The sequence below is a fragment of the Mycolicibacterium sichuanense genome (assembly GCF_033741125.1).
Classification (GTDB): Bacteria; Actinomycetota; Actinomycetes; order Mycobacteriales; family Mycobacteriaceae; genus Mycobacterium.
This window is the reverse complement of record NZ_JAWQPU010000012.1, coordinates 1-56,731: the sequence shown is the minus strand read 5'-3', so window position 1 is coordinate 56,731 and position 56,731 is coordinate 1. Positions and strand designations below refer to the sequence as shown.

General features: G+C 68.6%; 54 protein-coding genes and 1 tRNA gene (1 of these 55 cut by a window edge). 40 read left to right on the top strand and 15 right to left on the bottom strand.

Features of this window, described 5'->3' with window-relative positions; genetic code table 11:
• Window positions 1-291, bottom strand: the beginning of a protein-coding gene (locus SBI80_RS25780) for an acyl-CoA dehydrogenase family protein (RefSeq protein WP_318977737.1). Its footprint begins 933 nt before the window's first position; 291 of the gene's 1,224 nt are visible here — the first part of the coding sequence; the start codon lies at window positions 289-291; its stop codon lies beyond the left edge, outside the window.
• A gap of 91 nt (window positions 292-382) precedes the next feature.
• Between SBI80_RS25780 and SBI80_RS25775 the strand changes: the two genes are divergently transcribed.
• Window positions 383-1,645, top strand: coding sequence for an alpha/beta hydrolase (locus tag SBI80_RS25775; protein ID WP_318977735.1), 1,263 nt, complete (start codon window positions 383-385; stop codon window positions 1,643-1,645).
• On the opposite strand, the gene SBI80_RS25770 is transcribed toward SBI80_RS25775, so the two are convergent.
• Genes SBI80_RS25770 through SBI80_RS25755 form a run of 4 tightly spaced genes read right to left on the bottom strand, consistent with a single transcriptional unit; the run spans window position 1,635 to window position 7,054 of the window.
• Window positions 1,635-3,305 carry an oligopeptide ABC transporter substrate-binding protein OppA gene (locus tag SBI80_RS25770; RefSeq protein ID WP_318977733.1) on the bottom strand — a complete coding sequence of 557 codons (1,671 nt, stop codon included), beginning with the start codon at window positions 3,303-3,305 and terminating at the stop codon, window positions 1,635-1,637. The genes SBI80_RS25775 and SBI80_RS25770 overlap by 11 nt on opposite strands.
• Window positions 3,306-3,324: 19 nt before the next feature.
• Window positions 3,325-5,148 carry an oligopeptide ABC transporter ATP-binding protein OppD gene (locus SBI80_RS25765; protein ID WP_318977731.1) on the bottom strand — a complete coding sequence of 608 codons (1,824 nt, stop codon included), beginning with the start codon at window positions 5,146-5,148 and terminating at the stop codon, window positions 3,325-3,327.
• Window positions 5,145-6,074: an oligopeptide ABC transporter permease OppC gene (locus tag SBI80_RS25760; protein ID WP_413232815.1), complete on the bottom strand. Its 930-nt coding sequence runs from the start codon at window positions 6,072-6,074 to the stop codon at window positions 5,145-5,147. The genes SBI80_RS25765 and SBI80_RS25760 overlap by 4 nt, the downstream gene beginning before the upstream one ends.
• A 2-nt stretch (window positions 6,075-6,076) precedes the next feature.
• The gene (locus tag SBI80_RS25755; protein ID WP_318977729.1) at window positions 6,077-7,054 is read right to left on the bottom strand and encodes an oligopeptide ABC transporter permease OppB; all 978 of its coding nucleotides are present in this window, start codon (window positions 7,052-7,054) and stop codon (window positions 6,077-6,079) included.
• A 191-nt stretch (window positions 7,055-7,245) separates the two neighbouring features.
• Between SBI80_RS25755 and SBI80_RS25750 the strand changes: the two genes are divergently transcribed.
• Window positions 7,246-7,491, top strand: coding sequence for a hypothetical protein (locus SBI80_RS25750; RefSeq protein ID WP_318977727.1), 246 nt, complete (start codon window positions 7,246-7,248; stop codon window positions 7,489-7,491).
• Window positions 7,492-7,498: 7 nt separating this feature from the next.
• On the opposite strand, the gene SBI80_RS25745 is transcribed toward SBI80_RS25750, so the two are convergent.
• Window positions 7,499-7,948 carry a hypothetical protein gene (locus SBI80_RS25745; RefSeq protein WP_318977725.1) on the bottom strand — a complete coding sequence of 150 codons (450 nt, stop codon included), beginning with the start codon at window positions 7,946-7,948 and terminating at the stop codon, window positions 7,499-7,501.
• Between the two features lie 177 nt (window positions 7,949-8,125).
• Between SBI80_RS25745 and SBI80_RS25740 the strand changes: the two genes are divergently transcribed.
• The 10 genes from SBI80_RS25740 to SBI80_RS25695 all read left to right on the top strand — a co-directional run bounded on the left by SBI80_RS25740 (window position 8,126) and on the right by SBI80_RS25695 (window position 20,610).
• Window positions 8,126-8,830 (top strand): response regulator transcription factor, encoded by a 705-nt coding sequence (locus SBI80_RS25740; protein ID WP_318977805.1) that lies wholly within the window; start codon window positions 8,126-8,128, stop codon window positions 8,828-8,830.
• Complete coding sequence (locus tag SBI80_RS25735) at window positions 8,827-10,518, top strand: sensor histidine kinase (protein ID WP_318977724.1); 1,692 nt, start codon at window positions 8,827-8,829, stop codon at window positions 10,516-10,518. Before SBI80_RS25740 ends, SBI80_RS25735 begins: the two co-directional genes overlap by 4 nt.
• Before the next feature lie 23 nt (window positions 10,519-10,541).
• The gene (locus SBI80_RS25730) at window positions 10,542-12,428 is read left to right on the top strand and encodes a glycosyltransferase family 39 protein (protein WP_413232814.1); all 1,887 of its coding nucleotides are present in this window, start codon (window positions 10,542-10,544) and stop codon (window positions 12,426-12,428) included.
• Window positions 12,429-12,483: 55 nt separating this feature from the next.
• Complete coding sequence (locus SBI80_RS25725) at window positions 12,484-13,782, top strand: bifunctional glycosyltransferase family 2/GtrA family protein (protein WP_318977722.1); 1,299 nt, start codon at window positions 12,484-12,486, stop codon at window positions 13,780-13,782.
• Window positions 13,783-13,825: 43 nt separating this feature from the next.
• Window positions 13,826-15,721 carry an ArnT family glycosyltransferase gene (locus tag SBI80_RS25720; RefSeq protein ID WP_318977802.1) on the top strand — a complete coding sequence of 632 codons (1,896 nt, stop codon included), beginning with the start codon at window positions 13,826-13,828 and terminating at the stop codon, window positions 15,719-15,721.
• Window positions 15,722-15,818: 97 nt separating this feature from the next.
• Window positions 15,819-16,310, top strand: coding sequence for a beta-class carbonic anhydrase (locus SBI80_RS25715; RefSeq protein ID WP_318977721.1), 492 nt, complete (start codon window positions 15,819-15,821; stop codon window positions 16,308-16,310).
• A gap of 127 nt (window positions 16,311-16,437) precedes the next feature.
• The gene (cysD, locus tag SBI80_RS25710; RefSeq protein ID WP_318977719.1) at window positions 16,438-17,367 is read left to right on the top strand and encodes a sulfate adenylyltransferase subunit CysD; all 930 of its coding nucleotides are present in this window, start codon (window positions 16,438-16,440) and stop codon (window positions 17,365-17,367) included.
• 34 nt (window positions 17,368-17,401) lie between these two features.
• Window positions 17,402-19,252, top strand: a complete 1,851-nt coding sequence (gene cysN, locus SBI80_RS25705; protein ID WP_318977716.1) for a sulfate adenylyltransferase subunit CysN — start codon at window positions 17,402-17,404, stop codon at window positions 19,250-19,252.
• A complete protein-coding gene (locus SBI80_RS25700; RefSeq protein ID WP_318977714.1) occupies window positions 19,249-20,004 on the top strand; it encodes a 3'(2'),5'-bisphosphate nucleotidase CysQ in 756 nt (251 codons plus the stop codon). Before cysN ends, SBI80_RS25700 begins: the two co-directional genes overlap by 4 nt.
• Window positions 20,005-20,013: 9 nt before the next feature.
• Window positions 20,014-20,610, top strand: coding sequence for a cysteine hydrolase family protein (locus SBI80_RS25695; protein ID WP_318977712.1), 597 nt, complete (start codon window positions 20,014-20,016; stop codon window positions 20,608-20,610).
• A 33-nt stretch (window positions 20,611-20,643) separates the two neighbouring features.
• Here SBI80_RS25695 and SBI80_RS25690 read toward each other — a convergent pair whose 3' ends face one another.
• On the bottom strand, window positions 20,644-21,177 hold the full coding sequence (locus tag SBI80_RS25690) for a GvpU-like protein (RefSeq protein WP_318977711.1): 534 nt from the start codon (window positions 21,175-21,177) through the stop codon (window positions 20,644-20,646).
• A gap of 88 nt (window positions 21,178-21,265) precedes the next feature.
• Here SBI80_RS25690 and SBI80_RS25685 point away from each other — a divergent pair, with 88 nt between their 5' ends.
• Window positions 21,266-21,913: a pyridoxamine 5'-phosphate oxidase family protein gene (locus SBI80_RS25685; protein WP_318977709.1), complete on the top strand. Its 648-nt coding sequence runs from the start codon at window positions 21,266-21,268 to the stop codon at window positions 21,911-21,913.
• Here the strand turns inward: SBI80_RS25685 and SBI80_RS25680 are convergent.
• Window positions 21,910-22,737, bottom strand: a complete 828-nt coding sequence (locus SBI80_RS25680) for a nitrilase-related carbon-nitrogen hydrolase (RefSeq protein WP_318977707.1) — start codon at window positions 22,735-22,737, stop codon at window positions 21,910-21,912. The genes SBI80_RS25685 and SBI80_RS25680 overlap by 4 nt on opposite strands.
• A gap of 96 nt (window positions 22,738-22,833) precedes the next feature.
• On the opposite strand from SBI80_RS25680, the gene SBI80_RS25675 reads away from it, so the two are divergent.
• Complete coding sequence (locus SBI80_RS25675) at window positions 22,834-23,304, top strand: Rrf2 family transcriptional regulator (protein ID WP_318977801.1); 471 nt, start codon at window positions 22,834-22,836, stop codon at window positions 23,302-23,304.
• A 42-nt stretch (window positions 23,305-23,346) separates the two neighbouring features.
• On the top strand, window positions 23,347-24,360 hold the full coding sequence (locus SBI80_RS25670) for a nitronate monooxygenase (protein WP_318977705.1): 1,014 nt from the start codon (window positions 23,347-23,349) through the stop codon (window positions 24,358-24,360).
• A 12-nt stretch (window positions 24,361-24,372) separates the two neighbouring features.
• On the opposite strand, the gene SBI80_RS25665 is transcribed toward SBI80_RS25670, so the two are convergent.
• The 4 genes from SBI80_RS25665 to SBI80_RS25645 all read right to left on the bottom strand — a co-directional run bounded on the left by SBI80_RS25665 (window position 24,373) and on the right by SBI80_RS25645 (window position 27,993).
• A complete protein-coding gene (locus tag SBI80_RS25665; RefSeq protein WP_318977703.1) occupies window positions 24,373-25,278 on the bottom strand; it encodes a DUF4097 family beta strand repeat-containing protein in 906 nt (301 codons plus the stop codon).
• A gap of 19 nt (window positions 25,279-25,297) precedes the next feature.
• Window positions 25,298-25,942, bottom strand: a complete 645-nt coding sequence (locus SBI80_RS25660) for a response regulator transcription factor (protein ID WP_318977702.1) — start codon at window positions 25,940-25,942, stop codon at window positions 25,298-25,300.
• Window positions 25,930-27,228, bottom strand: a complete 1,299-nt coding sequence (locus SBI80_RS25655) for a sensor histidine kinase (RefSeq protein ID WP_318977700.1) — start codon at window positions 27,226-27,228, stop codon at window positions 25,930-25,932. Before SBI80_RS25655 ends, SBI80_RS25660 begins: the two co-directional genes overlap by 13 nt.
• A 351-nt stretch (window positions 27,229-27,579) precedes the next feature.
• Window positions 27,580-27,993, bottom strand: coding sequence for a VOC family protein (locus SBI80_RS25645; protein ID WP_318977698.1), 414 nt, complete (start codon window positions 27,991-27,993; stop codon window positions 27,580-27,582).
• Between the two features lie 78 nt (window positions 27,994-28,071).
• Between SBI80_RS25645 and SBI80_RS25640 the strand changes: the two genes are divergently transcribed.
• Both SBI80_RS25640 and SBI80_RS25635 read left to right on the top strand, forming a co-directional pair.
• Entirely contained in the window at window positions 28,072-28,953 is an 882-nt protein-coding gene (locus SBI80_RS25640) for an LLM class flavin-dependent oxidoreductase (protein ID WP_318977799.1), read from the top strand.
• Window positions 28,954-29,167: 214 nt separating this feature from the next.
• The gene (locus tag SBI80_RS25635) at window positions 29,168-29,917 is read left to right on the top strand and encodes a glycoside hydrolase family 16 protein (protein WP_318977696.1); all 750 of its coding nucleotides are present in this window, start codon (window positions 29,168-29,170) and stop codon (window positions 29,915-29,917) included.
• A gap of 76 nt (window positions 29,918-29,993) precedes the next feature.
• Here SBI80_RS25635 and SBI80_RS25630 read toward each other — a convergent pair.
• Window positions 29,994-30,069, bottom strand: a tRNA-Arg gene (locus SBI80_RS25630).
• Between the two features lie 130 nt (window positions 30,070-30,199).
• Here SBI80_RS25630 and argS point away from each other — a divergent pair.
• The 6 genes from argS (at window position 30,200) to rho (ending at window position 39,192) form a co-directional block, all read left to right on the top strand.
• Complete coding sequence (gene argS / locus SBI80_RS25625) at window positions 30,200-31,852, top strand: arginine--tRNA ligase (RefSeq protein ID WP_318977694.1); 1,653 nt, start codon at window positions 30,200-30,202, stop codon at window positions 31,850-31,852.
• Complete coding sequence (gene lysA, locus SBI80_RS25620) at window positions 31,849-33,270, top strand: diaminopimelate decarboxylase (RefSeq protein ID WP_318977692.1); 1,422 nt, start codon at window positions 31,849-31,851, stop codon at window positions 33,268-33,270. Before argS ends, lysA begins: the two co-directional genes overlap by 4 nt.
• On the top strand, window positions 33,270-34,595 hold the full coding sequence (locus SBI80_RS25615) for a homoserine dehydrogenase (protein ID WP_318977691.1): 1,326 nt from the start codon (window positions 33,270-33,272) through the stop codon (window positions 34,593-34,595). The genes lysA and SBI80_RS25615 overlap by 1 nt, the downstream gene beginning before the upstream one ends.
• Window positions 34,592-35,704 (top strand): threonine synthase, encoded by a 1,113-nt coding sequence (gene thrC, locus SBI80_RS25610; protein ID WP_318977689.1) that lies wholly within the window; start codon window positions 34,592-34,594, stop codon window positions 35,702-35,704. Before SBI80_RS25615 ends, thrC begins: the two co-directional genes overlap by 4 nt.
• Before the next feature lie 15 nt (window positions 35,705-35,719).
• A complete protein-coding gene (gene thrB, locus SBI80_RS25605; RefSeq protein WP_318977687.1) occupies window positions 35,720-36,697 on the top strand; it encodes a homoserine kinase in 978 nt (325 codons plus the stop codon).
• Window positions 36,698-37,005: 308 nt separating this feature from the next.
• Entirely contained in the window at window positions 37,006-39,192 is a 2,187-nt protein-coding gene (rho, locus tag SBI80_RS25600; protein WP_318977686.1) for a transcription termination factor Rho, read from the top strand.
• A 57-nt stretch (window positions 39,193-39,249) separates the two neighbouring features.
• Here rho and SBI80_RS25595 read toward each other — a convergent pair whose 3' ends face one another.
• The gene (locus tag SBI80_RS25595; RefSeq protein ID WP_318977684.1) at window positions 39,250-39,870 is read right to left on the bottom strand and encodes a TetR/AcrR family transcriptional regulator; all 621 of its coding nucleotides are present in this window, start codon (window positions 39,868-39,870) and stop codon (window positions 39,250-39,252) included.
• A gap of 131 nt (window positions 39,871-40,001) precedes the next feature.
• Here SBI80_RS25595 and fadD1 point away from each other — a divergent pair, with 131 nt between their 5' ends.
• The 16 genes from fadD1 to SBI80_RS25515 all read left to right on the top strand — a co-directional run bounded on the left by fadD1 (window position 40,002) and on the right by SBI80_RS25515 (window position 54,583).
• On the top strand, window positions 40,002-41,594 hold the full coding sequence (gene fadD1 / locus SBI80_RS25590) for a fatty-acid--CoA ligase FadD1 (protein ID WP_318977683.1): 1,593 nt from the start codon (window positions 40,002-40,004) through the stop codon (window positions 41,592-41,594).
• Between the two features lie 152 nt (window positions 41,595-41,746).
• Window positions 41,747-41,983: a 50S ribosomal protein L31 gene (gene rpmE, locus SBI80_RS25585; RefSeq protein ID WP_318977682.1), complete on the top strand. Its 237-nt coding sequence runs from the start codon at window positions 41,747-41,749 to the stop codon at window positions 41,981-41,983.
• 85 nt (window positions 41,984-42,068) lie between these two features.
• Complete coding sequence (gene prfA, locus SBI80_RS25580) at window positions 42,069-43,151, top strand: peptide chain release factor 1 (protein ID WP_318977680.1); 1,083 nt, start codon at window positions 42,069-42,071, stop codon at window positions 43,149-43,151.
• Window positions 43,148-43,990, top strand: a complete 843-nt coding sequence (gene prmC / locus SBI80_RS25575) for a peptide chain release factor N(5)-glutamine methyltransferase (protein ID WP_318977679.1) — start codon at window positions 43,148-43,150, stop codon at window positions 43,988-43,990. The genes prfA and prmC overlap by 4 nt, the downstream gene beginning before the upstream one ends.
• A gap of 4 nt (window positions 43,991-43,994) precedes the next feature.
• Window positions 43,995-44,648, top strand: a complete 654-nt coding sequence (locus tag SBI80_RS25570; RefSeq protein ID WP_318977678.1) for an L-threonylcarbamoyladenylate synthase — start codon at window positions 43,995-43,997, stop codon at window positions 44,646-44,648.
• 76 nt (window positions 44,649-44,724) lie between these two features.
• Window positions 44,725-45,897 (top strand): glycosyltransferase family 4 protein, encoded by a 1,173-nt coding sequence (locus SBI80_RS25565; RefSeq protein WP_318977676.1) that lies wholly within the window; start codon window positions 44,725-44,727, stop codon window positions 45,895-45,897.
• A gap of 266 nt (window positions 45,898-46,163) precedes the next feature.
• Window positions 46,164-46,631 carry an ATP synthase subunit I gene (locus SBI80_RS25560; RefSeq protein WP_318977675.1) on the top strand — a complete coding sequence of 156 codons (468 nt, stop codon included), beginning with the start codon at window positions 46,164-46,166 and terminating at the stop codon, window positions 46,629-46,631.
• On the top strand, window positions 46,631-47,413 hold the full coding sequence (atpB, locus tag SBI80_RS25555; RefSeq protein ID WP_318977673.1) for a F0F1 ATP synthase subunit A: 783 nt from the start codon (window positions 46,631-46,633) through the stop codon (window positions 47,411-47,413). Before SBI80_RS25560 ends, atpB begins: the two co-directional genes overlap by 1 nt.
• Before the next feature lie 70 nt (window positions 47,414-47,483).
• Complete coding sequence (locus tag SBI80_RS25550; RefSeq protein WP_137144745.1) at window positions 47,484-47,738, top strand: F0F1 ATP synthase subunit C; 255 nt, start codon at window positions 47,484-47,486, stop codon at window positions 47,736-47,738.
• Window positions 47,739-47,747: 9 nt separating this feature from the next.
• Window positions 47,748-48,266, top strand: coding sequence for a F0F1 ATP synthase subunit B (locus SBI80_RS25545; protein ID WP_318977668.1), 519 nt, complete (start codon window positions 47,748-47,750; stop codon window positions 48,264-48,266).
• Window positions 48,267-49,601, top strand: a complete 1,335-nt coding sequence (locus SBI80_RS25540) for a F0F1 ATP synthase subunit B/delta (protein ID WP_318977666.1) — start codon at window positions 48,267-48,269, stop codon at window positions 49,599-49,601.
• 64 nt (window positions 49,602-49,665) lie between these two features.
• Entirely contained in the window at window positions 49,666-51,315 is a 1,650-nt protein-coding gene (atpA, locus tag SBI80_RS25535; protein WP_318977664.1) for a F0F1 ATP synthase subunit alpha, read from the top strand.
• Window positions 51,316-51,324: 9 nt separating this feature from the next.
• A complete protein-coding gene (locus SBI80_RS25530; RefSeq protein WP_318977662.1) occupies window positions 51,325-52,248 on the top strand; it encodes a F0F1 ATP synthase subunit gamma in 924 nt (307 codons plus the stop codon).
• Window positions 52,249-52,293: 45 nt separating this feature from the next.
• Window positions 52,294-53,727, top strand: coding sequence for a F0F1 ATP synthase subunit beta (atpD, locus tag SBI80_RS25525; RefSeq protein ID WP_318977661.1), 1,434 nt, complete (start codon window positions 52,294-52,296; stop codon window positions 53,725-53,727).
• Between the two features lie 33 nt (window positions 53,728-53,760).
• Window positions 53,761-54,129, top strand: coding sequence for a F0F1 ATP synthase subunit epsilon (locus tag SBI80_RS25520; protein WP_318977660.1), 369 nt, complete (start codon window positions 53,761-53,763; stop codon window positions 54,127-54,129).
• A gap of 7 nt (window positions 54,130-54,136) precedes the next feature.
• Window positions 54,137-54,583, top strand: a complete 447-nt coding sequence (locus tag SBI80_RS25515) for a DUF2550 domain-containing protein (protein WP_318977658.1) — start codon at window positions 54,137-54,139, stop codon at window positions 54,581-54,583.
• Here the strand turns inward: SBI80_RS25515 and SBI80_RS25510 are convergent.
• Window positions 54,580-55,155, bottom strand: a complete 576-nt coding sequence (locus tag SBI80_RS25510; protein WP_318977657.1) for a cob(I)yrinic acid a,c-diamide adenosyltransferase — start codon at window positions 55,153-55,155, stop codon at window positions 54,580-54,582. The two genes, SBI80_RS25515 and SBI80_RS25510, sit on opposite strands and share 4 nt — an antisense overlap.
• Window positions 55,156-55,225: 70 nt before the next feature.
• Here SBI80_RS25510 and murA point away from each other — a divergent pair, with 70 nt between their 5' ends.
• Window positions 55,226-56,479 carry a UDP-N-acetylglucosamine 1-carboxyvinyltransferase gene (murA, locus tag SBI80_RS25505; protein WP_318977655.1) on the top strand — a complete coding sequence of 418 codons (1,254 nt, stop codon included), beginning with the start codon at window positions 55,226-55,228 and terminating at the stop codon, window positions 56,477-56,479.
• Window positions 56,480-56,731 lie beyond the last annotated feature (252 nt).

The window sequence follows — 56,731 nt, the reverse complement described above, 5'->3', positions numbered from 1 at the left end:
TCGCTCCTCGGTGAACCAGAAGTGCGTGCGGAAGATGTGCGCCACGATCGGATCGGCCCGCGCCACGTCGATCACCGCGGCGAACAACTCGGGCACGGTGAATCCCGCCCCACCGAGCTCGGCCGGCAGGCGCAGGGTGCCGAAGCCCGCCCGCTTGAGCGCGGCGACTTCGTCAAAGGGGTTCTCGTCGTTGAGGTCTCGGTCCTTGGCGCCCGCGGCGATCCGGCTCAGCAGCTCGTCCCACTGCGGTGAACCGGGCAGGATGCGGGTGGTGTTCTCGACGGTGGTCATGGCTCTCGTTTCTACGCAGCACCACATCCAGTCGCACTGCTTTGGCTCACCCCGAACCTAAGAGCCGGCGCTAGGAGCACAATGGAGTTCGATGACCATGAACGCTGGGCGCCGCCGAGTCCACGACAAGCTCGCCGCGCAGCCCGGAGTGCGGTCGGTTCGCCGGCCCGTCCTCCCCGGCGAACCGGACGAGTTCGACCTGTTCTACGTGCGCAGCGGTGAGGTGTCCGACCACCCGCTGGTATTCATTCCCGGCGGCCCCGGTGCGGCGTCGGTGGCGCTGTACCGCGGCCTGCGCAAGCGGCTGGCCGGCGAAGGTCTCGACGTGATCATGGTCGAGCACCGCGGTGTCGGAATGTCACGGCACGACGACGAGGGCGCCGATCTCCCGCCGGAGGCGTTGACGATCACCTCCGCCGTCGCGGACATCGCGGCGGTGCTCGACGACGCCGAGGTGGACCGTGCCGTCGTCTACGGCGCCTCGTACGGCACGTACCTGGCCGCCGGTCTCGGCGTCGAGCATCCGGACCGGGTGCACCAGATGGTGCTGGACTCACCGCTGCTGTCGGCCGACGACGTCGACCTGGTGCGGGCGGCGGTGCGGCGAGTGCTGTGGGACGGCGCGGAGGAGGGGACGGCCGAGCTCGCCGCCAAGGTCCGGGAGTTGGTCGAGGCCGACGTACTGAGCCCGGCGGCCACCCAGCTCGCCGCCGACCTGTACGGCCTCGGTGGCCCCGAGTTGCTGGAACAGCAGCTCGATCTGCTGCTGCAGGGCCGCGACTGGGTGTGGGGTGCGGTCGGGCTTGGCACCCGGCTGCTGGCCGAGCGCAAGACGCCGTTCCACAACGAGCCCGACCTGGTCGGCCGGATCGGCTACCGCGAACTCAACTACGGTGCCGTACCGGACGGACTGCCGCTCGACCCCGCCGTCGCCCTGCGTGAGATGGCCACGGGTGAGGTGGATTTCGTCGCCGAGCCGTACGATCTGATCGAGGCCATGCCGCGGTTCGACTGGCCGACCGCCGTGGTGTCCGGTGGCCGTGATCTCACCACGCCGCGCTCGGTGGCGACCCGGATCGTCGAGTTGATCCCCGACTCGGTGCTGGTCGACATGCCCACTACCGGGCACAGCATCGTCGATCTCAAGGAGAATTCGGCGCGCGCGATCATCAAGGCCGTCGATGCCGGGGAGATTCGCGAATTGCCAAGTCGCGCTCCGCAGCTCGATGCCGATCCCAGCCCGCTGAGTGTACGGCTGCTGAAGAAGGCGATTTCCACGGCCGCGGTGGCGGAGTCGGCGGTGCCGTCAGTGGTGGCGGGCGCCGTCCGTCAGGTCACGTCGTCTACTTCGTGAAGCCGATCGCGGTGTAGTTCACGTCGGACAGCCCGGCCGCGCCGAAGTTGGCGAGATTGCTCCGCACCGCCACGTTTCCGGGCGCCTGGAACAGTGGCAGGCTGAAGCCCTCCGCCCAGATCATCTCGTCGACCTCGTTGGCCAGCGCACGGGCCTTGTCGGGATCGAGCTCCTCGAGCGTCTGCTCGATCTTCGCGTCGATCGCCGGGCTGCCGATCTTGCCGGAGTTGCTCTCACCGGTGGATAGGTAGATCTGGGTCAGCCCCGACAGCGGGAATGCGTCGCCACCCCAGGCGAACTGGGCGATGTCGAAGTTGCCGACGGTGACGTACTGGCTGAAGAACCCGTTGCCGCCCTTGGCCTGCAGGTCGAGCTTCACGCCGATCTGCGCCAGGCTGTTCTGGGCGATCTGGGCAACCTGCCGTGTGCTCTGGGCGTCGTAGAAGACGTCGCGGATGACGAGCTGTTTGCCGTCCTTCTCGCGGAACTGTCCGTTCATCTTCCAGCCAAGTGCGTCTAGTTCCTTCTTGGCGGCCTCGGGATCGAAGGCAGCCACGCCGCTGTTGTCCTGGTAGCCCTTCTGACCGGCGACGTAGACGTGGTTGTTCAGCGGGACCGGATCGTCGACGAGCCCGCGCTGGGTGACGCTGGCGATCGTCTGGCGGTCGATGCCCTTGGAGACGGCCAGACGCAAGGCCGGGTCGGCCAGGATGGAGCCGGGCGCACCGTTGAAGGTGAAGTGGTACCACTGGGCGCTGGGCGCGCGCCGGATGGCGACGCCCGGGGTGCGCCGCGCGATCGTCACGTCGTCCAGCGAGCTGAGCGCCACCGCGTCGATCGCGTTGTTCTGCAGTGCCGGCAAGAGTGCGGCGGAGTCGAGGACGGTCAACGTGATGCTGTTCAGCCGCGGGGGCGTGCCCCACCACTTCGGGTTGCGGGTCAGGGTGATTCGTTGCGCGCCTCGGTCGATGTTCGAGACGACGAAGGGACCGGCCGACGGACCGGGGCCGTTCAGGAAGCCCTTGTTGAACGCCTCAGGAGTCGCGGTCATGCTCTTGGGCAGCAGGAACCCGTTGCCGGCGAACATGCCCTTCCATTCGGCGTAGGGCTTGGCGAACGTCATGATCGCCTGCCGGTCGTCGACGCCGCGCGTCACCGAGGCCACCCGGTCGCTGCCGTTGGGGCCCGCGATCAGGAAGGCCTTGTCGACGCCCCTGGTGGCGTCGACCTCCGAGGCGATGTCCTCCCACGTGATCGGGGTGCCGTCGCTCCAGGTGGCCTTCGGGTTGATGGTGTAGGTGACGACCTGTGGGTTGGTGCCGGTCAGCTGGACGTCGGTGAAGTAGTCGTGATTGACCGTCGCCGAGCCGTCGGCGGCGATGACGAACGACCGCGGCATGGTCGGCCGCATGATCGGGAAGACCGAGTCACCGGTGTTGCCGTCGATGTTGAGCACGTTGAAGTTCTCCGGGAAGGAGAGCAGTGCCAGCCGCAGATCGCCACCCTCTTGCAGGCTGGCCGGATCCTGCGGGTTCATGTCGTTGGTGACACCGAGCTCGGCATTGCCCCCGGCCGACGGGACCTGCTGGCTGCCACCGGAACACGCGGTGAGCGTCAGCCCAGCGACGAGAAGGGCGCTAGCGAGACGTCGGAACTCCATGCTGACGAACTCTAACCGCTCACGGCTGCGGCACGGCGGCCAGCAACTGCCGGGTGTACTCGTGTCGAGGTGCGGCGAAGATCTCGGCGGCCTCGCCCGCTTCGACGACCGAGCCGTGATGCATCACTACCAGCCGGTCGGCCAGATGCTTGACCACCGACAGATCGTGGGACACGAACAGGTACGACAACCCGAATTGCTCCTGCAGATCGAGCAGCAGGTTGATGATGCCGGCCTGGATCGAGACGTCCAGCGCGGACACCGGTTCGTCGAGCGCCAGGATCTTCGGCTGCAGGGCCAGCGCCCTGGCGATGCCAATGCGTTGCTTCTGACCGCCGGAGAACTCGGCAGGGAACCGGCTGGCGTCCGCGCGCCGCAACCCGACGGTGCTCAGCAGCTCGGCGACCCGGTCGTCGACGGCACCCTTGGCGAAGCCGTTGGCGGTCAACGGTTCTGCCAGGGCGTCGAAGATGGGCAGGCGCGGGTCTAGCGAGGCGACGGGATCCTGGAAGACGACCTGCAGATCACCCCGCAGCGCCCGGCGGGCCCTCCGGTCCAGCGCGGCGACGTCCTGGCCGAGGACCTCGATCGAACCACTTTGGGGGGCAGTCAGTTCCAGGATCTCGTGCAGCGTCGTCGACTTGCCCGATCCCGATTCGCCGACGATGCCCAAGGTCTGGCCCTGACGCAGCTCGAAGCTGACGCCGTCGACGGCGCGTACCTCGCCGATGCGGCGCCGGAACACCGTGCCCTTGGTCAGGGTGAAGGTCTTGACCAGGTCGGTCACCCGGAGAACGATGGGCGCGTCCGGATCGGGTGCCGCGTCGGCCGGTGCGGTCGACACGCCGTAGACCTCGGCCGCCGATCGGCCCGCCACGTCGTCGGTGCGGATGCACGCCGCCGTGTGGCCCGGTGCGACGGGCACCAATTCGGGATCCGCCGTGAGGCATTCGTCGACGACCAGCGGGCAGCGGGGGGCAAACGGGCAACCGGGCGGCAGCGCCGCCATGGACGGTGGCACCCCCGGTATCGGCACCAACCGGGACCCCTGAACGGCGTCCAGGCGCGGCACCGAACCCAGCAGTCCCACCGTGTACGGCATGACCCTGGTGCGGACGAGGTCGGTGACCGGAGCGGCCTCGACGGCCTTGCCGGCATACATCACCAGGGCACGGTCGGCGAACTCGGACACCACGCCCAGGTCGTGGGTGATGATGAGCACTCCCGCGCCAGTGACGTCGCGGGCGGTGCGCAGAACGTCGAGGATCTGCGCCTGCACGGTCACGTCGAGGGCCGTCGTCGGCTCGTCGCAGATGATCAGGTCGGGATCGTTGGCGATCGCGATGGCGATCACCACGCGCTGGCGTTCCCCGCCGGACAGTTCGTGGGGAAAGGCCCTCGCCCGGCGGTCGGGCTGCGCGATGCCGACCAGCTCGAGAAGCTCGACGGCACGGGTGCGGGCCGCGGCGCGGCCGAGATCGCGCTGGTGCACGCGCAATGCCTCGGCGATCTGGTCGCCGACGGTGTAGACCGGCGTCAACGCCGACATGGGGTCCTGGAACACGGTGCCGATGACTCGCCCGCGGATGCGGGACATCGCCTGGTCGTCGAGCCCGATCAGCTCGTCGCCGAGCAGCCTGACCGAGCCGGACACCTCGGCGTAGGCGGGCAGCAGTCCGACCACCGCCATCGCCGTCGCCGACTTGCCCGCACCGGACTCGCCGACCAGCGCCACGACCTCGCGGGGCGCGACGTCGAAGCTGATGCCGCGCACGGCGGCGACGTCCTCGGTGTCGGTGGTGAAGCCGACGCGGAGGTTCTCGACCCGAAGCAGCTCGCTCACTTGCGCCTCCGCCGCGGTGGTTTGGCGCCCGGGTCGATCGCGTCCCGCAGGCCGTCACCGATGACGTTGGCGCACAGCACGATCAACACCAGCACACCGGCGGGGAAGAGGAACACCCAACTGAAGGTGGTCACCGACGGGGTGCCGTCGGCGATCAGCGTGCCCAGCGAGACGTCCGGAGGCTGGATGCCGAAGCCGAGGAAGGACAGCCCGGTCTCGGCCAGGATCGCGACGCCGACGTTCAGCGTGGTGTCGATGATGAGGATGGACGCGACGTTGGGCAGCACGTGGCGCAGGATGATCCGCCGGTTGGAGACCCCCATGTACCTTGCGGCCGTGACGAATTCGCGTTCGCGTAGGCTCATCGTCAAACCTCGCACGATGCGCGCGCTGATCATCCAGCTGAATGCCGCCAGCAACAGGATCAACGAGAGCATCCGTCCCGTCTGGCCGAGGCTCGGGGTGACGATGGCGATCAGGATGAAGCTGGGCACCACCAAGAGCAGATCCACCAACCACATCGCGGCGCGGTCCCGCCAGCCCCCGAAGAAGCCGGCGACGGCACCGACGGTTGCCGCGATGATCGTCGAGATGAACGCCACGCAGACGCCGATCAGCAGAGACTTCTGCATTCCGCGCAGGGTCTGTGCCAGCAGGTCCTGGCCAAGGGAGTTGGTGCCGAACGGATGGCTGCCGCTCGGCGGCTGTTGCAGGGCGAAGAAGTCCAGGTCGGTGTACTTCCACGGAAGGAACGGCGGCAGCACGTAGCAGCCGATGAACATGAGTGCCATCAGCGCCAGCGCGGCGACGGCAAGACGGTTGCGCAGGAAACGGCGCAGGGTGAGCGTGCGCCGCGAGGCGAAAGTGCCCGTCTCGAGCCCGGATTCGGCGGTCGTCGAGGCGTCGGAGATCACGGGTTCGTCCAGGCTCACGACACCCTCACCCTCGGATCGAGCGCCGCATAGATGACGTCGGACAGCAGACCGGCGAGCAAGATCGTCGCGCCGGTGAACACGGTGATCGCGGCGATGATGTTGACGTCCTGGGTGGCGATGCCCTGAACCACCCATTCACCCATGCCGTGCCAGCCGAAGATCTTCTCCACGAACACAGCCCCGGTCACCAATCCGCCGACGCCGTAGGCGAACAGCGTGGCCATCGGAATGAGCGCGGTGCGCAACCCGTGCTTCAACAGGGCCTGGCGCCGGGTCAGTCCCTTCGCGCGGGCGGTCCTGATGAAGTCCTGACCGAGGACGTCCAGCATGGCGTTGCGCTGGTAGCGGCTGAAGCCGGCGATTGAGAACAGCGCCAGGGTGACCGTCGGCAGCACGAGGTGCTGGAGGTGGTCGACGATTTGCGCCACGGCGCCACCGGTGGACGTGCCCGACGTCTCACCGGTGTACTCGAACAGGTTGAACCCCAAGGCGCTGTTGACGCGCAGCGCACCGAGTATCAGCAGGTTGGCCACCACGAACGTCGGCATGCTGATCAGCAGCAGCGACAACACCGTGATGACCCGATCGGAGACGCGGTATTGCCGAATGGCGCCCCAGGCCCCCACCACCACGCCGATCACGGTGCCGAGTACCGAACCGATGAGGACCAGTCGCAGGCTGACTCCGATGCGGCGCCACAGCTCGTCGGACACCGGCTGCCCGGCAACGGTGGTGCCGAAGTCACCGCGAACCGCGTCGGCCACCCAGTGCGCGTAGCGCAGCGGCACCGGTTCGCCGAGATTCAGTTCGGCGGCCTTGGCGTCGATCACGGCCTGCGGTGGTCGGGGATTGCGGCCCTCGAGGCTGTCGAGGGGTTTGAACGACCAAGAGGCCAGCGCGAAGGTCAGGAACGACGCCAGTACCAGCAGCACGACGTAGTTCAGCGCCCGACGAGCGAGGAAGCGGGTCACGTCGCGTCCGCCGGAAACTGCATGCGCACAGGTTAGGAGATGAACCGCGGTGCCGACCGCTGCGGTCGAGGCTGGGAAACTCCCAGCAATCTGCTTGGCGTTTGGTGAGCGCCGGCATCGGTTACCCGGACCGTCAAGGGGATACGACCGGCCCGCCCCTCACCTGGATCGGAATGGGAGTGATCGACGTGATGAGCTCGAAGCTGAAGTTGATGACCGCTACCGCAGGCGCAGGCGCGCTGCTAGCAATGGGGGGACTGACCGTCGCGACCAGCGCGGCCGAGCCGGCACCCCCGGGACCTGTGGAGCCCACCGAGGTCACCACGGGTGAGACGACGACGGAGACCGTCGCGCCAACGACGCCGACCACGTCGTCGGTTGCGCCCGAGATCCAGGGACCCGCGACGTTGCCCCCCGAGCAGCAGGACGCGCTGTAGAGCTCGACTACGGGTCCGGCGTGAAGACCGGCCGGATCGAGGTGAGCGTCGCCGTCGGGCCCGCGAGCGTGGCCTCGATGGACACCCGGTCGTTCACGCCGAACGGCGCGGTCGACGGGCCGTTCGCCGGGGGGACGACGTAGGTGCGCACGTAGCCGTCGTCACTGCGGGCCGTCACCGACGTGGCCGAGACCGCAGTGAGATGCCCGGTCTGCGTGAGCACGGTCGAGAAACCGCCGTGGTCGCCGGCGACCACGGACTCCGCGTGCAGCGGCGCCGGGACGTCACCGGCGCTGCCGCGGTGGAACGACGCAGGCGGGGGACCGCCCGGCCCGCCGAACATCGAGTGCTGCTGACCGACGCCCGCCGCCGCGGCGATGGCGGCGCCACCGACTCCTGCCACCGCTGCGGCCACCGCGATCGCGCCGACCGTCTTGCGTAGTCCCCACGTGTTCACGCGTCCACTGTGCCCGTCCGGTCTATGCGCCCGCTGTGCGCCCGCCATGAACCCCGCATGCACAGCTGGGGCATAGAAATGGCACAGGTCGCGCCCATGCCCGGAGTGCACAATGGCTCGGTGATGACCACCGCGAACGGCTTCGACCGCGAACACGCCGACCCTGCGCGGCTCGTCATGCGCAGGGCGGACGGCAAACCGATCCACGTCCTCGTGGTCGACGACGAACCCGTGCTCGCCGAGCTGGTGTCGATGGCCCTGCGGTACGAGGGCTGGGACATCGCCACCGCGGGCGACGGTCAGACCGCGATCGCGCTGGCCAAGGAGAACCCGCCGGACGTCGTCGTGCTGGACGTCATGCTGCCCGACATGAGTGGTCTGGACGTGCTGCACGAGCTCCGGACCCAGATTCCTGGTCTGCCCCTGCTGCTGTTGACGGCGAAGGACTCCCTGGAGGATCGCATCGCCGGCCTCACCGCCGGTGGCGACGACTACGTCACCAAGCCGTTCAGCATCGAAGAGGTAGTGCTGCGACTGCGGGCCCTGCTGCGGCGGACCGGCGTCGCCGACGAGGCGGGCGGCGCGCAGCTGGTGGTCGGCGACCTGGTGCTCGACGAGGACAGCCACGAGGTGACCCGCGCCGGTGAGCCCATCTCGTTGACGGCGACGGAGTTCGAGCTGTTGCGCTTCATGATGCGCAACGCCAAGCGGGTGCTGAGCAAGGCGCAGATCCTCGACCGCGTGTGGAGTTACGACTTCGGTGGCCGGTCCAACATCGTCGAGCTGTACGTGTCGTATCTGCGCAAGAAGATCGACAGCGGGCGGGAGCCGATGATCCACACGCTGCGCGGCGCGGGGTACGTGCTCAAGCCACCGCGATGACCGGCTCCGCCGTCGCCGAGCCGGCCAGACCGCATTCCAAGGTCCTCGCGCCCCGCACCTGGTCACTGCGGGTACGTCTGCTGGTCACCCAGGTGGTCCTGCTCGCCGCGGTGTGTGCCGCCATCGGCGTGGCGACGGAGTTCGCCCTGCAACGGTTCCTGATGCGCCAGCTCGATCAGCAACTGGTCGAGGCGGGCAAGCGTTCGGCGGCGATCTACGACCTGCCACCGCCGTCGGTGATGTTCTCCGGTCGTCCTGACATGCCGTGGTCGAACGGTGCCGCGCACCAACCCTGTCCCGACGAGCACGCCTCCCGGGTCTCCGGGGCGTCGGCATCGGCGTTCCGGGACCGGTACTTCAACCCCGAATGCGGCCCGGGCCCCGGGTTCCTCAACGCACCCGGCCAGGCCACCCGCACGATCGGTGCCGTCGTGTCGTCCTCCGGTGCCATCGACGCAGGGATGATCACCGCCGACGGCGGTCGATCGGAGATCAGTGCGGTCGCCGCCGCCGCTCTGGCGCGGGTGCCGGCCAACCGCACGCCAGAGACCATCGAGCTGGACGGCCTTGGCCGATACCGGGTCATCGCCTTGCACGCCCGGCACGGTGACGCGGTGATCGTCACGGGACTGCCGACGGCGGTCGTCGACGACACCCTGCTGTGGGTGCTCGGGATGTTCGTCGTCCTGGCAGTCGTCGGACTGCTGGCCGCCGGCGGCGCAGGCCTGCTCATCATCCGTCGCCAGCTGGCCCCGCTGTCGCGGGTGACCACGGCGGCCGGCGACGTCGCGGCGCTCGAGCTCGACAAGGGCGAGGTCCACCTGCCCAGCCGCATCGTGCGCGTCGACCCGGAGTCGGCGCACACCGAGGTCGGCCGGCTCGGGACGGCGCTGAACCGGATGCTCGACCGCGTCGCCAGCGCGCTCTCCGCCCGGCACGCCAGCGAGACCCGCGTCCGTCAGTTCGTGGCCGACGCCAGCCACGAGCTCCGGACCCCGCTCGCGGCGATCCGCGGTTACACCGAACTGGCCCAGCGCAAACGCCACGAGCTGCCCGACGACGTGGCGCACGCGATGAGCCGGGTCGAGTCGGAGACCGAGCGCATGACCCACCTCGTCGAGGACATGCTGCTGCTGGCGCGCCTCGACGCGGGCCGGCCGCTGGAACAGGAACCGGTCGACGTCTCCATGCTGGTCGTGGACTCGGTGAGCGATGCCCACGTAGCCGGGCCGGACCACGACTGGGCGCTCGACCTGCCCGACGAACCGGTTACGGTCGTCGGCGACCAGGCCCGGTTGCAGCAGGTGCTGGTGAACCTGCTGGCCAATGCCAGGATTCACACGCCCCCGGGGTCGTCGGTGACGACGTCGCTGACCCAGGAGGGCGACACCGCGGTGCTGACGGTCTCCGACGACGGGCCGGGCATTCCGGCCGAACTGCTGCCCGAGGTCTTCGAACGCTTCGCCAGGGGTGATTCGTCGCGCGCCCGCCGCGGGGGTGCGCCCGCCGCGGTGACCAGCACGACGGGCAGCACGGGCCTCGGCCTGTCGATCGTCGCCGCGGTGGTCAAGGCGCATCACGGGACGATCGAGGTGCACAGCGAACCCGGTCGGACCGAATTCGTGGTGCGGCTGCCGTCCCCGGGAGCCTCACAGCCGGAGCACAGTACGGACCAATCGTGCGCCTAGCGGGCTCACCGAGACTCGATGGAGTGACTGCCGTACTCACGCGCCCGGAGCCTGCCCACGAGGACGCCCTCGATTCCGTCGACCAGGTCGGTCATCCGGTCGCGTTGCGCGACCGTGTGTCGCTGGGCGTCCTACTCCTCGGCACCGCCGTGCTCTATTTGTGGAACCTGGGGGTCAGCGGCTGGGCGAACGGGTTCTACTCGGCGGCGGTCCAGGCCGGCGCGCAGGATTGGACGGCCATGCTGTTCGGCTCCAGCGACGCGGCCAACGCGATCACGGTCGACAAGACGCCCGCCGCGCTGTGGGTGATGGACGTCTCGGTCCGGCTCTTCGGGCTCAACCCGTGGAGCGTGCTGGTGCCGCAGGCCCTGGAGGGAGTCGCTGCCGTCGCGCTGCTGTACGCCGCCGTCCGTCGTGCCGCTGGGCCGTCGGCGGCGTTGCTGGCCGGTGCGGTGTTCGCGCTGACCCCGGTCGCGGCCCTGATGTTCCGCTTCAACAACCCCGATGCCCTCCTGGTGCTGGCCCTGTGCGCCGGCGCCTACTGCGTGCAGCGGGCCTGCGAGAAAGACGCCGGCCGCTGGTGGCTGGCCGGCGCGGGGGCCGCGGTCGGCATCGCGTTCCTCGCCAAGATGCTGCAGGCCTTCCTGGTCCTGCCGGCGTTCGGAATCGCCTTCCTCGTCGCCGCCGCCGTGCCACTGCGCACCCGCCTGCTCCGGCTCGCAGGCGCCGTGGCGGCGATGGTGCTCAGCGGCGGGTGGTACCTGCTGCTGGTCGAACTGTGGCCCGCCGCCTCGCGCCCGTACATCGGTGGATCTCAGCACGACAGCATCATCGAACTGGCCTTGGGCTACAACGGTTTGGGACGGCTGACCGGCAACGAGACCGGTGGCCTCGGCAACATGAACTTCGACGTCGGCTGGGGCAGGTTGTTTGGGGAGTCGATGGGCGCCTACGTCGCCTGGCTGATCCCCGCGGCGGTGGTGTGCGCGGCCGCCGGGCTGCTGATCACGCGGCGCGCACCGCGGACCGATCCCACCCGTGCCGCGCTGATCATGTGGGGCGGTTGGCTGCTGACCACCGGCGTGGTGTTCAGCTTCGCCAACGGAATCCTGCACCAGTACTACACGGTGGCGCTGGCGCCCGCGATCGGCGCGTGCGTCGGCATCGGTTCGATCCTGCTGTGGCGCAAGCGGTTCGACGTCCGGGCTGCGGTCGCGATGTCGACCACCCTGCTCGTCACGGTCATCCTCGCCGCGGTCCTGCTGGCCCGGCGGGCCGACTGGCTGCCTTGGCTCGGTGCCGTCATCGCGGTGGTCGGCGTCGGTGCGGCGGTGCTGCTGCTGGTGATCGGGAAGCTGCCCGCGCCCGTCGTCACGGGCGTCGCGGTGCTGGCCGTGCTCGCGGGACTGGCCGCACCGACGGCCTACACGTTGGCCACGGCCGGCACCCCGCACTCGGGGGCGATCCCGTCCGTCGGCCCGCAGCTCGGCGGGTCGTTCGGCGGTCCAGGCGGATTCGGTGGGGGCTTCCTCGACGCCCCCGCTGCCGGGCCCACGCTCGCGGCGTTGCTGGCCACCGACGCCGACCACTACCGGTGGACGGCCGCGGTCGTCGGTTCGACCAACGCCGCGGGATATCAGCTGTCGAGCGGTGCGCCGGTGATGGCCGTCGGCGGCTTCAACGGCACCGACCCGGCACCGACGCTGGCCCAGTTCCAGGCTTACGTGGCCGCGGGCGACATCCACTACTTCATCAAGGGTCGACAGATGTTCGGCATGCCCGGCGGCCGCGCGAACGGGGGCAGCCGGGAGGCCGCCGACATCTCGTCGTGGGTCGAGGCGCACTTTGCGCCGAAGAAGGTGGACGGGGTCACCGTCTACGACCTGGCGGCCCCTCTGGCGAACTCATAGCTCACGCATAGCTTCCTCAAGAGCCCGGCACACGCTGCGAATCGACGATGGAGACATGACGGACATCAAGGACGCGACCTTCGCCGACGTCGGCACGGTCGACCAGGAACTCGTGATCGCTCCGGTGCAGGCCTTCGGGTCGCGACCCAACGCCGGCCGGCAGGCTCGGGAGCTCGGCGTCCCCGTGCTGGACGTGGTCATCCCGGTCTACAACGAGCAGGCCGCCCTGGCCGGCTCGGTGCGCCGCCTGCACCGCTACCTCCGGGAGAACTTCCCCTACCCGGTGCGCATCACCATCGCCGACAACGCCAGCATCGACGACACCCCGCGCGTCGCGGCCGAGCTCGCCGAGGAACTCGACGACGTGCGCACGGTGCGGCTGGAACAGAAGGGCCGCGGCCGCGCCCTGCACCACGTGTGGTCGCAGTCCGACGCCAGGGTCCTGGCCTACATGGACGTCGACCTGTCCACCGACCTCGCCGCGCTGGGCCCGCTCGTCGCGCCGCTGATCTCCGGGCACTCCGACCTGTCGATCGGCACCCGGCTCAGCCGCAGCTCGCGGGTGGTGCGCGGACCCAAGCGCGAGATCATCTCCCGCTGCTACAACCTGATCCTGAAGTCGACGCTGCACGCCCGGTTCTCCGATGCGCAGTGCGGGTTCAAGGCCATCCGGGCCGACGTGGCCGCCTCGTTGCTGCCGCACGTCGCCGACACCGGCTGGTTCTTCGACACCGAGCTGCTGGTACTCGCCGAACGCAGCGGTCTGCGTATCCACGAGGTGCCGGTCGACTGGGTCGACGACCCCGACAGCCGGGTCGACATCGTCGCCACGGCGACGGCCGATCTCAAGGGCGTCGGCCGGCTGCTTCGCGGGTTCGCCGACGGGTCGATCCCGGTCGCCGCGATCGCCGCCCAGCTCTCCCCGTCCCCCCGCGCGGCCGCCGCGCCGCCCAATTCGCTGCTGCGCCAGGTGGTGCGGTTCGGCGCCGTCGGCGTCGCGTCCACGATCGCCTACCTGCTGCTGTTCGTGCTCGCGCAGCCGATGATCGGCGCGCAGGCCGCGAACCTGGTCGCCCTGCTGCTCACCGCGATCGCCAACACCGCCGCCAACCGCCGCTTCACGTTCGGCGTCTCCGGTGCCGCCAAGGCGGCCCGCCACCACGTGGAGGGGCTCATCGTCTTCTTCATCGCGCTGGCGATCACCAGCGGCGCGCTGGCCGGGTTGCACGCCTTCGTCGACCAACCGCACCGGTTGGTCGAGATCTCCGTCCTGGTGCTGGCCAACCTGATCGCCACCGCCGTTCGCTTCGTCCTGCTGCGCGGCTGGGTGTTCCACCCCCGTCGCAGGCGCTGAAACCACACGAATACACACGAGTAGAGGGAAGACGACCGTGTCACTGACCGCCGAGGACGTCCGAGAAGACGCCGCCGTCGACGAGACCACCCCGCCGCCCGATCCGCGCTGGACCCGGCCCGCCTTCTGGGCGCTGCTGGCCGGAACGGCCGTGCTGTACCTGTGGGGCCTCGGCTCCTCGGGCTGGGCCAACGAGTATTACGCCGCGGCCGCGCAGGCGGGCACCCAGGACTGGAAGGCGTGGCTGTTCGGCTCGCTGGACGCCGGCAACGCCATCACCGTCGACAAGCCGCCCGCCGCGATGTGGGTGATGGGTTTGTCCGGCAGGCTGTTCGGTTTCAACGCGTTCACCATGCTGCTGCCCGAGGCGCTGATGGGCGTGGCCGCTGTCGCGGTGCTGTATCTGACGGTGAAGCGCACCAGCGGCCCCTCGGCGGGCCTCATCGCCGGCCTGGTGCTGGCGGTGACACCGGTGGCGACCCTGATGTTCCGGTTCAACAACCCCGACGCGCTGCTGGTGCTGCTGCTGCTGATCGCCGCCTACGGCACCGTGCGGGCCATCCAGGCGAGCACGGTGCGGACCATGACGGGGTGGATGGCGCTGACGGGGTGCGTCGTCGGATTCGCCTTCCTCACCAAGATGCTGCAGGCCTTCCTGCCGCTGCCCGGTCTGGCGCTGGCCTTCCTGGTCGCGGCGCCGTTCGGGATGTGGAAGCGGTTGGGTGCGCTGCTGGTCGGGCTCGCCACGATGATCGTCTCCGCCGGCTGGTACATCGCCCTGGTCAGCCTGTGGCCCGCCGACTCGCGGCCCTACATCGCCGGGTCCACCGACAACAGCCTGCTGCAGCTGGCGTTTGGCTACAACGGCATCCAGCGGATCGCCGGCAACGAGGGCGGTGGCCCCGGTGGTGGCGGGCATGGGCCAGGTGGGGCCAACCTGTTCTTCGGCGGTCAGGCCGGCATCGGCCGGCTCTTCGGCATGTCGATGGGTGCCGAGGCGTCCTGGCTACTGCCCGCGGCGCTGATCGGCATGGTCACGGTCCTGTGGCTGACCCTTCGTGCACCGCGCACCGACCGGGTGAGGGCCGGGCTAATACTCTGGGGCGGCTGGCTTCTCGTCACCGGAGTGGTGTTCAGCTTCATGGAGGGCACCGTCCACCCGTACTACAACGTGGCACTCGCGCCGGCCGTCGCGGCGCTGGTCGGCATCGGTGTGATGGCGCTGGTGCAGCGCCGGCAGTCCTGGCAGGCGCGGGCGATCCTGGCCGTGATGCTCGCCGCCACCGGGGTGTGGTCCTTCGTGCTGCTGGATCGCAATCCGGACTGGTGGCCCGCGATTCGCTGGGTGGTATTGATCGGGTCGATCGTCGTCGCGCTGCTGCTGGCGCTGCGGGCCAACCGCCTGGGCAAGGCCACCGCGGCCGTCGTCGTGGCGGCCGCGATCGTCGGTCTCGGCGGTTCGACCGCGTATTCGGTCTACAACGCCGCCAGCGCGCACAACGGGCCCGGCACCATGTCGGGGCCGCAGAAGGCGGGCGGCTTCGGATTCGGCAGACCAGGTGGGACCGGCAAGGGCGGACCGGGGATGCCGGGACGCTCCGATGGCCCCGAGCTCGAGGCGCTGCTCAAGAGCGCCGACAACCGTTGGGCCGCAGCCGGAATCGGCTCGATGTCGGTCAGCGACCTGGAGCTCGAGACGGGCGCGTCGCTGATGGCGATCGGCGGCTTCACCGGCGGTGATCCGTCCCCGACGCTTGCGCAGTTCCAGCAGTACGTCGCCGACGGTCAGGTGCGCTACTTCCTCGCCGACTCGGGCCGCGGTGGCCCGCCCGGACACCAGACGGGTTCGGCGGGAGACATCACGGCGTGGGTGGAGAAGACGTTCCCGAAGATCGACGTCGGCGGGGCAACCGTGTACGACCTTCAGGCCAAGGCCTAGCGGGTCTTTCGATCACGCCGATTCTCGACCTCGGAGCGCGGACACGCGTCGACTAGCGTGACCGTCGACGTGTGCCCGCGAGCCGTAGGAGGTCCCAGTGTCCGTGACCGACGAGTACCTGAAGAACAACGAGGCCTACGCCGCCGGCTTCACCGGGCCGCTACCACTGCCGCCCAGCAGGCACGTCGCCGTCGTGGCGTGCATGGACGCCCGGCTGGACGTATACCGCATCCTCGGTCTGAAAGACGGTGAGGCGCACGTCATCCGCAATGCGGGCGGGGTGGTCACCGACGACGAGATCCGCTCGCTGGCGATCAGTCAGCGGCTGCTGGGCACCAGGGAGATCATCCTCATCCACCACACCGACTGCGGCATGCTGACGTTCACCGACGACGGCTTCAAGCAGCAGATCCAGGACGAGACGGGGCTCAAACCCGAGTGGGCGGCCGAGGCCTTCGCCGACGTCGACGAGGACGTGCGGCAGTCGTTGCGCCGCATCGAGGCCAGCCCGTTCGTCACCAAGCACGAGTCGTTGCGCGGCTTCGTGTTCGACGTGGCGACCGGCAAGCTGGCCGAGGTCTCGCTCTAAGCCTTCACGCGCTGCCCGTCCCTTCCGCGCCCGGTCGAACCGATCGTTGACACGCCGACGCGCTGGACGGTACATTCCTGACCATGATTGCAATTCTGGCTAACTCTACCAACTTAAAGAGGAAGTCATGACGGCGCCGGCGGCCCTCGATCAGCCGACGGGCAAGTACGAGCTGAGCCATCTGCGCTCCCTGGAGGCCGAGGCCATCCACATCATCCGCGAGGTCGCGGCCGAATTCGAGAAGCCCGTGCTGCTGTTCTCCGGCGGCAAGGACTCGATCGTCATGCTTCACCTGGCGCTCAAGGCCTTTCGGCCCGGACGTCTGCCGTTCCCGGTGATGCACGTCGACACCGGACACAACTTCGAGGAGGTGCTGCAGGCGCGCGACGAACTGGTCGCCGAGTCCGGTGTGCGCCTGGTCGTCGCCAAGGTGCAGGACGACATCGACGCCGGTCGCGTGGTCGAGACCATTCCGTCGCGCAACCCGATGCAGACCTTCACGCTGCTGCGGGCCATCCGGGAGAACAAGTTCGACGCCGCCTTCGGTGGCGCCCGCCGCGACGAGGAGAAGGCCCGCGCCAAGGAGCGGGTGTTCAGCTTCCGCGACGAGTTCGGCCAGTGGGACCCCAAGTCTCAGCGGCCCGAGCTGTGGAACGTCTACAACGGCAGGCACCGCAAGGGCGAACACATCAGGGTGTTCCCGCTGTCGAACTGGACCGAGTTCGACATCTGGTCCTACATCGGTGCCGAGAAGATCAAGCTGCCGTCGATCTACTACGCCCACCAGCGTCAGGTATTCCTGCGCGACGGCATGTACCTCGCCGTCCACAAGTACCTGCAGCCCCGTAAGGACGAAGAGGTCGTCGAGAAGACCGTCCGGTTCCGCACCGTCGGCGACGTGACGTGTACGGGCTGCGTGGAGTCGTTGGCGGGCACCGTGTCCGAGGTAATCGCCGAGACCGCGGTGTCACGCCTGACCGAACGCGGCGCCACCCGCGCCGACGACCGCATCTCCGAGGCGGGGATGGAAGATCGCAAGCGAGAGGGCTACTTCTGATGAGTGCTCGTGCGAAGAAGAAGGAGCACAGCTGATGGCCACGTTGCTTCGCATCGCCACCGCCGGTTCGGTCGACGACGGCAAGTCCACCCTCATCGGCCGGCTGCTGTACGACTCCAAGGCCGTCATGGAGGATCAGCTCGCGGCCGTCGAGCGCACCTCGAAGGAACGCGGGAACGACTACACCGATCTGGCCCTGGTGACCGACGGCCTGCGCGCCGAGCGCGAGCAGGGCATCACGATCGACGTGGCCTACCGCTACTTCGCCACGGCCAAGCGGAAATTCATCATCGCCGACACCCCGGGCCACACCCAGTACACCCGCAACATGGTCACCGGAACCTCGACCGCCCAGCTCGCGATCGTCCTGGTCGACGCGCGCCACGGGTTGTTGGAGCAGTCGCGCCGGCACGCGTTCCTGGCCTCGCTGCTCGGTATTCAGCACATCGTGCTCGCCGTCAACAAGATGGACCTCGTCGACTGGGACCAGGAGCGGTTCGAGAAGATCCGCGACGACTTCCACGAGTTCGCCGCCCGGCTCGACGTCCACGACGTGACGACCATTCCACTGTCGGCCCTCAACGGCGACAACGTCGTCACCAAGTCCGACGAGACGCCGTGGTACGACGGTCCGGCGCTGCTGAGCCACCTCGAGGAGGTCTACATCGCGGGGGATCGCAACCTCGTCGACGTGCGTTTCCCGGTGCAGTACGTGATCCGGCCGCAGACCCACGAGCACGCCGACCACCGCAGCTATGCCGGCACCGTCGCCAGCGGCGTCATGCGCCCGGGTGACGATGTCGTCGTGCTCCCGTCGGGCAAGACCAGCCGCATCACCGCCATCGAGGGACCCAGCGGTCCCGTCACCGAGGCGTTCCCGCCGATGGCGGTGTCGATCAGCCTGGCCGACGAGATCGACATCTCGCGCGGCGACATGATCGCCCGTGCGAACAACCAGCCCCATGCCACCCAGGACTTCGACGCCACGGTGTGTTGGATGTCCGACGATGCCGCGCTCGAGCCTGGCCGCGAGTACGTCATCAAGCAGACCACCAGGACCACGCGAGTCAAGGTGAGCGCGCTGGACTACCGTCTCGACGTCAACACGCTGCACCGCGACAAGAGCGCAACGGCGTTGAAGCTCAACGAACTTGGTCGCGTCACGCTGCGCACGCAGGTGCCACTGCTGCTCGACGAGTACTCGCGCAACGCGGCGACGGGCTCGTTCATCCTGATCGATCCCGACACCAACGGCACCGTCGCCGCGGGCATGGTTCGCGACACCACCCCGGCGGCTACGCGAGCGGCCAGCCCCAACGCCGTCAAACACCAGAATCTGGTGACGGCGCAGGATCGGCTGTCGCGGGGGAGCACCATCTGGTTCACCGGGCTCTCGGGCTCGGGCAAGTCGTCGGTGGCGATGCTCGTCGAGCAGAAGCTACTCGAAAGTGGCCGTCCGGCATACGTTCTGGACGGTGACAACCTGCGGCACGGACTCAACGCCGACCTCGGTTTCTCGATGGCCGACCGTGCCGAGAACTTGCGCAGGCTGGCGCACATCGCGACCCTGCTCGCCGACTCCGGGCAGATCGTGTTGGTGCCCGCCATCAGTCCGCTCGAGGAGCACCGCGCGCTAGCCCGCAAGGTGCACGTCGACCAGGGGTACGACTTCTACGAGGTGTTCTGTGACACCCCGCTGCAGGATTGCGAACGCCGTGATCCGAAGGGGCTCTACGCCAAGGCCAGACGCGGGGAGATCACCCACTTCACCGGTATCGACAGCCCGTATCAGCGGCCGAAGAACCCCGATTTGCGGCTCACCCCCGACCTGCCGGTCGAAGACCTGGCACGATCGGTGATCGACATGATCGATGCGAAGAAGTGAGCGCCGGCACCGACCACGAGTTGGCGGCGCGCCTGGCCACCGAAGCCGGTGAACTGCTGCTCGGCGTGCGCCGCGAGCTGGCCGACGCCACCGATGCCGAGCGCAAGGACGCCGGAGACCAGCGTGCCCACGTCTTCCTGATGGCGGCGCTCGCGCGCGAACGCCCCGACGACGCCGTGCTGTCCGAGGAAGCCACCGCCGAGGAGCGGGCCAACTCGAAACGGCTCGGCGCCGAGCGGGTGTGGATCGTCGACCCCCTCGATGGCACCAGGGAGTTCGGTGAGCTGGGGCGGGACGACTGGGCGGTGCACGTCGCACTGTGGCAGTCCGGTGAACTCGTTGCGGGCGCCGTGGCGCTGCCCGCCCAGGGCGTCACGCTGGCCACACCGGACGTGGCGGCTCCACCGCCGGCGCCACCCACCCCGCGCATCGTGGTCTCGCGCACCCGCCCGCCGGCCGTCGCGCTGGCGGTCCGCGACGCGCTCGACGGCGTGCTGGTCGAGATGGGTTCGGCGGGAGCGAAGGTCGCGTCGGTGGTGCAGGGCGTGTCCGACGTCTACGTCCATGCCGGCGGTCAGTACGAGTGGGACTCGGCGGCTCCGGTCGCGGTGGCACGGGCGGCGGGCCTGCACACCTCGCGCATCGACGGCTCACCCCTGCGCTACAACCAGGCCGACGTCTACGTGCCCGACCTCATCGTGTGTCGAGCGGAGTTGGCCGATGCCGTGCTGGCGGTGACCACCCGGCACTAGCCTCGGGGGATGAGCAATCCCACGCTGCGCGCGCTCGCCGAACTGCCCCTGGTGCCCGCACCCCTGACTCAGTCCACGCTCGTCATGATCGACCTGCAGAACACCTACACCCGCGGGGTGATGGAACTCGAGGGCGTGCAGGCGGCCATCGACGAGGCGGCGACGTTGCTCGATCGGGCCCGCACGGCGGGAATCCCGATCATCCACGTCCAGCACTCCGACGGCCCGGGTTCGCTCTACGACGTCGAGGGGGAGAGTGGCGCCATCGTCGACCGGGTGGCTCCGCGTGATGGCGAGACGGTGGTGGTCAAGCAGTATCCGAACTCCTTCGTGCAGACCGAGCTCGACGATCGGCTCAAGGCGGTCGGTGCGCAGAACCTGGTGCTCGCCGGCTTCATGACCCACATGTGCGTCAACTCGACCGCGCGCGGCGCGTTCAACCTCGGTTACGCGCCGTCGGTGGTCGCCGCGGCCACGGCGACCCGCTCCCTGCCCGGGGTGGACGGTGCGTCGGTCCCCGCGGCCGCCCTGCACGCGGCCAGTCTGGCGGGCATGGCCGACCTGTTCGCCGTCGTCGCACCCGACGCGACCGCGATTCCCGACTGAGGCCGACTTCCGGTCAACGCGCCGCGGTCGTGATCAAGAGGCCCCGAAGGTCCACCCGGCGATCTGCTCGAGCTTGACGCAGACGAAGTCGCGGGGAATCGGAGGCTGTCCCGGCACGGTGTAGGAGGCGTCGGCGAGGAACAGGTGCCGCGTCAAAATCCAACGCGCCGTGGTACTTCCGAGCTCCTCGTACGCACGGCTATCGGCGTCGATCTCCTCGTCGATGTCCTTGGCGACTCGCTCGAAGGTGTCCCTGGCATAGTCTTCGGCGGCCGGTGGCAACACACCGCCGGCTGCGGCGTTTGCGTGCTCACGGAAGGCCGACGCCATCGCCCGGTAGAACTCCTGACTGCTGGTGACGTGACCGGTGACCACCGCGCCGTGCAGGAACAGCGTGATCGGGATCCGGCGTCCCGGCCCGCCGGTGTCCGCGGAATCGGCCAGCTGCTGCAAGATCCGGTCGGGCGCGCCGTAGTAGTCCTGCGCTTGCGTCAGGCTCTCGTAGAACATTTCGCTCTCGCTCTTGGGCGGCTCGTTCTCGTAGGTAGTCGGCTCGTCGTCGGTCACCGGGCAATCGTCGCAGCGGGTGTCCGCAACCGCAGCGCAGGCGCGCCGGTGTGTGGCGGCGCAAGCATCGGCAACTCAGAATGAGCGCATGACCCAACCCTCCACCCGGATCAGTCGACTCAGCGAGAAGCAGGACACCTCGCGCACCGCCCTGAACGCGCTGCTGGACAGCACCCCGCTGGCCACCGTGGCCCTGATTCGGGACGGGCACCCGGTGATCTTCCCCACCGGATTCGCGCGCATCGGCGACGATCTGGTGATCCATGGTTCGACGGGGTCCCCGTGGCTGCGGGCGTTGGCGGCCGGCGCCGCGGCGGCGGTGTCGGTGACGGCGCTGGACGGGGTGATGGTGGCGCGCAGCGCCTTCGAGTCGTCGTTCCGCTACCGCAGTGCCGCGGTCTTCGGTGTGTTCCAGACGATTCCGGACGACGACAAGAACGCGCTGCTGGAGACCCTCACGGACGCCTTCATTCCCGGCCGGGTCGCGGAGCTGCGGCCCAGCAACCGTCGGGAACTCGCGGCGACGCTGGCCCTCAAGCTTCCGGTCGGCGAGGACAATTGGTCACTCAAGGTCAGCGCGGGCTGGCCCGAGGATCCCGACGAGGACGTCGCCGCGGGCGCGTGGGCCGGGGTGGTGCCGATGTCGGTGACCTACGGCGCGCCCGAGCCCGCTCCGGATCTGTTGCCCGGCACCCCGGTGCCGCCGTCGGTGCGCGCGCTGTCCGGGACGGCCTAGTCCAGGAGCGGCGTTCGGCGGTACAGGTCGGTGCGCCGGTCGCCGTGGACGTCGTTGTTGGCGTTGAAGCGCTTGATGCGGGACTGCTCGAGGTCGACGTCGGCGGTGATGCGAGTCGCCGCGGAGTACTCCGCGATCGCCAGCGGGTAGCCGTCGGCATCGGTGATCAGGCTGCCCCCGACCCAGTCCTGGCCGCGCTCGACTCCGGTGCGATCGCACACCGCGATCGGCATCCGGTTCATGCCTGCGCCGGCCAGGACCCGCACCTGCTCGGTCGGTCGTTCCCCCTCCGGGCGCGGCAGCATTGGCCAGTTCACCGGCACGCACAGCAGATCGGCGCCCGCCAGCGCCACCGCCCGCACCCACTCGGGGAACTCGACGTCGTAGCAGATCATCACGCCGATCCGACCGTGTGGGGTGTCGACCAGCAGCGGGAGGTCGTCGGCGCGGTCGAACACCAGGTTCTCGGTGTCCCACAGATGCGCCTTGCGGTAGACGCCGCGCAACCCGGACGGATCGAGCACCGCGGCGCTGTTGTAGACCTTGTCACCCTCGACCTCGGGGAACCCGGCCACGATGGTCAGGCCGAACGCCTCGGCGAGGTTCGCCCACTCGGTGATCGCCGGTCCGTCACGGGTCTCGGCGAGCGACTCCAGCTCGGTGCGATCGGCGAACACGTACCCCGAGGAGGCGAGCTCGGGCAGCACGATGATCTGCGCGCCGTCGCGGGCGGCGTCCTCGATCGCCTCCCTCGCGGTGGTCAGGTTGCCGGTGGTGTCACCGATCCGCACCGGGATCTGGCAGCAGGCGACGCGGGTAGTCATGTGTCGATGGTGGACCATCGGGGCGGCGGAGGTGACTCGACCGGCCGAATCGACGGGTGCCGGGCTCGGCGACGGGTCGATGGCATGATGCGCATCATGCGGATGTCGGCCAAGGCGGAGTACGCCGTCCGGGCCATGGTGCAGTTGGCTACGGCCGCCGAGGGCACGCTGGTCAAGACCGACGACCTCGCAAAGGCGCAGGGCATCCCGCCGCAGTTCCTGGTCGACATCCTCTCCGACCTGCGCACCGACCGGCTGGTGCGCAGCCACCGCGGCCGCGACGGGGGTTACACGCTGGCCCGGCCGGCGGCCGAGATCAGCATCGCCGACGTGCTGCGCTGCATCGACGGCCCGCTGGCCAGCGTCCGCGACATCGGCCTCGGCGATCTGCCGTACTCCGGCCCGACGGCCGCGCTGACCGACGTCTGGCGCGCCCTGCGGGCCAGCATGCGCTCGGTGCTGGAGGAGACCAGCCTGGCCGACGTGGCGACCGGTGAGCTACCGGCGCACGTGGTCACACTGGCCGGGGACTACGTGGGCCAGGAAGAGGAACGCGGCCACGGCTGAACCGCCTTGTTCGCGGCGGTCGCGGCGTTGCAGGATGGCTCGATGGGCTTCGACATGCGCTCGCTCGACAAGCCGGTGATCGTCGCCCCGATGGCAGGCGGCCCGACGACACCCGAGCTGGCCGCTGCGGGGTCCAACGCCGGCGGGCTTGGCTTCCTGGCCGCCGGCTACCTGACCGCGGAGGTGCTGGCCGAGCGCATCAGCGCGGCGCGTGCGCTGACCACCGGCCCGTTGGGGGTCAACCTGTTCGTCGTCCGGGCGAGCGCGGCGCGGCCGGAGGCGATCCGCCAGTACGCCAGGGAGCTCGCGGGGGAGTCCGAACGCTACGGCGTCGGTCTGGGTGACGCCCGCTTCGACGACGACCAGTGGGCCGCCAAGCTCGAGGTGGTCCTCGACCTTGCCCCCGAAGTCGTGTCGTTCACCTTCGGCCTGCCGGACGCGGCCGACTGCGCCCGCCTGAGTGCGGCCGGGATCACGACGGTCGCCACCGTGACCACGCTGGCCGAGGCGGAGCTGGCCGTGGACCGCGGCGTCGATGCCGTCGCCGTGCAGGGCCCCGAGGCGGGTGGCCACCGCGGGACGCTCGACCCCGAAGTCACCCCGCCGACCCAGCCGCTCGATCAGCTGCTGCACGCGACGAGTGTTGCGCTCGACGTGCCGGTGATCGCCGCGGGTGGCTTGATGACCGCGGTGGACGTGGCCGACGTCCTGGTGGGTGGCGCGGTGGCCGCGCAACTGGGCACCGCGTTCCTGCTGGCCGACGAGGCGGGCAGCACCCCGGTGCATCGGGCCGCGCTTCGGGATCCGCAGTTCACCGAGACGGTCGTCACGCGGTGCTTCTCGGGCCGCTACGCGCGCGGGTTGCGCAACCGCTTCATCGACGAGCACGACGGACAGGCACCGCTGGGATACCCGGAAGTGCACTACCTGACGAGCCCGGTGCGGGCGGCCTCGGTCCGCGCCGGTGACCCGCACGCCGCGAACGTGTGGGCCGGCACCGGTTTTCGCCAGGCCACGACGGGGTCGGTGGCCGACATCATGGCCGCGCTGGTCTGATGCCGAACGCCGTCACCGCCGATGTGAGCTCTCCACCGCGACGTCGCCCACGTCCGAGCGCGCCGTGACCGTGGCCACCGCCCTGGCAGGGTCGTTGGTCTGTGGCACCCGGACGCTGGACGAGTCGCCCGAGGCGTTCACCAGGTAGGGGCCGGGCTGGGGTAGCGACACCGTGATGTCGCCGGTGCTGGTGACGGCTCGCAGCGTCTGCGGCGCGACGTCGGCGAAGTCGACCGACAGGTCACCATCGACGGACTCGGCGACGAACGACTCGGTCACCGACACCGGCCCGTGGCTGGCCACGTCACCCTTGCGGGTGTGGATCTCGGCCCGCCGCGCCCCGCCGCCCAGCACGACGTCACCGTTGGTGCCCTTGACGTCGAGCTGGTCCAGGTCGGTCTCGGTCACCAGCACTCCGCGGTTCTGGTACACGGTCAGCGACAACTGCCGGGCCTGCTCGGGTGGCAGCGTCACGGTGATCTCACCGGCGCTGTCCACCAGCAGCGGTGCGGCTTCCCATCGGGTGAGCGACGACGCCGGCGCGGCGTCGATGGTGACGCGGGTGGCCGCCCCATCCCGGCTGACGACGAGGTTGCGGTCATCCGAGCGCGAGGAGTTGAGCACCCGCATCCGCACGCGGGGCTCGCGGGCGTCGCGGTCGGCGACGATCCGGACCGCGGCGGGCACGTCGCCGACGTCGAGCACCAGCGTCCTGGCGTCGGCGGGCAGCACCTTCTCGTCGGCGGCGACGCGAAGCGACCCGATGCCCCACGACGTGGCGCCGAGCCCGGCCACGCAACCCACGACGAGCAGTGCCGCGGCGAGGACGAGGATGGCCCGGATGGCGGTGCGGCCACCGGGGCTCAACTGCGGGGACTCGGTGGCCGGCGGAGGTGCACTCAGGGTGGGGGTGGTCATCGGAAACCCTTTCGATGGTTCAGGATTCGAGGTAGCGCAGGACGGCCAGCACGCGGCGGTTCTCGCTCTCGTCGGGAGCCAGGCCCAACTTGGCGAAGATCGAGGCGATGTGCTTCTCGGCCGAGCCGACCGAGACGTGCAGCGCCGCGGCGATCGCCGAGTTCGCCCGGCCCTCCGCCATCAGCTGCAGGACCTCCAGCTCGCGCGGGGTGAGCGCGTCCAGCGTGGCGCGCTGGCGCGACCGCACCAGGATCTGCGACACCACCTCGGGGTCGAGCACCGTGCCCCCGCCGCCGACCACGCCGACCGCATCGAGGAACGACGGCACGTCGGCCACCCGGTCCTTGAGCAGGTAGCCGAACCCCCTGGTGTCCGAGGCGATCAGGTCCGCGGCGTAGCGCTCCTCGACGTAGTGCGACAGGACCAGCACCGGTGACTCGGGATTCTGGCTGCGCAGCAGCGCCGCCGCGCGGATGCCCTCGTCGGTGAACGTCGGGGGCATCCGGACGTCGAGGATCGCCAGATCCGGTTGCGACTCGTTGACGATGCGCAGCAGGTCGGTGGCATCGGAGACCGCCGCGACGACGTCGTGACCCGCGTCGGTCAGGACGCGTTCGATACCGGCGCGCAGCAGGGCCGAGTCCTCGGCGATCACGATGCGCATGGCAGCACCGCCGTCACGATCGTGGAACCGGTTGCGGGACTGAATACCTCGAAGGTGCCGCGGGCGGCGCGCACCCGTTCGCCGAGCCCGCGCAGGCCCGTCGCGTCGTCACCGTCGGAGGCCGACGCGCCACCCACCCCGTCGTCGAACACCGAGACGTACAGTGTCCGGCTGGCCTCGTCGAACCGGACGGTCACCACGGCCTGGGTGGCCCGCGCGTGCTTGGCGACGTTGGTCAGTGCCTCGGCGACCACGAAGTAGGCGACCGACTCGACCTCGTCGGGAAGCCGCCGTGGCAGGTGGACGTTCAACGACGTTGGCACGCCCGAGGTCTCGCTGCGTTGCGCCACCGAGGACAGGGCGGCGTCCAGGCCGCGGTCGGTCAGGATCGTCGGGGCGATGCCACGCACCACGTTGCGCAGCTCGAGGAGCGCGTTCTTGGCGTCGTCGTGCGCCTCGGCGATGAGCGCCTTGGCCTGCGGTAGATCGGTGTCCAGCTTGGTCTGGGCCAGCCCGATCGTCATGGCCAGCGACACCAGGCGAGGCTGGACACTGTCGTGCAGGTCGCGCTCGATGCGGTGGCGCTCGGTCTGGGCCGACGACACCGCGCCGCGGCGGGCATCGCTGAGTGCACTGACCTCGTGCTGCAGCGCGGAGGTTGCCGACGGCGGCAGAAGCCAGCGGTCGATCGCCGCGTCGAGCAGCGGGGCGAACACCACGATGGCCACGGCGGCGACCAGGGCGACCACTGCCAGCAGCCACGCCAGCGGCGGCGAGACGAACCACAGACCGGCCCGGGCGTCGCTGTGGGAGATCGCGGTGGCGACGGCCGGCGCACCGAAGGCGAACACTAGCAGCGCAAGGGCCACACCCGTCGCGAGCAGGTCGTAGGTCAACCGAAGATAGTGGTGGGCGAAGCCCTTCCAGAACCACGCACTGCTGACGTCCAACCACAGCTGGTGAGCCCAGCGTTGAAAACCGTTGTCGAGAGCGATCCTTCGCGGTGGAACGGGGATGCCGAAGCCGAAGACGGCTTCGCTGCGGAGGCGTTCGACCCATTGGATTCCGCGTACCAGATAGACGAAGACGATTGCGGACAGCACGAATCCGATGACCGAGGGAATCGAGGAGACCCCGACGATCAGCAACCCCAGTGGAATCCAGAACCACACCACGCCAATCGCGGCACCGACCACCATCGACGCCGATGGCACCACACCGATGCGCTTACCGGTCACGGCGGCGGGCTGGCGGGCGAGCGGTTCATCGAGTGTCAGGGCGACCATGCGTTCCAACCTAGGGAGTCGCGCGCCGCGCCGGTATGGCGTTTTCCCGCGAGATCGGTGGGGGATAACCCCCGCGATGAGTTTCGCGGGGCGTCGCGATCAGCGTGCTGGTCGGCGCCTTCCTGGCATTCGACGCCATCGGCAAGCTGGCCGGCTTCCGCAGGTCGAGGAGGGCACGGCGGCGTGGGGCTTTCCGGTCGGTCAGGCACTGGTGATGGGTGTGGTGCTGGCGGTCTGCGTGGTGCTCTATGCCGTCCCGCGCAACGCGGTGCTGGGCGCGCTCGGCATCACCGCCTATCTGGGTGGTGCATCGCTCGGAGCTGCGCGAGGTCGTCGGCCTGCGCCGGTGAGTCACTTCGGGGCGGTCAACTCCAGCGCGATGTGGTCCGGGTCGCGAAATTCCAGGATGAAGGAGCGGCCGATGTCCTTGATCGGTCCGTGGGCGACGCCCAGCTCGTCGAGAAGTGCTGCGGCCGACTGGAGTTCGTCGTGGGAGGCCACCTTCAGGCACAGGTGGTCGAGACCGACGCGGTCCTCGTCGAACCGGTCGGTGGCCACCGGACGCAGCCCGACGAGGCAGTCGCCCAGGTCGTAGAGCACCCCGCCGAACAGGAAGCTCAGCCGTTCGCGAGTCGCTTGGTCGGCGTCGGCGGGCACCTCGAGTGCGACCGGCCACCCGAACACGCTGTCGTAGAACTGCCGGGACCGACCGATGTCGGTGACCGTGAGCCGGACGTGGGCCACGGAGTTCGCGTTGATCGCCATCCGGCCCATGCTGTCATGGCGACTGATCGGCTCCGCGGCGACGTCGCTGCATGCCAGAATCCGGGCGTGCGAATCGGGATGACCCTGCCGGTGATGGAACCCAACCTCGACGCGTCGGTGCTGAAGGCGTGGGCCAGGGTCGTCGACGGTGGGCCGTTCAGCTCGCTGTGCTGGGGGGAGCGCATCGCGTTCGACAACCCCGAATCGTTGACGCTGCTGGGCGCGCTGTCGGCGTGGACGGACCGGGTGCGATTGGTGACCACGGTGATAGTGCCCCAGCTGCACGACCCGGTGATGCTGGCGAAGGCGCTGGCCACGGGCGACATGCTCAGCGGAGGGCGGCTCACGGTCGGCATCGGTGTCGGTGGACGCCAGGAGGACTACGACGCCGTCGGCGCGGACTTCTCGGCCCAGACGATGCGGGGCATGGCCGAGCGCGTGGCGACGATGAAGCGGGTGTGGGCAGGGGAGAAGATCACCGAGTCGGTGCTGCCGGTCGGCCCGGCGCCGGTGCAGGTCGGCGGTCCGAAGCTGATGGTCGGCACCATCGGTCCCAAGACGGTGCGCAGTGCGGCGGCGTGGGCCGACGGGATGGCCGGCACTACCCTGGATCTCGACGTGACCAAGCAGGACGAGCTGTTCGACGTCGCGCGCGCCGCGTGGAGCGCAGCCGGCAAGCCCGCGCCGCACCTGGCGACGTCGTTCTGGTTCGCCGTCGGCGAGGGTGACGAGCCGCGCGCCCAGGTGCACCGCCACCTGCGGCGCTACATGAACTGGATTCCGGCCGAGTTCGTCGATGCGATGGCGCCGACCACGGGGTGGGCGGGCACCGACGACGAGCTGCACGACACCTTGCGCCGCTTCGAGGACATCGGCACCGACGAGGTACACCTCATCCCGACGAGCTCGAACATCGACCAGCTGCGGCGGGTGGCCGAGGTGGTCAAGGACTTCGACTAGCGCGTCTCGGTGAACCTCGCCCCGCTATCCACAGTGATCAATGCCAACCAGCTGGGTGCTCACTTCTCGATCGGAGCCGACATCGGGCGCTACCGGCGTCCACGAGCGCGTCATTCACGAGTCGCTCCGGCGAGGATGTGCGCAGAGCTACGATCCGCAGGAAGGCGCCGCTCGGTTTCCAGCATCGACCGCGCGGCGAAGGAGGTGCGACGACATGAGTGGCAAGCCTCGCGGTTCGTCCCGCACCGTCCTCGCGTCGTTGGGCGCGGTGCTATGCGTCGCCGCGGGAGTGATCTGCCATCCGGCGCCCGCGCTGGCCGCCGATAACTGCCCCGCGACTGCGGCAGCCGCGCACGACTGGGGTGCGCCAAACCAATCCGACGATTTCGACGCGCCATCGTCTCTTGCCGGTTGGAACCTGTACGACGGACCAGGACACGACGGAAACGGACGCCGAACCCCCAGCGCGGTTTCCGTCGCCGACGGCTTGCTGACGATCACGGGTGACGCTCATGGCAATTCCGAAGGAATGTCATGGAGCCCCGGGCAGACGTACGGCCGCTGGGAAGTGTGCGTGAAGTCGCCGCCGGCGTCACCGAACTACCACTCCGTGCTCTTGCTCTGGCCGAGCCGCCAAGATGGAAGCGAAATCGACTTCATGGAGATCTCCGATCCCACGCGGCAGCGGGTTGACGCCTTCGTACACTTCCCGTCCACCAAACAGGTAGCGGGCCATACCTCGATGGACGCCACGCAGTGGCATAGCTGGGCCGTCGAGTGGAGCCCCCAGCGGATTGCCACCTACGTCGACGGCGTCCAGTGGTGGGAGGACACCAACCCGGCGCACATCCCATCGGGTCTGATGAGGATGTGCATGCAACTCGACGACTTCGGGGGCGACATCAGCCAGGGCGGTCAGCAGGTGGTCGATTGGGCACGCCAATATCCGCCCGTCAACAGCTGAGGTGCGGTCAACGCCAGACCAGTGCCGTCGCCGCCGGGGACGGCCAGCCAAAGAGACTTGCTTTCGCCGGTCAGCGTGGTGCCCCCGGCAGGATTCGAACCTGCGGCCTTCTGCTCCGGAGGCAGACGCTCTATCCCCTGAGCTACGGGGGCGCGGGAGGAGAAGACTCCGCTGCGCCGTTGGGCGTGGACAGCCTAACGCATCGGCGGCGGGTGGTTCTCGTCCCGGGTGGGGAGATAAGGATTCGGGCGGTGACCACCTCAGACCATAGGATGGTCCCTCGTGACCCCAGCCGATCTGGCCGAGCTGCTCAAGACCACCGCTGCCGCGGTTCTGGCCGAGCACGGGCTCGACACCGCCGCCCTGCCCGACGTGGTGACCGTGGAGCGGCCGCGAAACCCCGAGCACGGCGACTACGCCACCAACCTGGCCCTTCAGCTGGGCAAGAAGGTCGGCACCAATCCACGTGAGCTGGCCGGCTGGCTGGCCGCCGCGCTGGCCGATACCGACGGCATCGCCGGCGCCGACGTCGCCGGGCCCGGCTTCGTCAACCTGCGCATCGAGGCCTCCGCGCAGGGCGTTGTCGTCGTCGACGTCATCGCGGCCGGGGCGTCCTACGGCGGTTCGGCCGAGCTGGCGGGCCAGAAGATCAACCTCGAGTTCGTCTCGGCCAACCCCACCGGCCCCATCCACATCGGCGGCACCCGCTGGGCGGCCGTCGGCGACGCGCTGGGCCGGCTGCTGTCCACCCAGGGCGCCGGCGTGGTGCGGGAGTACTACTTCAACGACCACGGCACCCAGATCGACCGGTTCGCCAACTCGCTGATCGCCTCGGCCAAGGGAGAGCCCACGCCCGAGGACGGCTACGCGGGCAACTACATCGTCGAGATCGCCCAGCAGGTACTGGCCGCCGCCCCCGACGTGCTCAGCCAGTCCGACGAGCAGCAGCGCGAGACGTTCCGGGCCATCGGCGTGGACCTGATGTTCACCCACATCAAGTCTTCGCTGCACGACTTCGGCACCGACTTCGACGTCTACACCCACGAAGACTCGATGCACACCTCCGGCCGGGTGGAGCAGGCCATCGCCAAGCTGCGCGAGACCGGCAACATCTACGAGAAGGACGGCGCAACGTGGTTGCGCACCACCGAGTTCGGTGACGACAAGGACCGCGTCGTCATCAAGAGCGACGGCAACCCCGCCTACATCGCCGGCGACCTGGCGTACTACCTGGACAAGCGCCAGCGCGGTTTCGACCTGTGCATCTACATGCTCGGCGCCGACCACCACGGCTACATCGCCCGGCTCAAGGCCGCCGCCGCCGCCCTCGGTGACGATCCCGACACCGTCGAGGTGCTGATCGGCCAGATGGTCAACCTGGTCCGCGACGGCCAGCCGATGCGGATGAGCAAGCGCGCCGGCACCGTCATCACCCTCGACGACCTCGTCGAGGCCATCGGCGTCGACGCGGCGCGCTACGTGCTGATCCGCAGCTCCGTGGACACCCCGATCGACATCGACCTGGCTCTGTGGTCCAGCGCGTCGAGCGAGAACCCGGTCTACTACGTGCAATACGCGCACGCGCGGCTCTCGGCCCTGGCCCGCAGCGCTGCCGAACTCGGCATCGTCGCCAGCACCGCGCACCTGGACCTGCTCACCCACGACCGGGAGGGCACGCTGATGCGCACCATCGGCGACTTCCCCAGGGTGCTCAAGACCGCGGCCTCCCTTCGCGAACCGCACCGGGTGTGCCGCTACCTGGAGGACCTAGCCGGCGACTACCACCGGTTCTACGACTCCTGCCGCGTGCTGCCTCAGGGCGACGAGGATCCGACGGACCTGCACGCCGCGCGGCTGGCGCTGTGCCAGGCCACCCGCCAGGTCATCGCCAACGGCCTGCAGATCCTCGGCGTCGGTGCGCCGGAGCGCATGTGATGGCTCACCCCGCTGGTCCCCGCCATGCCGAGGACACCCGCCACGGCAACACGCCCGTCTGCCCCAGTAGTGCCGAACAGATGCTCGCCCTGGCGCCGAACGTGTGGCCGCGCAACGCCGTTCGCGGCGCCGATGGTGAGGTGTCGGTGGCCGGTGTGCCCGTCACCCAGCTGGCCGCCGAGTACGGCACGCCGCTGTTCGTCATCGACGAGGACGACTTCCGCTCCCGCTGCCGCGACATTGCCGCCGCGTTCGGCGGCGGCGAGCACGTCCGCTACGCCGCCAAGGCCTTCCTCTGCAGCGAGATCGCGCGCTGGATCGACCAGGAGGGGCTGTCCCTCGACGTGGCCAGCGGTGGCGAGCTCGCCGTCGCGCTCAACGCGAACTTCCCGCCGCAGCGAATCGCCCTGCACGGCAACAACAAGTCGATCGCCGAGCTCGAGATGGCGGTCAAGGCCGGGGTCGAGCACGTCGTGCTGGACTCGCTCACCGAGGTCGATCGACTCGACGCCATCGCCGGTGAGGCCGGTGTGCTGCAGGACGTGCTGGTGCGCGTCACGGTCGGTGTCGAAGCGCATACCCACGAGTTCATCTCGACCGCCCACGAGGACCAGAAGTTCGGCCTGTCGCTGGCCAGCGGTGCCGCCATGGACGCCATCCGCAAGGTCTTCGCCGCCGAGCACCTTCGCCTGGTCGGGCTGCACAGTCACATCGGTTCGCAGATCTTCGACGTCGCCGGCTTCGAGCTGGCCGCTCACCGGGTCATCGGGCTGCTGCGCGACGTCGTCGCCGAGTTCGGAGTCGACAAGACATCGCAGATGTCGATCGTGGATCTCGGTGGTGGACTTGGCATCTCGTATCTACCGCAGGACGATCCGCCGCCCATGGAGGACCTGGCCGCCAAGATCGGCGCCATCGTGGTCAACGAGTCGGCCGCGGTCGGACTGCCCGCGCCGACGCTGGTCGTCGAGCCCGGTCGCGCCATCGCAGGCCCCGGCACGATCACCCTCTACGAGGTGGGGACCGTCAAGGACGTCGCGGTCAGTCAGACCGCGCACCGCCGCTACGTCAGCGTCGACGGCGGGATGAGCGACAACATCCGCACCTCCCTCTACGCCGCGGAGTACGACGCCCGGCTGGTGTCGCGCGTCAGCGACGGCGCGCCCGCACTGGCTCGCATCGTCGGAAAGCACTGCGAGAGCGGCGACATCGTCGTGCGGGACACGTGGGTGTCCGATGACCTCGCCCCCGGTGACCTGATCGGGGTCGCAGCGACGGGGGCGTACTGCTATTCCATGTCGAGCAGGTACAACCTGCTCGGCCGTCCTGCCGTGGTGGCGGTGCGTGACGGTGCGTCGCGCCTGATCCTGCGCCGCGAGACGGTGGACGATCTCTTGAGCCTGGAGGTGACCAACTAATGGTTGACAATGAAAAGCCGGTCGGTGTCGCAGTATTGGGGCTCGGCAACGTCGGAAGTGAAGTCGTACGGATCATCGAGGAGAGCGCTCCAGATCTGGCGGCCCGCATCGGTGCGCCGCTGGAGCTACGCGGCATCGGCGTCCGGCGGGTCGCCGACGACCGCGGCGTCCCCGTCGAGCTGCTGACCGACGACGTCGATGCGCTGGTGTCGCGCGACGACGTCGACATCGTGGTGGAACTGATGGGACCCGTCGAGCCCGCCCGCAAGGCGATCCTCGCCGCACTCGAGCGCGGCAAGTCGGTAGTCACCGCCAACAAGGCACTGATGGCGCAGTCCACCGGCGAGCTCGCCCAGGCCGCCGAGACCGCCCGCGCCGACCTGTACTTCGAGGCCGCCGTCGCCGGCGCCATCCCGGTGATCCGCCCGCTGACCCAGTCGCTGGCGGGCGACACCGTGATCCGCGTCGCGGGGATCGTCAACGGCACCACCAATTACATCCTCTCGGCGATGGACGAGACGGGCGCCGACTACTCCGCCGCCCTGGCCGACGCCAGCGCGCTCGGCTACGCCGAAGCCGACCCGACCGCCGACGTCGAGGGTTACGACGCCGCGGCCAAGGCTGCGATCCTCGCGTCCATCGCGTTCCACACCCGGGTGACCGCCGACGACGTCTACCGCGAGGGCATCACCAAGGTCAGCTCGGAGGACTTCGAGTCGGCCCGGGCGCTCGGCTGCACCATCAAGTTGCTGGCGATCTGTGAGCGCATCGTCAACGACGAAGGCCAGCAGCGGGTCTCGGCACGCGTCTACCCGGCGTTGGTGCCCCGCGAACACCCGCTGGCATCGGTCAACGGTGCCTTCAACGCCGTCGTCGTCGAAGCCGAGGCTGCCGGCCGGCTGATGTTCTACGGTCAGGGCGCCGGTGGCGCGCCCACGGCATCAGCGGTGATGGGGGACCTGGTCATGGCGGCACGCAACCGGGTACAGGGCGGTCTCGGACCGCGCGAATCCAAGTACGCGCAGCTGCCGATCGCACCCATCGGGTTCATCCCGACGCGGTACTACGTGAGCATGAACGTCGCCGACCGGCCGGGCGTACTGTCCGCGGTCGCTGCCGAGTTCGGCAAGCGCGAGGTCAGCATCGCCGAGGTGCGCCAGGAGGGCATGGTCGACGGCGGTGGGCAGCGCTGCGGCGCCCGCATCGTCGTGGTCACCCACCAGGCCACCGACGCGGCACTATCGGAGACGGTCGACGCCCTGGCCGATCTCGACGTCGTGCAGACCATCAACAGCGTCCTGCGCCTGGAAGGAACCACCGAATGAGCGCGCCGCGCACCACCCAGGCGAGCGAAGCGACGGCGAAGGGTGCCGTCCACCACCCCTGGCCGGGTCTGATCGCGGCGTACCGGGATCGTCTGCCCGTCGGTGACGACTGGACGCCGATCACCCTGCTGGAGGGTGGCACGCCGCTCATCCACGCCAAGCGGATCTCCGAGCTCACCGGTTGCACGGTGCACCTGAAGGTCGAGGGGCTCAACCCCACCGGTTCGTTCAAGGACCGCGGCATGACGATGGCCGTCACCGACGCGATCGCCCGCGGCCAGCAGGCCGTGCTGTGCGCGTCCACCGGCAACACCTCGGCCTCGGCGGCGGCCTACGCCGCGCGGGCGGGCATCACCTGCGCGGTGCTCATCCCGCAGGGCAAGATCGCGATGGGCAAGCTCGCCCAGGCAGTCATGCACGGCGCCAAGATCATCCAGGTCGACGGCAACTTCGACGACTGCCTCGAGGTGGTCCGCAAGGTCACCAACGACTTCCCGGCCATCGCGCTGGTGAACTCGGTCAACCCCGTCCGCATCGAAGGTCAGAAGACGGCGGCGTTCGAGATCGTCGACGCCCTCGGCGAAGCACCCGACGTGCATTCCCTGCCGGTGGGCAACGCCGGCAACATCACCGCCTACTGGCGGGGCTACTCCGAGTACCACCGCGACGGGCTGGCCCAGAAGCTGCCCCGCATGCTCGGCACCCAGGCCGCTGGTGCGGCGCCGCTGGTCTCCGGTGAGCCCGTGCCCCACCCAGAGACCATCGCCACCGCCATCCGGATCGGATCGCCGGCGTCGTGGAACTCCGCGGTCGAGGCGCAGCAGCAGTCCAACGGCCGGTTCCTGGCCGCCACCGACGAGGAGATCCTCGCGGCGTACCACCTGGTGGCCCGCAGCGAGGGCGTGTTCGTCGAGCCGGCGTCGGCGGCGAGCATCGCCGGTCTGCTGAAGTCCATCGAGGACGGCTGGGTCCAGAAGGGCTCCACCGTGGTGTGCACGGTCACCGGCAACGGCCTGAAGGACCCCGACACCGCGCTCAAGGAGCTGCCGCCGGTCTCGGCCATCGCCGTGGACCCGATCGCGGTCGCCGCCGAGCTCGGCCTGGTCTGACGGAGTGACGTCTTCGTGATGCAGAACCTGCCCGCTGGGTTGGCGGCCACCGCCACCGTGGCGGCCTCGAGCGCGAACCTCGGTCCCGGTTTCGACAGCCTCGGCCTCGCGTTGAGTCTGTACGACGAAATCTACGTCGAGACAACGGAATCCGGGCTACGGATCGACGTAGCGGGGGAGGGCGCCGGTCAGGTGCCGCTGGACTCGTCGCACCTCGTCGTACGAGCCATCCAACACGGCCTGCGTGCGGCAGGGATGTGCGCGCCGGGACTGGTCGTGCGCTCGCGCAACGCCATTCCGCATTCGCGTGGTCTCGGTTCGTCCGCCGCAGCCGTGGTCGGCGGCCTGGCTGTGGCCAATGGCCTTGTCGCACAATCTGATTCGAAACCATTGTCCGACGTCGAACTGGTGCAACTCTCATCGGAGTTCGAGGGTCATCCCGACAACGCGTCGGCGGCCGTGCTCGGCGGTGCCGTGGTGTCCTGGACCGAGGGGCCGGCGACGGCACCGCGCTACCGCGCCGCGGGGTTGACGCTGCATCCCGACATCCACCTGTTCCCGGGTATCCCGCTGGTGCGTTCGTCGACGGCGGAGACCCGCGCGGTGCTTCCCGATCAGGTCAGCCACGTCGATGCCCGCTTCAACCTGAGCCGGGCTGCGCTGCTGGTCGTGGCCCTCACCGAACGGCCCGATCTGCTGATGGCCGCGACCGAGGACCGCCTGCATCAGCCGCAGCGTGCGGCGGCGATGCCGGCGTCGGCGGAATATCTGCAGACGTTGCGCCGTTGTGGCGTGGCAGCGGTGCTCTCTGGCGCCGGGCCTGCGGTTATCGCCTTGAGTACGGAGGCTGAGCTGCCGGCGGAGGTCGTCGAGTACGGCGCCGCGCACGGGTTCACCGTCAACGAGATGTCGGTCGGCCAGCGCGTGAGCTGGGCCGCGGCCACACCTAATGGCGGCGAGTCCGCGCCGTCTGCCAAGGAATCGATGAGTTGACAGACGCCCCACGAGAATCACGCATGGTTCTTGCTTCCTGCGGCGATGCGGGTTATTCTCGCTTTCGTCCAGCAATCGCAGCGTCTGTGCCTGCGCCTACACTAGGACGACTACCAATCCTAATCGTGGATCATGATTCACCGCATCGCGGTGAATCCAGGCGACCACCGTTGCATCGGCAATGGTTGCACAGGCATTTGTGGGACCAGGTCTTTCACTAGGCATTTGGTAGCCCGGCATCCAGCGGACTCAGCTGGCTGCAACGAACCCTCGCAGAATCAGATCGGTGAGGGAAAGAAAGGAAATCCGTGACTGATACGGACCTCATCACGGCTGACGGCAGCAGCGACGACGTCGACCTGTCCAACCCCGTGAATTCACCAATCCTGGAAGCGGTTTCGGAAGCACCGGTCGAGCCGGCTGCCGCTCCCGTGGCTGAGACCCCGGCGACCACGGTCGCCGCCGCCAGCGATCGCCCCACCTCCCTGACTGCGATGGTGCTGCCCGACCTGCGGGCGCTGGCCGGGCAGCTGGGGGTCAAGGGTTCCTCGGGCATGCGCAAGAGTGAGCTGATCGCGGCCATCCGCGAGCACCGCGGTGAGACCAACGGTGCCGCCGCCAAGGCTGCCCCCGCGGCCACCGAACCCGCCGCCGAGCAGGCAGCCCCTGCCGCCGACGCCCCGGAGCGGACCGCTCCCGCCCGTCGCGAGCGCCGCAGTGCCTCGCGCGGTGCCGGTGCTGCCGCCGCTGCCGAGGCCAAGGCCGCCAGTGAGCAGGCCACCACCGAGCCGGACGCCGACGCCAAGACTCAGGAGACCAAGACTCAGGAAGTCAAGACTCAGGAAGTCAAGGCCGCCGCCGAGGCTCCCGCGGCCAAGACCGCGGAGAAGGCCGACGAGCAGGCTGCCGAGTCGAAGGTCGTCGAGCAGAAGACCCCCGAGGACAAGCCGAAGGAGAAGTCGGCCGACCGAGGCGGCGAGAAGAACGATCGTGGCCGCGACGGTGCCCAGTCCGAGGGTGGGCGCAACGGCGACCGCCAGAACAACGGCGACCGTCAGAACAACGGCGACCGTCAGAACAAGGGCAACAACGACGGCGGTAACGGCAACGCGAACAACAACGCGAACGCCAACAACCGCAACACCAACGCGAACAACGGCAACGCGAACAACAACAACGCCAACGCGAACAACAACGACGATGACGACGACGGTGACGGCCGTCAGGGCCGGCGTGGCCGCCGGTTCCGCGACCGCAGGCGGCGCGGCGAGCGTGGCGACGCCCAGGGTGGCGGCGCAGGCGACCGCGACACCGAGCTCCGCGAGGACGACGTCGTGCAGCCCGTCGCGGGCATCCTCGACGTGCTGGACAACTACGCGTTCGTCCGCACCTCCGGGTACCTCGCGGGCACCAACGACGTCTACGTGTCGATGAACATGGTCCGCAAGAACGGCCTGCGCCGCGGCGACGCCATCACCGGCGCCGTCCGAGTCGCCCGTGAAGGCGAGGGCGGTGGCGGCGGCAACAGCAGCCAGAACCCGCGGCAGAAGTTCAATCCGCTGGTGCGGCTGGACTCGGTCAACGGCGGACCGGTCGAGGATGCCAGGAACCGTCCCGAGTTCCAGAAGCTGACGCCGCTCTATCCGAACCAGCGGCTGCGTCTGGAGACCACGCCGGACCGGCTGACCACCCGCGTCATCGACCTGATCATGCCGATCGGCAAGGGTCAGCGTGCGCTGATCGTCTCGCCGCCCAAGGCTGGCAAGACGATGGTGCTGCAGAGCATCGCCAACGCGATCACCGTCAACAATCCCGAGTGCCACCTCATGGTGGTGCTGGTCGACGAGCGACCCGAAGAGGTCACCGACATGCAGCGTTCGGTGAAGGGCGAGGTCATTGCCTCGACCTTCGACCGGCCGCCGTCAGACCACACCGCCGTCGCGGAGTTGGCCATCGAGCGCGCCAAGCGCCTCGTCGAGCAGGGTAAGGACGTCGTCGTATTGCTCGACTCCATCACCCGGCTCGGCCGTGCGTACAACAACGCGTCGCCCGCCTCGGGCCGGATCCTGTCCGGTGGCGTCGACTCCACGGCGCTGTACCCGCCCAAGCGCTTCCTCGGCGCGGCCCGCAACATCGAGCACGGTGGATCGCTGACGATCATCGCCACGGCGCTGGTCGAGACCGGTTCGATGGGTGACACGGTCATCTACGAGGAGTTCAAGGGCACCGGCAACGCCGAGCTCAAGCTGGACCGCAAGATCGCCGAGCGCCGGGTCTTCCCCGCGGTGGACGTCAACCCGTCGAACACCCGCAAGGACGAACTGCTGCTGTCCTCCGACGAATTCGCCGTGGTGCACAAGCTGCGCCGGGTGTTGTCGGGGCTCGACTCGCACCAGGCGATCGATCTGCTGATGAGCCAGCTGCGCAAGACGAAGAACAACTACGAGTTCCTCGTCCAGGTTTCCAAGAACACGCCGGGAACCGACTCCGACTAACCAGTAGACAGCCAACACGCAAGAGCCCCCGACCTTCGTCGGGGGCTCTTTGCGCTGCTAGGTCAGCCTCGGGTCGGCCCGCAGGCCGGGCATGACGTAGCGCCGGACGTGGGCCAGCACCGCGTCGTGGTCGGCGGGGTCGAGTCGTTGCCCCGGCACGGTGGCCAGTGACAGCAGCGCACGGGCCACCCATTCGGAAGCCTCCGCGACGTCCACGTCGGCGTGTATCTCCCCGCGGTCCCTGGCGGCGATCAGGTACCGGGACCAGAACTCGCCCAGGTCGGGGACCAGGCCCTGCACGCCCGCGCCGGCGCAGGCGGCGAACTCCTCGGGCTCCTCCATGCGCAGCTTCATCAGCAGCGCGCCTGGGTCGGCGTACGCGGTCCGCCCGTGACGAACACCCGCCGCGATTTGCTCGTCTAGCCCCTCGACCTGCTCGAGTACCGCATGCGCGCGTGACCAGTAGGCGTCATTGAGCCGCACGATCGCGGCGCCGAGCAGGGAATTCTTGTCGGAGAAGTGGCGGTAGAGCCAGCCCCGTGACACACCGGCCACCTCGGCGACCTCCGACACCGTCGTCGAGCGGATGCCCTTGGCCCGCAGGCACACCTCGGCGGCATCGATCAACCGATCCCGGACGCTCTTGGAGGCGGGCCGGGGTGCGGTGGCGCTAGTCAACGGCGGTCTCCTGTTCAATTCGCCGCGCAATGCGAGGGATTGCTGCATTCTGCCCGGTGCCGACCGGTAGCGTGTGGCAGGTCGCAGTAGACACTTTCTTCAATCTGTTCACTGAATCGAGGTCGCCCACGATGGCGGACACGCTCCAGCAACTGCTTCGGACGAGGGCCGCCCAGGACACGATCGCGATCAGGCACGGTGACTCCGTGTGGACCTGGCGCGAGCACGTGGCGGCCGCAGGCGCCCAGGCCGCCGCCGTCATCGCCGCCGCAGATCCCGCTCGACCGCTGCACGTCGGCGTGCTGATGGGCAACACGCCCGGCATGCTGACCGCGCTCGCCGCCGCGGGGCTGGGCGGTTACGTGCTGTGCGGCATCAATACCACCCGTCGGGGTGAGGCGCTGGCCCGCGACGTCGCCCGCGTCGACTGCCAGCTGCTGCTCACCGAACCGGACCAGCTGCACCTGCTGGACGGGCTCGAGCTGCCCGGCGTCACGGTGGTCGACGTGACCTCGAAGGACTGGGCGCACCGGCTGCAGACCGCTCCGGGGCTGGTGCCGCACCGCGAGGTCGGTGCCGACGACACGTTCATGATGATCTTCACCTCCGGCACCAGCGGTGAGCCCAAGGCGGTCCAGGTGCCGCACGCCATGGTGCTGTTCGCCGGCACCGCGCTGGTCGAACGCTACGGCCTCGACGGGTCCGACGTGTGCTACCTCGCCATGCCGCTGTTTCACTCCAATGCCGTGTACGCGGGGTGGAGCGTGGCGCTGGGCGCCGGCGCGGCGATGGTTCCCGCGGCCTTCTCGGCGTCGCGATTCCTGTCCGACGTCCGGCGGCACGGCGTGACCTACATGAACTACGTGGGAAAGCCCCTGGCCTACATCCTGGCCACGCCCGAGCAGCCCGACGACCGGCACAACACCCTGCGCATCGCCTTCGGCAACGAAGCCGCCGACCGCGACATCGAGGAGTTCGGCCGCCGGTTCGATTGTGCGGTCTGGGACGGTTTCGGGTCGACGGAGACGGCCGTGATCATCACCAGGCCCGACGACTGCCCGCCGGGATCGATCGGCAAGGGCTTCCCCGGGGTGGCCATCTACGATCCGGACACCGTCGTCGAGTGCGACGTCGCCGAGTTCGACGAGACGGGCGCACTTCTCAACGCCGATGCGGCGACGGGGGAGCTGGTGAACACCAGTGGAAGTGGGCTGTTCCGCGGCTACTACGACGATCCCGGCGCCACCGATCAGCGCATGCGCCACGGCATGTACTGGTCGGGGGACCTGGCCTACCGCGACGCCGAGGGGTGGATCTACCTGGCTGGCCGGACGGCGGACTGGATGCGGGTGGACGGCGAGAACCTGACCACCGCCCCAATCGAGCGAATACTGTTGCGGCTCAACGTCATCAGTCGCGTCGCCGTCTATCCCGTGCCCGACGAGTACGTCGGCGACCAGGTGATGGCCGCGCTGGTATTGCGCGACGGTGCCGAACTCGACCCCGTGACGTTCGAGCAGTTCCTCGCGGCCCAGCGGGATCTGTCGCCGAAGGCCTGGCCGCGCTACGTGTGGCTGGCCGAGGACCTGCCGAGCACGGCCACCAACAAGATCCTCAAACGCGAGCTGATCGCACGCGGGGTCGACCCGTCGGGACGGGTGCTGTGGACGCGCGAGGGCACCCGGTTCTACCCCGCACCGGTGCGAATCGGGGATCTTCCCTAACGTCCCGGAATAGCCGCCGGTCCGCGACGGTTTATGACTCTGACGGCAGAGCTGGCATAATCGTCCGTCGACCCCTCGGTTCCGGTTCACGTCTGAAGACATGCGTCCGCAATTTCAGGCGACCCGGCGACCACCTATCGAAGAGGACCATCATGAAATCGGGTATTCACCCCAACTACGTAGAGACCACCGTGGTCTGCGGCTGTGGCCACAGCTTCCAGACGCGCAGCACCAAGGAGAGCGGCCACATCGTGGTCGAGGTCTGCTCCCAGTGCCATCCCTTCTACACCGGCAAGCAGAAGATCCTCGACAGCGGCGGCCGCGTGGCGCGCTTCGAGAAGCGCTACGGCAAGCGCACCTCCGGTGACAAGGCTGCAGCCGACAAGTAGCTGTCCAAACGGCGCCCGTTCTGACGCATTCGTGCCAGGGACGGGCGCCGCTTGCGTTCCAAGAAGCGTTCGGAAAGGAGGCACGGTGGCGACCACCGATGCTGCGACCAGGGTCGACGCGCTCGTAGCCGAGCATGCCGACCTCGAGCGGCAGCTCTCCGACCCGGCGCTGCACGCCGACGCCGGCGCCGCCCGCAAGGCGGGCCGGCGCTTCGCGCAATTGGCGCCGATCGTGTCCACCCATCGCAAGCTGGAGACGGCGCGCGGTGATCTGGAGGCAGCCCGCGAGCTTGCCACCGAGGATGCGTCCTTCGCCGCCGAGGTGCCCGGCTTGGAGACCACCGTCGCCGAGCTGGAGACCCAGCTCAGCGACCTGCTGGCGCCCCGCGACCCGCACGACGCCGACGACGTCGTCATGGAGGTCAAGTCGGGGGAGGGCGGCGAGGAGTCCGCGCTGTTCGCCGCCGACCTGGCCCGGATGTACATCCGGTACGCAGAGCGGCACGGCTGGAGCGTGACGGTGCTCGACGAGACCTTCTCCGACCTCGGCGGGTACAAGGACGCCACCCTGACGATCGCCAGCAAGGGCGACGCCGCGGACGGCGTCTGGTCGCGGTTGAAGTTCGAAGGTGGAGTGCATCGCGTCCAGCGAGTACCCGTCACCGAGTCCCAGGGCCGGGTGCACACCTCGGCCGCGGGCATCCTAGTCTACCCGGAGCCAGAGGACGTGGCCGAAGTGCAGATCGACGAATCCGACCTGCGCATCGACGTCTACCGGTCATCGGGCAAGGGTGGCCAGGGTGTCAACACCACCGACTCCGCGGTCCGCATCACCCACCTGCCCACCGGCATCGTCGTGACCTGTCAGAACGAGCGGTCGCAGCTGCAGAACAAGGCGCGCGCCATGGTCGTGCTGGCCGCGCGGCTGCAGGCGCTCGCCGAGGAGCAGGCCTCGGCCGACGCCTCCGCCGACCGCGCCAGCCAGATCCGCACCGTCGACCGCAGCGAGCGCATCCGCACCTACAACTACCCCGAGAACCGCATCACCGATCACCGCATCGGCTACAAGGCGCACAACCTCGACCAGGTTCTCGACGGCGATCTCGATCCCATGTTCGACGCGCTGGCGGCGGCCGACCGGCAAGCCAGGCTCCAAGAGCAGGAATGACGCGCCTGCAGCGGGCCATCGAGGAGGCCGCAGGCACGCTCGCGCAGGCGGGCATCGACAGCGCCCGGGTCGACGCCGAACTGCTCGCCGCGCACGCCGCCGGGGTCGACCGCGGCCGGTTGCGCTTCCACGAGCCGGACGAACCCTTCTACGACAGCTACCGGGCAGTGATTGCGGCGCGCTCGCGCCGGATACCCCTGCAGCACCTGACCGAGTCGGCGGCGTTCGGACCACTGCTACTCGAGGTCGGACCAGGGGTGTTCATCCCGCGTCCGGAGACCGAGGCCTTGCTGGAATGGGCTCTGCGGCAGAGACTTTCGCCGTCGCCCCTGATCGTCGACCTGTGCACCGGGTCGGGAGCGCTGGCGGCCGCCCTGGCCGACGCGACCCCCGAGGCCCGGGTGATCGCCGTGGAGGACTCCGCCGCGGCGCTGATCTACGCGCGGCGCAACTGCGCTGGGCGCGCCGTCGAGGTGATCGAGGCCGACGTCACGGTGCCCGGCCTGCTGGGGGAGCACGACGGCGCCGTCGACCTGGTAGTCGCGAACCCGCCCTACATTCCGGACGGAGCGGTGCTGGAACCCGAAGTGGCCGAACATGATCCGGCCCACGCGTTGTTCGGGGGACCGGACGGAATGCAGATCATCGCACCCATCGTCGCGCTGGCGGCCAGGGTGCTGCGCGACGGCGGCCTCGTCGCCGTCGAGCACGACGACGACACTGCGGCGGCGACGGTGGCGCTGTTCGAGGCCTCCGGGGCTTTCGACGACGTGACGTCGCGGCGGGATCTCGCAGGCCGCCCCCGGTTCGTCACCGCGGCGAGGAAGGGTTCAAGCTAAACCGATGAGCGAGCTATTCGACTGCGCAGACGCCACGCAGCGTCCCGACGGCATCGCCTCGGCGATCAGCGCCCTCAAGGGAGGGCGTCTGGTGGTGATGCCCACCGACACCGTCTACGGCATCGGTGCTGACGCGTTCGACGGCGCGGCCGTCGCGGCGCTGCTGGCAGCCAAGGGCCGCGGCCGCGACATGCCGGTGCCGGTACTGGTCGGGTCGTGGCACACCATCGACGGACTGGTGTACTCGGTGCCCGAGTCGGCCCGCCAGCTGATCCGGGCGTTCTGGCCGGGGGCGCTCAGCCTCGTCGTCCAGCAGGCGCCGTCATTGCAGTGGGACCTCGGCGATGCGCAGGGCACGGTAATGCTGCGGATGCCGCTGCACCCGGTGGCCATCGAGCTGCTGCGGGAGGTCGGCCCGATGGCCGTCTCGAGCGCCAACGTCTCGGGCCGTCCCGCTGCGGTGACCGCCGCCGATGCCCGCGAGCAACTCGGTGACAAGGTAGAGGTCTACCTCGAGGCCGGGCCGACCCCGCAGGGCGCCGCCTCGACGATCGTCGACCTGACCGGCGCCCAACCTCGGGTTCTGCGGCAGGGACCCATCACTGCCGAGGCCATCGCCGAGGTACTCGGCATCGACGCGGAGACCCTCGTAGCCTGACGCCGCGGACCGCCCGGCGAACTCCCGCGACCCGACGGCGTCGGCAGTCTCAGGTGGGTCCAGTACATTTCACCGCGTGGATGGCCTGCTTGCTCTGTCGGACCGCGGAGCCGGTGTCCCGTTGCGCGAGCTGGCGCTCGTCGGCCTGACCGCGGCGATCGTCACGTACTTCGCGACGGGCTGGGTGCGCGCACTGGCCACCCGCCTCGGCGCGGTCGCCTATCCCCGGCAGCGCGACGTCCACGTGCAGCCGACGCCCCGCATGGGTGGGCTGGCGATGTACGTCGGCGTGGTGGCTGCCGTGCTCCTCGCCTCGCAGCTGCCCGCGCTGACGCGGGGGTTCGTCTACTCCTCCGGCATGCCGGCCGTGGTGGTCGCCGGCGGGCTCATCATGGCGATCGGGCTGATCGACGACCGGTGGGGCCTGGACGCGCTGACCAAGTTCGCCGGTCAGATCACCGCCGCAAGCGTGCTGGTCACCATGGGCGTGGCGTGGAGCGTGCTCTACATCCCGATCGGCGGCGTCGGCACCATCGTGCTCGACCAGGTCACCTCGATCCTGCTGACGCTGGCGCTGACGGTCTCGATCGTCAACGCCATGAACTTCGTCGACGGGCTGGACGGGTTGGCAGCGGGGCTCGGTCTGATCACCGCGGCCGCCATCTGCATCTTCTCGGTGGGCCTGCTGCGCGACCACGGCGGTGACGTCCTGTTCTACCCGCCCGCGGTGATCTCGGTGGTGCTCGCCGGCGCCTGTCTGGGCTTCCTCCCGCACAACTTCCACCCTGCAAAGATCTTCATGGGCGACTCGGGGTCGATGCTGATCGGGTTGATGCTGGCCGCGGCGTCGACGACCGCCGCCGGGCCCATCTCGCAGAACGCCTACGGAGCGCGCGACGTGTTTGCGCTGCTGTCGCCGTTCCTGCTGGTCGTCGCGGTCATGTTCGTCCCGGCGCTGGACATGTTGCTGGCCATCGTGCGCCGCACCCGCGCCGGTCGCAGCCCCTTCAGCCCCGACAAGATGCACCTGCACCACCGGTTGCTACAGATCGGGCACTCGCACCGACGCGTCGTCCTGCTGATCTACATGTGGGTCGGCATCGTCGCGCTGGGGGCGGCCAGCACCATCTTCTTCGACCCGCGCTACACCGGCGCGGTCATGTTGGCGGCCATCGCGGTCGCCATCGTCATCACCCTCATCCCCCTGGTTCGCCGGGGCGGGGATCTTCCCAGGCAGCTGCCAGACTAAGGTGTACGACGTCAAGTAGTAGTACCCCCTTTAGGCCTGCCTACCATGTGGTACGGTGCTGGCAGAACCCGAAAGACCTCGCGGGTTGCCGGCCCGGCCCATCGGTTTTCACAGCCGATCGGGGCCGAAGTACGACCGACAAAGGGAGCTTCTCCTTGGGTGATTCCAGCGCGCCCACCGCCCTCCGATACGCTCAGCGGGCACGCGCCGGATCATTGATCGTCAAAGGGGACAGCTTCCGTGAAAGCGTGGATTGAGGTGAGTCGATGACGACGCCAGCGCAGGACGCGCCGTTGGTGTTCCCATCCGTAGCGTTCCGGCCGGTACGCCTGCTCGTCGTCTGCGTGGCGCTCACCGGACTGGCCCTGGCCGCCTCCGGATTCATGGATCACGTGTTCTTCGGGGTCTTCTTCGGCATCGGCCTTGGCCTGGGTTTGCTCAATGCGCTCATGGTCCGTCGCGCCGTCGAATCGATCACGGCCGAGGAACATCCGCTCAAGAAGAAGATGGCCGTCAACTCGATGACCCGGCTGCTGGTCATCACCGCAGTCGGTCTCACCATCGCCATCGTGTTCAAGAAGCATGACGGCCTCGCCGTGCTGTTCGGCCTTGCGATCTTCCAGGCGGTGCTCGTGATGAGCACCAGCATCCCCGTGATGAAGAAGATCCGAGCCAACGGTCTGGACGTCGCAGAAGTCTCCGCAACGGAATCGAAGGATAGAGCTGACGGCTAATGATTGAGACTGTTGTCGCCGAAGCGGCGATCCACGTCGGGGTCCACGAACCCCTCTGGCACGTATTCGGCATGACGATCAACGGTGACACGGTGATCAGCACGTCGATCGCCGGCATCATCGTCATCGCGCTGGCGTTCTTCCTGAAGTCCAAGGTCACCTCGACCGGGGTGCCCGGCGGCGTGCAGCTGTTCTTCGAGGCCATCACCATCCAGATGCGCCAGCAGGTCGAGGCCGCGATCGGCATGAAGATCGCGCCGTTCGTGCTGCCGCTGGCGGTCACCATCTTCGTGTTCATCCTGGTGTCCAACTGGCTGGCGGTGCTGCCCGTGCAGTACGGCGGTTCCGACGGCGCCGCAGGCGAACTGATCAAGGCGCCCGCCGCCGACATCAACTACGTCCTCGCGCTCGCCGCGTTCGTGTTCATCTGCTACCACGCCGCCGGCGTCTGGCGCCGTGGCGCATGGGGACACGTCAAGAAGTTGGTCAAGGGGCACGTCACGCTGATGGCGCCGATCAACATCGTCGAGGAGATCGCCAAGCCGATCTCGCTGTCACTGCGACTCTTCGGCAACATCTTCGCCGGCGGCATCCTCGTATCGCTGATCGCATTGTTCCCCTGGTACGTCCAGTGGGCACCCAATGCCATCTGGAAGACGTTCGACCTCTTCGTCGGTCTGATCCAAGCCTTCATCTTCGCGCTGCTGACGATCCTGTACTTCAGCCAGTCGATGGAACTCGATCACGACGATCACGACACCAAAGAAGAAGCGCACCACTAGCTAGCCAGAACCACCCGTAAGACCAGCAGTCCTGGTGGCGCCGCCGCCAGTTACCAAGGAGGAAAAAGGAATGGATCCAAACGCCCTCATCACGGCCGGTGCTCTCATCGGCGGTGGATTGATCATGGGTGGCGGCGCAATCGGCGCGGGCATCGGCGACGGCATCGCCGGTAACGCACTGATCTCCGGCATCGCGCGGCAGCCCGAGGCTCAGGGCCGCCTGTTCACCCCGTTCTTCATCACCGTCGGTCTGGTCGAGGCCGCGTACTTCATCAACCTGGCCTTCATGGCGCTGTTCGTCTTCGCCACGCCGGGTCTGCAGTAGTCCGTCGGCATGCGTGAACTCGGCTCAAGTGTCCTGGCGGACGGCATGAACCTCGCGGCGGCAGAAGGCGGCGGGGGCAACAACTTCCTGATCCCCAACGGCACCTTCTTCGTCGTGCTGATCATCTTCTTGATCGTGCTCGGCGTGATCACGAAATGGGTGGTCCCACCCATCAGCAAGGTCCTCGCGGAGCGGGAGGCCATGCTCGCCAAGACCGCGGCCGATGCACGCAAGTCGGCCGAGCAGGTCGCCGCGGCGCAAGCCGACTACGACAAGGCCATGGCCGGGGCGCGTACCGAGGCCTCGTCGATCCGGGACGAGGCCCGTGCGACGGGTCGCCAGGCGATCGAGGAGAAGCGGGCCGAGGCCAGCGGCGAGGTCGCAGAGATCGTGCGTGAAGCGGATGCAGAACTGTCCGAACGGCGTTCGTCGACGCAGTCCGAACTCGAATCGTCGGTGGACGGCCTGTCGGCCACCTTGGCGAGCCGAATCCTCGGCGTCGACGTGAAATCAGGCGGGAGCCGCTAAATGTCGACTTTCATCGGCCAGCTGATCGGTTTCGCGGTCATCGTCTTCATTCTGTGGCGCTACGTGGTGCCGCCGGTGCGGACCTTGATGCAGAAGCAGCAGGACGCGGTGCGCACGGCGCTCGCCGAGAGCGCCGAGGCGGCGCGCAAACTCGCCGACGCCGACGCCATCCACGCCAAGGCCGTGGCCGAGGCCGAGGCCGAGGCGGCGCGGGTCACCGGGGAAGCCCGGCAGGATTCCGAGCGCATCGTCAGCCAGCTGCAGGAGCAGGCGGGCGTGGAAGCCGAACGGCTCAAGGCCCAAGGCGCGCAACAGGTTCAGCTCATGCGGCAGCAGCTCATCCGGCAGCTGCGGCAGGGGCTCGGCCAGGAGTCCGTGGAGAAGGCTGCCGAGCTCGTCAAGTCGCACGTCGCCGACCCCGACGCGCAGGCGGCAACGGTCGATCGCTTCCTGGACGAACTCGACCAGATGGCGCCCTCGTCGGTGGTGCTCGAGACCGGTGTCTCGGCCAGACTTCGGGCTGCCAGCCGTGCGGCGTTCGACGCGCTCACCAAGGAGTTCGACGAGGTGGCCGGCAACCTGCCGGCCGAGGGTCTGACCCGCCTGGCCGACGAGCTCAGCTCGTTGGTGGGCGTGCTCGTCGCCGAGCCGACCCTGACCAGGCACCTCACCGCGCACAACGACGATTCCGATGCCAAGGTGCGGCTGGTCGACCGACTGTTCTCGGGCAAGGTCGACGAGCACACCCTGAAGCTGCTTCGGACCGCCGTGTCCCAGCGGTGGTCGGCCGAGGCGGACTTCATCGACGGCATCGAACACCTGGCCCGCCTCGCCCTGCTGAAGCGCGCCGACATCGAAGACCAGGTCGACGAGGTCGAGGAACAGCTGTTCCGCTTCGGTCGCGTGCTGGACGCCGAGCCGCGCCTGACCGCGCTGCTCAGTGACTACACGACGCCGCTCGACGGTCGAATCGCGCTGTTGGACAAGGTCATCGAGGGAGCGGGTGTCGACGGCACGGCCGCGGCACTGCTGAGGCAGACCATCGGTCACCTCCGCGGGGAGCGCGCCGACGAAGCCGTCATCGATCTCGCCGAGCTGGCGGTGGCCCGCCGCGGAGAGGTGGTGGCCCACGTCCGCGCTGCCACCGACCTGACGGACGCCCAGCGCGCACGGCTCGGCGAACTGCTGACCCGGATCTACGGACACCCCGTGTCGGTCCAGCTCAACGTCGATCCCGAAGTGCTCGGTGGCCTGGCGATCACCGTCGGCGACGAGGTGATCGACGGCTCCATCGCATCCCGCCTGGCTGCCGCCCGGACTCAGCTGCCGGACTGACGAGCGCCCGGCCCCAACAAGAAGACTCACCACCCGAATCCAAAAGGTAGGAAGACGAAGAATCATGGCAGAGTTGACAATCTCCGCTGCTGACATCGAAGGTGCCGTCGAGGAGTACGTGTCCTCGTTTTCCGCCGATACCGAGCGTGAAGAGATCGGCACCGTCGTCGATGCCGGTGACGGCATCGCCCACGTCGAGGGCCTGCCCTCGGTCATGACCCAGGAGCTCCTCGAGTTCCCCGGTGGCGTGCTCGGTGTCGCGCTGAACCTCGACGAGCACAGCATCGGCGCGGTCATCCTCGGCAACTTCGAGAAGATCGAGCAGGGCCAGCAGGTCAAGCGCACCGGCGAGGTGCTGTCGGTCCCCGTGGGCGACGCGTTCCTCGGCCGCGTGGTGAACCCGCTGGGTCAGCCCATCGACGGCCAGGGCGACATCGCCTCCGACGCGCGACGTGCACTCGAGCTGCAGGCCCCGTCGGTGGTGCAGCGCCAGGGCGTCGAGGAGCCGCTGCAGACCGGCATCAAGGCCATCGACGCGATGACCCCGATCGGCCGCGGCCAGCGCCAGCTGATCATCGGTGACCGCAAGACCGGCAAGACCGCGGTCTGCGTCGACACGATCCTCAACCAGCGCGAGGCGTGGGCCACCGGCGACCCCAAGCAGCAGGTGCGCTGCGTGTACGTCGCGATCGGCCAGAAGGGCACCACGATCGCCAGCGTCAAGCGCGCCCTCGAAGAGGGTGGAGCGATGGAGTACACCACCATCGTCGCCTCCCCGGCCTCCGATCCCGCCGGCTTCAAGTGGCTTGCGCCCTACACGGGTTCGGCCATCGGTCAGCACTGGATGTACGACGGCAAGCACGTCCTGATCGTGTTCGACGACCTCTCCAAGCAGGCCGACGCCTACCGCGCGATCTCACTGCTGCTGCGCCGTCCGCCGGGCCGCGAAGCGTTCCCCGGTGACGTCTTCTACCTGCACTCCCGCCTGCTGGAGCGCTGCGCGAAGCTGTCCGACGAGCTCGGCGGTGGTTCGATGACCGGCCTGCCGGTCATCGAGACCAAGGCCAACGACATCTCGGCGTTCATCCCCACCAACGTCATCTCGATCACCGACGGCCAGTGCTTCCTGGAGTCCGACCTGTTCAACCAGGGCGTGCGACCGGCCATCAACGTCGGTGTGTCGGTCTCTCGCGTGGGTGGTGCCGCTCAGATCAAGGCCATGAAGGAAGTGGCCGGCTCGCTGCGTCTGGATCTGTCGCAGTACCGCGAGCTGGAGTCCTTCGCGGCGTTCGCGTCCGACCTGGACCCGACGTCGAAGGCTCAGCTCGAGCGCGGTAGCCGACTGGTGGAGCTGCTCAAGCAGCCGCAGTACAGCCCGCTGTCGGTCGAGCAGCAGGTCGTCGCGATCTTCCTCGGCACCAAGGGACACCTGGATTCGGTTCCCGTGGAAGACGTTCAGCGCTTCGAGGCCGAGTTCCTCGAGCACGTCAAGGCCAGCCATGACGACGTCTTCAGCGGCATCCGCGATTCGAAGAAGTTCCCGGAAGAGGCTCAGGACAAGCTGACCGAGATCGTCAACGACTTCAAGAAGGGGTTCGCCGCCACCGACGGCAGCTCCGTCGCCGTCAACGAGGCCGAGGCCGAGGCGATGGACGAGGAAGACGTCGAGAAGGAATCGGTCAAGGTCCGCAAGCCGGCACCGAAGAAGAAGTAGGTAGCAGACATGGCAGCCACACTGCGCGAGCTACGCGGGCGCATCCGCTCCGCTGGGTCGATCAAGAAGATCACCAAGGCCCAGGAGCTGATCGCGACGTCGCGGATTGCCAAGGCGCAAGCGCGCGTTCAGGCAGCTCGGCCGTACGCAGCCGAGATCACCAACATGCTCACCGAACTCGCGGGTGCCAGTGCGCTGGACCACCCGCTGCTCGTCGAGCGGGAGTCGCCCAAGCGCGCTGGTGTGCTCGTCGTGTCGTCCGACCGGGGGCTCTGCGGGGCCTACAACGCGAACGTGTTGCGGCAGTCCGAGGAGCTCTTCGCTCTGCTTCGCGACGAGGGCAAGGAGCCCGTGATCTACGCGGTGGGTCGCAAGGCCCTGGGCTACTACAACTTTCGCCAGCGTGAGGTGAAGGACTCGTGGACCGGCTTCTCCGAGCGCCCGACCTACGAGCAGGCCCGCGAGATCGCCGACGTGCTCGTCGCGGCGTTCATGGCGGGTGTCGACGACGAGGATGAAGACGCCGGCAGCGACGGCATCCTCGGTGTCGACGAACTGCACATCGTCTTCACGCAGTTCAAGTCGATGCTGTCGCAGTCGGCCGTTGCGCTGCGCATCGCTCCGATGGTGATCGAGTACGTCGGCGAACAGGAGACCGGACCGCACACGCTGTTCTCCTTCGAGCCGAATGCCGAGGAACTGTTCGGCGCACTCCTGCCGCGGTACGTCGCGACCCGCGTGTACTCGGCGCTGCTGGAGGCCGCGGCATCGGAATCCGCGTCGCGTCGCCGAGCGATGAAGTCGGCCACCGACAACGCCGACGACCTCATCAAGGCGCTGACGCTGGAGGCCAACCGCGAGCGTCAGGCTCAGATCACCCAGGAAATCAGCGAGATCGTCGGTGGCGCCAACGCGCTCGCCGACGCCAAGTAGCCCTCGATAGACACACACCCGGAAGCGAAGAGAAGCGAAGAGACAATGACTGCCACCGCAGAAGATTCCAAGACCGCTGGTCGCGTGGTCCGCATCACCGGCCCGGTCGTCGACATCGAATTCCCGCGCGGCTCAGTGCCGGAACTGTTCAACGCGTTGCACGCGGAGATCACCTACGAGCAGATGGCCAAGACGCTGACGCTGGAGGTGGCCCAGCACCTCGGTGACAACCTGGTGCGCACCATCTCCATGCAGCCCACCGACGGCCTGGTCCGCGGTGTCGAGGTGACCGACACCGGCCGGTCGATCTCGGTGCCCGTCGGCGACGGTGTCAAGGGCCACGTGTTCAACGCCCTCGGTGACTGCCTCGACGATCCCGGTTACGGCAAGGACTTCGACCACTGGTCGATCCACCGGCAGCCGCCGCCATTCTCCGAGCTCGAGCCGAAGACCGAGATGCTCGAGACGGGCCTGAAGGTCGTCGACCTGCTCACGCCGTACGTGCGCGGTGGCAAGATCGCCCTGTTCGGTGGTGCCGGCGTCGGCAAGACCGTGCTCATCCAGGAGATGATCAACCGCATCGCCCGCAACTTCGGTGGTACGTCGGTGTTCGCCGGCGTGGGGGAGCGCACCCGTGAGGGCAACGACCTCTGGGTCGAGCTCGCGGACGCCAACGTGCTCAAGGACACCGCCCTGGTGTTCGGTCAGATGGACGAGCCGCCCGGCACCCGTATGCGCGTCGCACTGTCCGCGCTGACCATGGCGGAGTACTTCCGCGATGAGCAGAACCAGGACGTGCTGTTGTTCATCGACAACATCTTCCGCTTCACGCAGGCCGGTTCCGAGGTCTCCACGCTGCTCGGCCGCATGCCGTCCGCGGTGGGCTACCAGCCGACCCTGGCCGACGAGATGGGCGAGCTCCAGGAGCGCATCACCTCGACCCGTGGTCACTCGATCACCTCGATGCAGGCGGTCTACGTGCCCGCCGACGACTACACCGACCCGGCGCCCGCGACGACGTTCGCGCACCTCGACGCCACCACCGAGCTTTCCCGCGCGGTGTTCTCCAAGGGCATCTTCCCGGCGGTCGATCCGCTGGCGTCGAGCTCGACGATCCTGGACCCGGCCGTGGTCGGCGACGAGCATTACCGCGTCGCCCAGGAAGTCATCCGAGTCCTGCAGCGCTACAAGGATCTTCAGGACATCATCGCCATCCTCGGTGTCGACGAACTGTCCGAGGAAGACAAGCAGCTGGTCAACCGGGCGCGTCGCATCGAGCGCTTCCTGAGCCAGAACATGATGGCCGCCGAGCAGTTCACCGGTCAGCCGGGTTCGACGGTTCCGCTCAAGGAGACCATCGAGGCGTTCGACAAGCTCACCAAGGGTGACTTCGACCACCTGCCCGAGCAGGCGTTCTTCCTCATCGGTGGCCTGGAGGATCTGGCGAAGAAGGCCGAGAGCTTCGGCGCCAAGCTGTGATTGGATCCCTAGCACGCAGAGGAGTGGTGTGCGATGGCTGCTGAGATTCACGTCGAGATCGTCGCCGTCGAGCGTGAGCTGTGGTCGGGTGACGCGACGTACGTGTTCACCCGCACCACCGCTGGCGAGATCGGCATCCTGCCGCGGCACATTCCGCTGGTTGCCCAACTCGTCGACGACGCCATGGTGCGCGTCGAGCGGGAGGGTGAGGACGACCTCCGCATCGCGGTCGACGGAGGGTTCCTCTCCGTCACCGATGAGGCCGTACGCATTCTGGTGGAGAACGCCGAGCTGGAGTCGGAGATCAACGCCGACGAGGCCAAGCGGGACGCCGAGTCCGACGACGAGCGCACGGCGGCATGGGGAAGGGCGCGGCTGCGCGCCCTAGGCGAGCTCGACTGAGTTGCAGATGAGCGCGTCCATGATGGTCATGGTCGCGCTGGTCGGCGTGTTGTTGCTGGCCGTCGCCGCGCTGAGCTACCGGCTGTGGAAGCTGCGTCAGGTCGGCGGCTCGGCGGCGATCCTGCGCGACATGCCCGCCGTCGGCGGGCACGGATGGCGGCACGGGGTGGTGCGCTACCGCGGCGGCGAGGCCGGTTTCTACCGGTTGTCGAGTCTGCGGTGGTGGCCTGATCGCCGGTTGTCGCGGCGCGGGATCGAGGTCGTGGCACGCCGTTCGCCGCGCGGCGACGAGTTCGACATCATGAGCGCGGAGATCGTCGTCCTCGAGTTGCGCGACACCGATCCCGACAGTCGCAGGGGATACGAGATCGCCCTCGACAGAGGGGCGCTGACGGCGTTCACCTCCTGGCTGGAGTCGCGTCCGTCTCCCCGCACGCGCCGGCGGATGAGCTAGCCGCGCCCACCGCCCGGCTGCCAGAGCACGTCACCGTCGGGGTTCGCGACGCGCGTCAGGATGAACAGCAGATCCGAGAGCCGATTGAGGTACGTGGCCGGCAGCACGCTCACCGAATCGCCGTGGTGCTCGACCGCGCGCCATGCCGAGCGCTCCGCCCGTCGCGCCACGGTCCGCGCGACGTGCAGCAGCGCCGACAGGGCCGTCCCGCCCGGCAACACGAACGAGGTCAGCGCCGGTAGCGGTTCGTTGAACTCGTCGCACCACGCCTCGAGCCGGTCGACGTAGTCCTGGGTGATGCGCAGCGGGGGATGCTCCGGCTTCTCGACGACCGGTGTGGACAGGTCGGCGCCCGCGTCGAAGAGATCGTTCTGGATCTGGCGCAGAACGACGAGGATCCGCTCGTCGGGCTGGCCCAGCGCGACGGCCACGCCAATGGCGGCGTTGGCCTCGTCGCAGTCGGCGTAGGCCTCGAGCCGGGGGTCGTTCTTGGACACCCGGCTGAAGTCGCTGAGCGCGGTCGTTCCGTCGTCTCCCGTGCGGGTGTAGATACGGGTCAGGTGGACTGCCATGGCAAAACCGTACCCGGGTCGAGTCGGCCGAAACGGACTGTGGCCGCTGGCGCTGTTTACACTGAGCCGCGTGAGCGAGCGATTCGTGGTGACCGGTGGTGCTCGGTTATCTGGCGAAGTTGCCGTCGGAGGAGCAAAGAACAGCGTCCTGAAGCTGATGGCGGCATCGCTGCTGGCAGAGGGCACCAGCACGATCACCAACTGCCCCGACATCCTCGACGTTCCGCTGATGGCGGAGGTACTGAGGGGACTGGGTGCCACCGTCGAACTGGACGGCGACGTCGTTCGGATCACCTCGCCCGACGAGCTGAAGTACGACGCCGACTTCGCCGCCGTACGCCAGTTCCGCGCGTCGGTGTGCGTGTTGGGCCCGCTCGTCGGGCGGTGCAAGAAGGCCAAGGTGGCGCTGCCAGGTGGCGATGCGATCGGATCGCGTCCGCTGGACATGCATCAGGCCGGACTGCGTCAGCTCGGCGCCCGGTGCAACATCGAGCACGGTTGCGTGGTGGCCGAGGCGGACCATCTTCGCGGCGCGGAGATCCAGCTTGAGTTCCCTTCGGTCGGCGCCACCGAGAACATCCTGATGGCCGCCGTCCTCGCGGAGGGCGTGACGACGATCCACAACGCCGCACGCGAGCCGGACGTCGTCGACCTCTGCGAGATGCTCAACCAGATGGGCGCCCAGATCACCGGGGCGGGGTCGTCGACGATGACCGTGACGGGAGTCGACCGGTTGCATCCCACCGAGCACCGGGTGATCGGCGACCGCATCGTGGCCGCCACCTGGGGCATCGCCGCGGCGATGACCCGCGGAGACATCTCGATCACGGGAGTCGACCCGCAGCACCTTCAGTTGGTCCTGCACAAGCTGCATGACGCGGGTGCCACGGTGACCCAGCACGACGACGGTTTCCGCATCGTGCAGTACGAGCGGCCCAAGGCGGTCAACATGGCCACCCTGCCGTTCCCGGGGTTTCCGACGGACCTGCAGCCCATGGCGATCGGTCTGGCCGCCATCGCCGACGGCACTTCGATGATCACCGAGAACGTGTTCGAGGCCCGGTTCCGCTTCGTCGAGGAGATGATCCGCCTCGGAGCCGACGCCAGGACCGATGGCCACCACGCGGTGGTGCGGGGCATTCCGCAGCTGTCGAGCGCCCCGGTATGGGCGTCGGACATCCGAGCGGGTGCCGGGTTGGTGCTCGCGGGACTGGTGGCCGATGGGGACACCGAGGTGCATGACGTGTTCCACATCGACCGCGGCTATCCGCTGTTCGTCGAGAACCTGATCAGCCTCGGTGCCGAAATCGAGCGCGTGGCATAGGTTTTCACCCAAAATCACCCTTTGGCGTGCGGTTTTGGAGTATGCGCGATCGTGGGCTAGAGTTCTCTTCAGTGCCTACGGCCCCGGTCCTAGACCGGCAGGACGAGGATTGACGAAGCCGCCACGATGAAGTACAGTGGCAGGGTTGCTCGAAATCCGGGTGTGTTGTTTGAGAACTCAATAGTGTGTTTGGTGGTTTTTGTTTGTTGTTTTTGGCCACTCATGTGGGGGACTCCCCGTCTTCCGATCATT

Excerpts from the sequence above, each read along its gene's own strand:
- SBI80_RS25740 (WP_318977805.1), top strand. The coding sequence starts at position 8,126 with ATGCGCAGGGCGGACGGCAAACCGATCCACGTCCTCGTGGTCGACGAC.
- SBI80_RS25545 (WP_318977668.1), top strand. The coding sequence starts at position 47,748 with ATGCGTGAACTCGGCTCAAGTGTCCTGGCGGACGGCATGAACCTCGCG.
- SBI80_RS25750 (WP_318977727.1), top strand. The coding sequence starts at position 7,246 with ATGAGCTCGAAGCTGAAGTTGATGACCGCTACCGCAGGCGCAGGCGCG.
- SBI80_RS25660 (WP_318977702.1), bottom strand. The coding sequence starts at position 25,942 with ATGCGCATCGTGATCGCCGAGGACTCGGCCCTGCTGCGCGCCGGTATC.
- SBI80_RS25665 (WP_318977703.1), bottom strand. The coding sequence starts at position 25,278 with ATGACCACCCCCACCCTGAGTGCACCTCCGCCGGCCACCGAGTCCCCG.
- cysD (WP_318977719.1), top strand. The coding sequence starts at position 16,438 with ATGACGGCGCCGGCGGCCCTCGATCAGCCGACGGGCAAGTACGAGCTG.
- SBI80_RS25520 (WP_318977660.1), top strand. The coding sequence starts at position 53,761 with ATGGCTGCTGAGATTCACGTCGAGATCGTCGCCGTCGAGCGTGAGCTG.
- SBI80_RS25670 (WP_318977705.1), top strand. The coding sequence starts at position 23,347 with ATGGGCTTCGACATGCGCTCGCTCGACAAGCCGGTGATCGTCGCCCCG.
- atpB (WP_318977673.1), top strand. The coding sequence starts at position 46,631 with ATGATTGAGACTGTTGTCGCCGAAGCGGCGATCCACGTCGGGGTCCAC.
- SBI80_RS25725 (WP_318977722.1), top strand. The coding sequence starts at position 12,484 with ATGACGGACATCAAGGACGCGACCTTCGCCGACGTCGGCACGGTCGAC.
- SBI80_RS25775 (WP_318977735.1), top strand. The coding sequence starts at position 383 with ATGACCATGAACGCTGGGCGCCGCCGAGTCCACGACAAGCTCGCCGCG.
- SBI80_RS25675 (WP_318977801.1), top strand. The coding sequence starts at position 22,834 with ATGCGGATGTCGGCCAAGGCGGAGTACGCCGTCCGGGCCATGGTGCAG.
- SBI80_RS25635 (WP_318977696.1), top strand. The coding sequence starts at position 29,168 with ATGAGTGGCAAGCCTCGCGGTTCGTCCCGCACCGTCCTCGCGTCGTTG.
- SBI80_RS25570 (WP_318977678.1), top strand. The coding sequence starts at position 43,995 with ATGAGCGAGCTATTCGACTGCGCAGACGCCACGCAGCGTCCCGACGGC.
- SBI80_RS25510 (WP_318977657.1), bottom strand. The coding sequence starts at position 55,155 with ATGGCAGTCCACCTGACCCGTATCTACACCCGCACGGGAGACGACGGA.
- SBI80_RS25515 (WP_318977658.1), top strand. The coding sequence starts at position 54,137 with ATGAGCGCGTCCATGATGGTCATGGTCGCGCTGGTCGGCGTGTTGTTG.
- SBI80_RS25560 (WP_318977675.1), top strand. The coding sequence starts at position 46,164 with ATGACGACGCCAGCGCAGGACGCGCCGTTGGTGTTCCCATCCGTAGCG.
- SBI80_RS25645 (WP_318977698.1), bottom strand. The coding sequence starts at position 27,993 with ATGGCGATCAACGCGAACTCCGTGGCCCACGTCCGGCTCACGGTCACC.
- atpA (WP_318977664.1), top strand. The coding sequence starts at position 49,666 with ATGGCAGAGTTGACAATCTCCGCTGCTGACATCGAAGGTGCCGTCGAG.
- SBI80_RS25735 (WP_318977724.1), top strand. The coding sequence starts at position 8,827 with ATGACCGGCTCCGCCGTCGCCGAGCCGGCCAGACCGCATTCCAAGGTC.
- SBI80_RS25530 (WP_318977662.1), top strand. The coding sequence starts at position 51,325 with ATGGCAGCCACACTGCGCGAGCTACGCGGGCGCATCCGCTCCGCTGGG.
- SBI80_RS25550 (WP_137144745.1), top strand. The coding sequence starts at position 47,484 with ATGGATCCAAACGCCCTCATCACGGCCGGTGCTCTCATCGGCGGTGGA.
- fadD1 (WP_318977683.1), top strand. The coding sequence starts at position 40,002 with ATGGCGGACACGCTCCAGCAACTGCTTCGGACGAGGGCCGCCCAGGAC.
- SBI80_RS25640 (WP_318977799.1), top strand. The coding sequence starts at position 28,072 with ATGACCCTGCCGGTGATGGAACCCAACCTCGACGCGTCGGTGCTGAAG.
- cysN (WP_318977716.1), top strand. The coding sequence starts at position 17,402 with ATGGCCACGTTGCTTCGCATCGCCACCGCCGGTTCGGTCGACGACGGC.
- rpmE (WP_318977682.1), top strand. The coding sequence starts at position 41,747 with ATGAAATCGGGTATTCACCCCAACTACGTAGAGACCACCGTGGTCTGC.
- atpD (WP_318977661.1), top strand. The coding sequence starts at position 52,294 with ATGACTGCCACCGCAGAAGATTCCAAGACCGCTGGTCGCGTGGTCCGC.
- SBI80_RS25770 (WP_318977733.1), bottom strand. The coding sequence starts at position 3,305 with ATGGAGTTCCGACGTCTCGCTAGCGCCCTTCTCGTCGCTGGGCTGACG.
- SBI80_RS25680 (WP_318977707.1), bottom strand. The coding sequence starts at position 22,737 with ATGACTACCCGCGTCGCCTGCTGCCAGATCCCGGTGCGGATCGGTGAC.
- prmC (WP_318977679.1), top strand. The coding sequence starts at position 43,148 with ATGACGCGCCTGCAGCGGGCCATCGAGGAGGCCGCAGGCACGCTCGCG.
- SBI80_RS25540 (WP_318977666.1), top strand. The coding sequence starts at position 48,267 with ATGTCGACTTTCATCGGCCAGCTGATCGGTTTCGCGGTCATCGTCTTC.
- SBI80_RS25695 (WP_318977712.1), top strand. The coding sequence starts at position 20,014 with ATGAGCAATCCCACGCTGCGCGCGCTCGCCGAACTGCCCCTGGTGCCC.
- SBI80_RS25615 (WP_318977691.1), top strand. The coding sequence starts at position 33,270 with ATGGTTGACAATGAAAAGCCGGTCGGTGTCGCAGTATTGGGGCTCGGC.
- SBI80_RS25655 (WP_318977700.1), bottom strand. The coding sequence starts at position 27,228 with ATGGTCGCCCTGACACTCGATGAACCGCTCGCCCGCCAGCCCGCCGCC.
- SBI80_RS25685 (WP_318977709.1), top strand. The coding sequence starts at position 21,266 with ATGACCCAACCCTCCACCCGGATCAGTCGACTCAGCGAGAAGCAGGAC.
- thrC (WP_318977689.1), top strand. The coding sequence starts at position 34,592 with ATGAGCGCGCCGCGCACCACCCAGGCGAGCGAAGCGACGGCGAAGGGT.